Below are 54,916 nucleotides of genomic sequence, written 5' to 3'. Positions count from 1 at the left end.
GGCAGCACCGGTCTTGTGAGCCATGGAGTGAACGATGCCGAGCAGGCCCGAGGAGAAGGCGATACCGGCGATGCACTGAGCCTCGTGCATGTGCTGACGGGCCTCATGGTCGCCAGCATAGGACTTGGGCAGCCACTCGACGATCTCGCGGATGCCGTGCAGGGCGTTGGCGTCGGTGAACATAGAGGCGCAGGTGGAAACGTAGGCCTCCATGCAGTGGGTCAGAGCATCCATGCCGGTGTGGGCGCACAGCTTGGCGGGCATGGTGTAGGTGAGCTCGGGGTCGACGATGGCGACATCAGGGGTGATGTTGAAGTCGGCCAGCGGGTACTTGATGCCCTTGGCGTAGTCGGTAATGACGGAGAAGGCAGTGACCTCGGTAGCGGTGCCGGAGGTAGAGGAGATGGCGCAGAAATGAGCCTTCTGACGCAGCTCGGGGAAGCTGAACGGCTGGATGATGTTATCGAAGGACTCCTCGGGATACTCGTAGAAGACCCACATGGCCTTAGCGGCATCGATGGGCGAGCCGCCGCCGATGGCGATAATCCAGTCGGGCTCGAACTCGCGCATGGCCTCGGCGCCCTTCATGACCGTCTCGATGGACGGGTCGGACTCGACGCCCTCGAACAGCTTGACCTCGAAACCGCCTTCCTTAAGGTCGTTCTCGACGTCCTGCAGGAACCCGCCGCGGCGCATAGAGCTGCCGCCAGAAACGATGATGGCCTTCTTGCCCTTAAGGTTCTTCACCTCGTGGCGAGCGCCCTCACCAAAGTACAGATCGCGAGGATTGGTAAAACGTCCCATACTGTGCCTCCTAAACAAGCCCCTCTTAGACTTGCGTATATAACGGAGCACCCGATTGGCTCCGTTAGGACCGTTTTGCGCGTTGCCGGCGATGACAATGCGCGATGTCTAAACGTCTCAACGCTCAGACAAACACTATTCTACCGTTCTGGTTGGTCAGTTATTCACCTAAAGCCGACAATGATGAAACGTTTTTTCTATCCCTGAAGACCCTTGTGGGGCATTCATACTCCCAAGCTGGGCAAACGTTTTATCAAGGTTGACCACATATCCCGGGCAGGACGGTGCTCCTCCAAAATGTGCCCCGTTCGCCGCCAAAAATCGACCGTTTGCGGCACCGTGATACCACTCGGTCGTCCAAGGTGCCGACATTTGTGCGACATCCGTCTTCGTGGTGCAAAGGTGCAAGTCCAAGTGCGGCACCCCCGGTGTGCCACATGCGGGTAAACTAGAACCTTATATAGAGACATTTGAACCCTAACCGCAGCAAAGGAGGCCCCATGGCATTCGATCCCATTCAAGAGGATTGCCATCGCCTCGTTCTTGAGGCCTTGCGCCGCGACAATATCCCGCTCACCGACGGTGCCGCCGTAGAGCGTCTGATGGAACAATTCACCCGCAACCCTGCACCGCTCATCGTGCACGACCGCGACCGCGCCGGGCACCTCATTGCCAAGGTGGTCGAGGCTGTCGACTACCGCATCCCCTTTATCCCCGACGACGCCCAGGCAGAGCAAGAAGAAGCCGCAGCCGAGAACATGCTCCGCGAGGCAGCCGCGCTCGATCCGACCAACTGGGATGCCCAGCGCATGCTGACGGCGCTCACCGCCGACTCCAACGAGGAATACGTACAGTACCTGGTATCCAAGCGCGATGAAGTCGAGCATGACCTGGCGTTCAAGATCGCCTCGGCGCAGGACCCCTATGAGCGCGAGGCCGCGGGCGACCTTATGCGCCGCCCCTACCTGCGCTGGCTTGCCGCCCTTGCATCGCGCGCCCTCATTAGCGGACGCTATCGCATGTCGCTCGAAGCTGCAAACCGCAGCCTCGACTTTGCCCCCAACGATCCGGCCGGCGTCCGCCACACCGCGATGCTCGCCATGGCGAAGCTCGAATACCCTGCCGAGGAGCTCAAGCGCTTTCGCTCTGCCCACTCCGTCCCCTATCTCGCCAACACGCCGCTGCGTCGTCGTCCCAAGGACGCGGAGCGCGACTTGGACCCGTGGACGCTCATCGCACTGATGAGCGCAGCCTGGCGCGAGCTGGACTACGAGGGTGCCGAGCACTACTTGCGCATCCTTGCACGCTCGTGCCCGCACGCGGCCGAGGCACTCTACTTCCAAACCGAGTTTCCCGATGGCGTCTATGCCCGCGTCAACGTGGGTGTGGGCTCTACCGACGAGCTTGTCCTTGCGCTGTCCGAGGCGACGCCGGTACTGCAGGAGGGCTTGGGCGCCCCCGACAACGCCAGCTTCGCCGCCTGGGTCGCCACCAACGATATCGTGCGTTCCCAGATCGACGAGCGCATCCTGCGGGCGGCCGAGCAGGGCCTGCCGTTTAAGGGAGGAGACCTCTAATGGATCCGAGCGTCTACATCCCCGCCTACCTGGAGCGCGCCTACGTTGCGTCGCACCCCGAACTCACCGATGCAGCACGCGAACTTGTCCATAACGACGTGAGCGTTAACCCTCAAAAGTACGCGCAGACCGAGCATGCGCAGGCGCTGCTTTCCTATGCCGGCGTGCATCGTCATTTGCTCGACGAGCTCCATCGCATCGAGGACATGGGCAGCGACGAGGAGTTTGAGCAGACGCGCAACCGCCTGTTCGACGATATGCGCGATGAGCTGCTCAAGATCGTTCGCGTCGATGCGCTGGCGGTCGATGCCCAGCTGCTCGCCATCATTTTGGCGGACACACCCGTCGACGCCTGCCTGGGCGACCTGATGAAGCTCGAAGCGACCACGACCGATTACCTGCGGCAAAGCGTGCCCGGGTTCGACATGGAGGCCCCACACTACTGGGCCAATAATGTTTTGGCCGACGGTGTCACCGCAGCGGACCTTACCGTGAGCGAGCCGGCCCTTATCGGGTGGCTCCACACACTCGAGGCCATCTCGCAGCTGTGCATGGCAAGCGCCCGCTACCGCGCTGCTGCCAACTACGCCCGCCGCGTCCTTAAGGCAGAAGGCTATCCCACCCGAGCTGCCGGCACCGTGTTGCTCGCTCTCGCTCGCCTGGAAAACCAGGACGGCTTTTTTGCCCTAGCCCACCAGCTCGAGGAACAGATGGGGGCCGACGCACTCGAAAACTCTCCTTGGTACCTGCTCGCCCGCACGATTCTGCTGTTCAAAACAAACAAGATGCGCCCGGCGACGCGCGCGCTGCGTGAGTTCGCTAACCGTTGCGAGGGCGGCGCGTTCTTTTTGCTGAACCCCATGTATCAGACACCGTACCTTCCCTGCCGGCCCGAACCGCACGACCCCTGGGACCTTTCGCATCAGGCAGTTTGGGAAGCCGACGGCATCATCTCGGACACCCCCGACTTTGCCCCCTGGGCCAACGCCTGCGAAGATGTATCGCAGCTTGCCCAGGAATTTGCGCGCCGTTACGGCTTTTAACGGCGCAAACGCCACGACCATGTCATTCACGTTAGGAACGGCTTCATGAACTTCCGCTCATCTCTCGCCTGTGCCTCGAGCGATATCGCCCGCTGGGGGCTGCGCTCCGTCCTTAAGCGCCAGGGCGGCGTACTCCCCGGCCGCATCGCCATGAAGATCGACCCCGAGCTGCTAAGCGACCTCGCGAGCCTGGTCGACCGCAGCGTGGTGATCACCGGCACCAACGGCAAGACCACCACCTCCAACCTCATCGCCGACGCCGTTGCTGCCAGCGGTGCTACCGTGGTGTGCAACCGTGCCGGCAACAATATGGAGCCTGGTGTGGTGGGCGCTCTGCTCGAGGCCCGCGGCAACCTTAAGCGAACCGCCAGCAGCAAGCGCGTAGGCGTTTTTGAATGCGATGAGCTCTACACGGTGCGCGTCCTGCCCAAGCTCAAGCCGACGTACTTCGTGCTGCTCAACCTGTTCCGTGACCAGCTAGATCGCTATGGCGAGATCGATCACACCCAGGAGGTCATCGCCCACGCGTTGGAGCTTTCGCCGGCAACGACGCTCATCTACAACGCCGACGACCCGCTGTGCGCCTCGATTGCCGCGCGCGTTCCCAACGCGAGTATTGCCTTTGGCATCGATGGCGCCACGGGCACCGAGTCCGACCGCATTAGCGACTCGCGCTTTTGCTCGCAGTGCAACGCCCCGTTGGAGTACGACTACGTACAGTATGGTCAACTCGGCGCCTACCATTGCCCCTCGTGCGGCTGGGCCCGCCCTGCGCTTGTCCGTCGCGTGACGGGCGTGGAACTCGGCTGCGACGGCTACGGCTTTGACCTTGTCTTTGGACCCGATACCGACGCACCCGCAACGCACATCGCCACGCGCTACAACGGTCTGTACATGGTCTATAACGTTGCCGCCGCCTTCTTTGCCACACACGAGTTGGGCGTGAACACGGCGCTTCTACAGCCTACGCTCGATGCCTATGTGCCTGCCGGCGGTCGTATGGGGCGCTGGGATATCGCCGGCCGCACCGTCGAGGCCAACCTGGCCAAGAATCCCGTAGGCTTCGATCGACAAATCCAGTCCATCAAGACGGCAGGCGGCAGACTCTGCGCTTTCTTCCTCAATGACAACGACGCCGACGGCCACGATGTCTCGTGGATCTACGACGTCGACTTCGAGCGCATCGCCGATACCCCGGGGCTTGTCGCCTTTGCCGGCGGCACGCGTGCACACGATATGCAGGTGCGCCTCAAGTACGCCGGCATCGACGCCGCCATTATCTCGGACGTCGCGCAGGCAATTGGCGCCATGGCAGACGAGGCCGCCGATGACACCTTCTACGCCGTCGCCAACTACACGGCCTTCCCGCCGCTGGTCAAAGAACTCGACGGGCTGAAGGGTGCCGATGCAGCCACGGTTGCCGCCCGCGCCGCAGTCCGCGCCGACGGCAGCGCTCTTCCTGTCGGTATCGCGCCAGTCGAGCTCTCGCGCCCGCTGCGCATCGTCTACCTGTATCCCGATGCCCTCAACCTCTATGGCGACGGCGGCAACGTCATCGCCCTCGAGCGCCGCTGCGCCTGGCGCGGCATCCCCGTTCGCGTGGATGAGGTCCGCATGGGCGAGGTGCTCGACCTGACCGACGCCGATATCGTCATGATGGGCGGCGGCTCCGATCGCGACCAGTTGGCTGTGGCACACGAGCTGCTCGCTCAAAAAGACAAAGTCGCGGCCTATGTTGAGGACAGCGGTTCGCTGCTCGCCATCTGCGGCAGCTATCAGCTGCTCGGTCGTTCGTACTACATGGGTGAGGATCGCATCGAAGGCATGGGCATCATTGCCGCCGAGACCGTGCGCGGCTCCGACCGCCTGATCGGCAACGTCGCCGTCAAGACCGACCTGGCACCCGAGCCCTTTGTGGGATTCGAGAACCACGGCGGCCGCACGCTTTTGGACGCCGATGCCACGCCGCTCGGAATGTCCGTTGTCACGGGCACCGGAAACAACGGCGACGATGGCTTTGAGGGCCTCATCTACAAGGGCGTCATCGGCACGTATCTGCATGGCCCGGCGCTGCCCAAGAACCCCGAGCTCGCCGACTGGCTGATCGCCCACGCTCTCGAGCGCCGCGGCGACGCACAGGCCATGGCGCTGCTGCCACTCAAGCCCCTCGACGACACCTACGAGCACGCCGCCCACGACGCCGCCATGAAGCTCCTCCCCTAGCACCCCACCACCACAAAGGGGACAGGTACCTTTGTGGTGGTTTTCCAGTTTGCCAACGATATACGCGCCGGCAAAAAAGTCTGCTATACTCTTTCCCGCTGTCCCCATCGTCTAGCGGCCAAGGACGCCACCCTTTCAAGGTGGATATCGCGGGTTCGAATCCCGCTGGGGGCACCAACCCGAAAATGTGCGAACCCGTGCGATGCTAAGTCGTGCGGGTTCGTTTCGTTCGTCGTCGCAGTAGAGCGTGGCCACGCACTCCTCCGGCGTCACCATCACCTGATACACAAAGGAATCGAGCACGGCGGCGTCGTCCATCCCGCCCCCGCACTGGAGGAAGTCCGCGAACTCCTCGGGGTCGATGCGTGCCTCGTCGTAGGAGGCCAGATCGCGCTCGGCTCGGGCCTTCTGGGCCTGAAGCTGGGCGATGCGGTCGGTGAACTCGGGCATCACGATACCCTGCTCGATAGCGGCCATGATGTTCTGGAGGCCGTTCTCGGCCTTGCGCTTCGAGGCCATGGCCCGCCTGCGCGCGTCGGCTATCTCCGGCTCCGGCTCGTCCCAGAGCATGTGGGATATGCGGAGGGCCGTCTCGCGGTCGCGCAGCATCCCCCTGATGGCCTCGGCCAGCTCGTGCTCGAGCCAGTCGCGCCGGACGGGCTTGGCCCCGCAGCGGCAGCCGTAATACTCGTACTTGACGTTCTTCTTGCCACGGCCCGACGTCCCGGCCATGTTGTGGCCGCACTCCGAGCAGATCGCCCTGCCGGACAGCGCGAACGCTCCCCAGTCCTCCGAGGCCCGGCGCTTCTTCGGCTTCACCTCCTGGGCCATCGCAAAGGTCGCCTTGTCGATAATCTGGGGCATGCCGCCGTCCACCTCAATGCCTCCCCACGAGTAGAAGCCCGTGTACTTCCTGTTGTGCAGCATCTGGTACACCATCGAGTACCCGCACGGCCTGCCCGTCCTAGTGGTCACGCCGCGCCGCGCGAAGTCGCTGGCGATGGAGTCGACCGGCTCGTGGTCGCAGGAGCGCCGGAACGCCTCGCGCACTATCGCGGCCTCGTCCTCGTTCACCACGTACTCGTCGTCGTCATTCCGGCCGTAACCGTAGACGCGCACGCCGTTGGTCTTGCACTTGAGGGCGTTGCCCTCCATCCCGCGCCGCGTCCTCATGGAGGTCTTGACCGACTCCACGGCCGCAAGGCCCTCGTAAATCTTCTCGATCAGGATGCGCTCGGGGCCGTCCGGCATGGCCTCCATGGCCGATACGACCTCGACGCCCTTCCTGCGCAGATCGTGCTTGTACGCGGGCGCGTCGTACTCGTCGCGCGAGAAGCGGTCCATCATATAGACCAGGACGATGTCCGATTCCCCTGCGTTCGCAATCATCTTCTGGAACTGGGGGCGGTCGTCGCTGCGGCCGCTCATGGCGTAGTCGGAGTACTCCCCTACGATGGCGTATCCCTCGCGCGCGCACCAGTCGCGGCAGACGCGCAGCTGGTCGTCAATCGAGGCCTCGCGCTGCTTCGAGCACGAGAAGCGGGCGTATATGACGGCGGTCTTTATATCTTCTGGCATAATCTAGGATGCCCTCCAAACGGGCGGCTATCTGGTAAACCCCGCAGCAGCGTTGGCGCGCTTCGACCTGCGGGGTTTCACTTTGCCGCTACCAGACCTGGGCGTATACCTCGAACGAGGAGTGCTCGGGCATGTTGAAGCAGGAAATCTCGAACGGCTCGGACTCGCCCTTGGACGGGGTATCGACGAACGTCGTGTTTCCGTAGTTGATGGCCCCGGAGGCGTCGCGAGCGATCACGGAGACGGCGACCTGGCTGTACTGCTTCTTGTCCAGATCGTAGTTGGCGGTCAACTCGCCTGTGTACGAGACGCCGCCGTACGAGTCAGGCACCTCTGCCGTGTTCGATACGGTAAAGACGTCTTCGTCCAGCGTCTGGCTGTCTACCCAGCTCGGCTCATTCGCCTTAAACTCGACCGTTGCGGGGGCGGTGCCGTTTCCCGCCTGGAAACCGTAGTGTACGGTCTCACCGGGGAGGACGACGAACAGGGTCTGCTTGTCGGAGAAGACGATGGAGCCGTCCTCGGCCTTGCCCGTTATCGTCACCGTAGGCATCTGGGCCTCGACGTCCTTGTTGGTGTTCTTCAGCGCGAAGCCGTAGTAGACCCATCCGTCGCCGACCACCGACCAGCCGGACTCGGTAATCTCCAATGGTTTCGGTTCGCTCCGATTCTCGACCTCCTTGGACTCGCCAGACGATTGCTGACCGGAACCGGCTTGTTGCCCGCCGGAGCATCCGACAAGCGGCGCTAGCGAAGCCGTGGCCATAGCGGCCAGGAACGTTCTGCGGGTAATCATGGGTTACTCCTTCCCCTGCGCCGCCCGCAGCTCGCGGGCGACAGCCAATAAGACATGCTTGTGCGGCGACGTAAGGTCGCGGTACGTGTCGACGAGATCGCGCTCATCGTTTGAGATTGGTGCCAAATCACCGCTCTCGCCGTAGAAGTCAGCTATGTCGACATATAGTGACGCCACGACATCAACTCGAACGATTCGTTGAGCATCGTTACTCCCTTCCGGGGAATCGCTCGGCAAGCCCCGACGCGACAATCATGAGGGCGTCTCGGCCATCGTCGCTCATCGAGACGTACAGCGATTCGAGCTGTTTTATATTCGCCGCCAGATCGGAGCCGCCGCCATCCCTGCCAACGAGCTGGTCGAGCGTGATTCCGTAGCAGTCGGCCAGCGCGCACAGCACGTCGGAATCGGCGTCGCGCACCTCGCGCTCGTAATTCTGATAGGTCTTTTTGGGGATGCCGAGATAATCGGCTACCTGTTCCTGCGTAAGGCCGTTCTTGAGCCTGTACTCCTTGAGCATCATGGCCTCGCTCCTTTCCTCGGTAAGAAGAAGATACCCAAAATGGGGACTTTTATCAATATATCTTCTTGCGGCATCCCCAATTTGGGGGTATAGTTCCCTTTCGAGGTACCCAAAACGGGGACCTACGGAAGAAAGGAGATAGAGATGAAGAACAACATCGCGTCGGAGCGCGTGCGCCTCGGAATGTCGCAGCAGGACCTCGCCGACGAACTCGAGGTTTCGCGCGATTCGGTCAAGGACTGGGAGGCGGGCCGCACGCCCATCAAGAGCACCCTCCTGATCTCGATGGCCGACATCTTCGACTGCAGCCTCGACTACCTCATGGCCCGCTCGAACGAGCGCCTCATCAAGAAGGCGGTGGCGTAATGCCACGCAACCAAAGGCTCGACATCATGCGCCGGAAGTTGCAGCGCCGCTTCAAGTCCTGGAAGGGACGTCGGGCGTAATGACGTGGACGAGCAGCGAAGTCCGCTACCTCGAGGAGCACGCCGGGGACGGGGCCGTGGCCATAGCCGAGGCGCTCGGTAAATCGGTAACGGCCATTGAGGTGCAGGCGCACCGCTACGGACTCTCACTCCGCAAGCGCTGGCTCTGCCCCAAGTGCGGCAGGGAGACCTTCAAGCCGCTGTCGAACCGGACCGGATGGTGCGTCTCCTGCACAAGGGAACAGCGCGCCTCCGAGATCGCCGAGCAGGTGCGGGCGATGGAGGAGGAGGTGAAGAGGGAGGACAAGGCAAACAAAGAGCGCCAGCGGCTCTACAGCCGCAAATATCGCGCGAAAAAGCAAATCGACGAAAACTTTTTGAAAGTCGATAACCAAGAAACGGAGGAAGAATGACCCCTCAAAACAGATACGCGGGCACCCCCAGCAACCACACCAAGAGCGCCCGCACGTCCAACAGGACTCCCCGCATCGTAGCACGCGAGGGCTACCGCCTGCCAGCGCAGGAGCAGGCCGACAGGCAGAAGGACGCCTTCAGGGCCGGGCTTCTGGTCGGCATCGCCGTGACGGCGCTCGCCATGTGCGCTCTGCTGTGGCTCTGGATTATCCCGACCATGGACGGCGCGGTGCACAGCGCGCAGGCCGCATACGAGGCGGTGGGCGTGCATGCGTAACGACGAGCGCTACAGGCCGAAGCCCCAGAGCGGCCAGCTCGAGATATTCGGCCTCGGGGCCAAGGGCGAGGCCGACGCGGAGGACGCGCGCCGCTGGATTGACGAGAACCCCGGCGCATGGAACTACATGGTCGAGAACGCCGTGAGGCTCTCCAAGAAGGGCTACGTGAGCGCCAACTACCTCGTCAACATGGTCCGCAACGAGCTGCACGTGGGCGTGCGCAACGGCCTCGCGCCGTCATTCGCCCGAATCATGGAGTCGCGCTACCCCAGCCTCAAGGACGCCTTCAACAAGCACCGCAGCCAGTCCGACGGGTTCACGGCATGAGCTGGGTCAGGCACAGGGAGCGCTCCATGACCTTCAAGCTCGAGCTGGAGAAGATCGTGGGCAAGGAGCGCCACCGGACCGACCCGCGAACCGGACGCAACTACACCCCGAAGCAGACGAGGCTCGCCGAGGAGGCCGTACGCAAGGCCTACAGGGCCGAGCACGAGGACCACGGGGACTTCGACGGAATCGTGACCGTCGCCATCGAGACCTTCAGGCCCCTGGCCAAGAGCAACCCGAAGTACTGGGTGGGCCGCGCCGACCTCGGCAAGCCCGACTGGGACAACATCGGGAAGCTCGTATGCGACGCGCTCAACGGCGTCGCGTACACGGACGACGCCCACGTGGTGATGGGTGGCGTCAAGAAGGGATGCCGCACGCCATACGGCACGCCGCCGCTGGCAAAGGTGCACATCACACACTTCACCGAGGAATACGTAAAGGAGAAAAAGAAATGAACGACAAGTACTTCGACGGCAACCTCTTCGAGGAACTCCCGGCGGACCACTTCCACAAGAAGGTGCTCGATCACGCCGCCTGCATCGCGGCCAACCTCATGTTTGATGCGGCCCACCCCGACCACGCCGGCGGCGTGAAGAGCGCCAACGCCTACCACATGATGATCGCGCTGTGCGAGGCCGGGCTCGCGAAGCTCGACGAGAAGGACGTGGCCGAGAGCCGCGAGTTCGTCGCCAAGGTGCTCACGCCCATCACCAAGGAGAACGAGCGCGAGATGTGCCGCGAGTTCATGGCCGCCATCTTCGGCATCAAATAGGAGGCATCTATGGAACCCATGGAGATCAGGGCCAACTTCAAGCAGGCGACGGTCAAGGGCGGCACGGCCGTACTGCAGCTCGAGATTCTGACGAGCGACGCCAACGCCTTCCCCATCCTCAAGCTCTCCGGCAAGCCCGGCGTCCTGACGGTGGCCGACATCCAGGACGAGCTGCCGCTCGACTACGACGAGGAGGACGAGGGCGAGCCGCTCCCGTTCGACAAGCCTGCGAACGTGGACGCGGAGACGGGCGAGGTCTACGAGGTCATCACGGACGAGGCACGAATGATTGGAGACGGTGAGTAATGGAGTACACGCAGGACGAGAGGCTGGCCGTGCTCACGGCCATGCAGAAGCAAATCAAGCCCGCGCTCGACGAGGCCAAGGCCATCGCGCGGCAGGAGATCATGGAGGGATTCGCCGAGACCCACACCGACCGCCGCGCCATCATCGTCGGCGACGAGAAGGTCGGCGAGATCGGCATCAGCTACAGCAAGGCGGCCCCGGTAATCCTCAAGGAGCGCATGGACGAGGCCGTGGCCTTCCTCGACTCCATCGGCATGGTGGACATCGTGCCCAAGAAGGGCTGGGAGGCGCACTTCGCCAAGGCCGGGGACAAGGTCGTGTGCACCGACACGGGCGAGACGGTCGACTGGGCCATGTGGTGCCCCAAGTCGCCCAAGACCGCAGCGGTGCGCGGCTGCGACCCCGAGGACGTCATGCAGGCGCTCGGCCCGCGCGTCGAGGGAATGAGCGCGGCCGCCCTGCTCGGGGACGGTGAGCTGTAATGGCCGAGGATGTGCCCATGGTCCAGGCGGTGAAGCCGGATACGTTCGATCCGTCCGCGATGTTCACCCAGCTGCTCGCGGAGGCGCAGGCCGAGATGGTCAACCCGACCAAGAGCAAGACGGGCCAGAAGGGATACCAGACCTACTCGTACTCCCCGCTTGACTTGGTCCTGAACATCATCAGGCCGCCGCTGAACAGGCGCGGAATCTTCTTCTACCAGCGCTCCGAGGTCGCCGCCAACGGCGCGGGCATGCTCCTGAACACCATCGTGGCCTACGGGGACGAGGAGCGCGTGCTCGACGTGAAGCCGTACGAGTACGCCAGCGACCCGCAGGAGTTCGGCAAGCGCGAGACCTACGCCCGCCGATACTCCGCGCTCATGGCCTTCGGCCTCGTGGGCGAGGAGGACACCGACGGCGACACAGGCCCCAAGGAGACGAAGGAGAAGGCCCCGACGAAGCCGCGCCCGAGCAAGCGCAAGGTGATGCTCGCCAAGATAGCGAAGCTCAAGGCCGAGTGCATGCAGAACGGCGTCAAGGAGGAGGGCCTCCGCGCGTACGAGGAGGCCAACTTCGGCACCGACGACACGACCAAGCTCACCGACAGGCAGCTCGAGGAGCTCGGCAAGCATCTGGCCCAGATGGCCAGGGACAGTAAGGAGATTGACTAGTGAGCAGCGGAATCAACACGGTCGCCATCAGCGGCAACCTCGGGCGCGACCCCGAGCTGCGGGCCACGCAGACGGGCACGCAGGTGCTCCGGTTCTCGGTGTGCGTCAACGAGCGCCGCAAGGTCGGCGACGAGTGGCAGGGCGTGCCCAACTGGGTCGACGTGACCGTTTTCGGCAAGCGCGCCGAGGCGCTCAACCGCTACCTGTCCAAGGGCACGCACGTGTGCGTCCAGGGCAGGCTGCGCCAGAGCAAGTGGGAGAAGGACGGCCAGAAGCACAGCCGCCTCGAGGTGATCGCGGACAACGTCACGTTCTCCGGCGGTGCCAAGCGCGACGACGTGCCCGACGAGGTATACGACGACGATTGCCCGTTCTAAGGAGTGAAGATGGAGCAGTATTCGATTCTCGACCTCGCACTCGAGGTCTACATCCCGGGTGCCCACGGCTACGGTTGCACCGAGGGCCAGTGCGTCTACACGGTCACCAACGGCCAGGCGCTCCTGGTCGAGGCGAAGGTGAAGCGCTCGCGCGGCAACGACGCCGCGCCGAAGGTCAACAAGAAGCGCCTGCAGCGCGTGTCCATGTGCTTCGCCGCCGACCATCCCGAGGTCGAGGCCATCAGCTTCGACGTGCTCGAGGTGATCGTGGGCAGCGAGGCCACCCTGACCTTCAGCGCGGCCAAGGCCGCTTATTCCTGGGAGCGCTGACATGGAGGAGGCCCAATTCAAGTGGCTTCCCAAGTTCACCGCAGCCTGTGCCAAGGCACCGGAGGAGCAGCGCGGAAAGCTCCTCTGGGCCTTGGCCCAGTACGGCACCTACGGCATCGAGCCTGATCTGGAGTGGCCGCTCGATGCCATCTTCGCCAGCGTCCGCGAGGACATCGACTACTCGAAACGGTGCATCGCGGCAGGCAAAACGGGTGGACGAGGCAACAGAAAGCCCCCTTTAGACAGTCCGAAACCCCCCTTTAGCGAAAGCGAAACCAAAAACGACGAGCCGGAAGGAAACGACGAACCCCTTTCGGCAGAGCAAAAGGGGGATGGAGACAACGCCGAAGCCAAAGCAAGGCAAGGCAAAGCAAAGCAAGGCAAGGCAGTTAGTAAGAGATTCGTAAAACCCGCGCTCGCGGAAGTCGAGGAGTACGTCTCGGCCAAGGGCTACACGTTCAACCCCGAGGCGTTCTGGAGCTACTACGAGGCCGTCGGGTGGAAGGTCGGCAGCAAGCCGATGAAGAACTGGAAGGCCGCGTGCTCCACGTGGCAGCAGCGCGAGGCGAAGAAAGAGACCAGCCATGATGCGTACTCAAATCTCTGACGTGCTCATGCCCGACGGGGCGCGCGAGCAGATCGCCGCAATCATGCGCTCCCGCCTCCGCAAGGCCGGTCTGCGCGGCCCCTACGCCGAGGCCGACTGCGACCTCGGCAAGCGCATGGCCAAGCTCGCCGGGAAGGGCGAGGGCGCATACCTCTGGGGCGAGCCGGGCACGGGCAAGACCTACGCCGCCGCCTGCGCCGTGCGCCTGGCCGTGCTTGACGGGACGAGCGCCAAGCTGGTCACCACGAGCCGCCTGCTCGACGACATCCGCGCCGAGTACGACGGCGGCGAGCGCGGGGCGCTCCGCAGGGCCGAGCGGTACAGGCTCCTCGCACTGGACGACCTCGGGGCCGAGCGCCCGACCGAGTGGGCCATCGAGACGCTGACGCGCCTCATCGACACCCGCGTGGCCGAGGGCCTGCCCACAATCGTCACGAGCAACTACCGCATCGGCCAGATCAGGGACCTCTGGGGAGGCATGGCGGGCAAGCGCGTCGCATCGCGCCTCGCCGGTGCGTGCAGGCCCATCGAGGTCAAGGGACAGGACAGGAGGCTCGGATGATAGTGAGCGCATCGCAGCTCCGTGGAGTCCCGAAGGACCGCGCGGAGCTCTACGGCAAGCCCCACGTCGGCGCGCGCTACGTCGGAAACCGCTACGAGCTGACCGCCGAGCGCTGCGGAATCTGCGGGCGGCAGGCCACGAACTGCCACCACCTCGTGCCGAGGCGCTGCGGCGACTTCGCCCTCGTCACTCCCAGGGGCACGTGGCGGCTCCGCTCGCCGCTGATCGCCCTATGCGGGAGCGGCACCACGGGATGCCACGACGGGTTCCACGGCGGGGCGAGGTACAGGCCCGAGTGGGTGTGGGACGAGCCGGAGTTCGAGGAGGCGTGGTGGGACGGCACGCTGCTGTGCGAGCACGAGCCGCACGACCCCGCGCTCTACGGCTACGGCCACTGGGCGATAACGGACACCAAGACGGGACGAACCATCGAGATAACGGAGGGTTAGACATGGAAATCACCAACTGCGAGCAGTACGTGCTCGCCGAGCTGGACTACGAGCAGCGCCGCAACGAGCGCCTCGAAGCCGAGAACAACAAGCTGGCCAAGCAGCTCAAATCTATGACCAAGAGGGCCGCGAGCTACTACGAGACGATCACCCGCCCGAAGACGCCCATCGAGGCGCTCGCGGACAGGGTCATGCGCGAGGAGATGCTGACCCGCTTCTCCTATGCCGAGGTGACGGGCGTGGAGGACCTGTATACCGGAAAGACGCTCGACTTCGACGAATGGTGCCACCAAGCGGTGCGCCTGAAGCAGCTGCCGGACGGCATCAGCGAGGAGACGCTCATCCAATTCATGCGCGACGACCTCAAGGCCATCTACGACGCGGAGGTGGCCAAGTGTACCGAGTAGAGGCGGTCGTGTTCGACAAGAGCGACGGCGGCAGGCCGAGGCCGTCGAGTGGTGCCTTCTACGACGTCTGCGCCGGGAGCTTCGAGAAGTGCATGGAGTTCATCCGCGCCAACGCCGTGACCCCGCCGGACTGCCTGCCGACCTTCTACCGCATCGCCCGCGATGAATAGGGCGTGCGCGGGGCAGACGGTCCTCGACCTCTTCCCCACGCCTCCGCGCGACCACGTCGAGGACACGCTCAAATGGATGTGCGACGTGCACGGGTGCGTCAGAGACGAGATAGAGGGCGAGGTCCGCGAGCTGTACCGCGACTTCGGCACCGTCGAGGCGTTCGACCGCTGCAAGGCGCTGGTCGACTTCCATGACGGGAAGATGTGCCACGAGCCGCTCTTATGCACCAGCCCACGGCAGATAGGCGTGTTCGATCCGGATATGAAGGTCCACACGGTGTGGGACCGCTGCTGGGCGGCGACCCACGGCCTGCCGATGGGGCAGGTGTTCAGATTGAGAAGCTGGGACTACGGCCAGAAGAGACCAGGGAGCTGGATGGAATGAGGAGACCGACCGGGGAGGACGCCATAAGGGCCGCAGCGCTGCTGTTGAGCATCCCGCTGCTTTTGGCGTGCCTCCCGCTCATCGCATACGACTGGATTAAGGAGAGGAAGAAATGAACGAGATCACCACGGAGGAGCGCCTCCGCATCGTCGAGGAGCTGAACCGCACGGCCAACGACAGCCTGGGCGGCGATAGCCTCCAGCGCGCGCTGGCCAGAATCACCGGTGCGGAGGACACGAGCTGGCGCGGGGTCATGCGCCGCGTGGCCGAGCTGGCGTACCGCCCGACGACGCAGGTGCAGGTGGCTCCTGACGGCAAGTACCACTGCTTCGCCTGCGGCCACGACGGCAAGACCGACCCGACGTGCGGCCTGAACTACTGCGAGCAGTGCGGGGCGGAGGTGACCAACTGATGGATAGGCCGGACATCTACAGCGACGGGGAGAGGCCGGAGCGCTGCGCGAACTGCCTCCATGTCAGGACGACTGTGTTCCGCAGCGTCTACGGGACCGAGCGCGTCGAGTACGAGTGCATGCGCAGGCACGAGTTCATCCACCGCACCCAGGGCGAGGCGCGCTGCAACTACTGGACCGACGGCGGATACCGTTACGAGGTGAAGCGATGAGGCATTACGAGTTGAGCATCAGGCCGTTCAGGCAGGTGGCGTGCGACAAGGAGCAGGCACTCAAGCCGCTCGAGGAGGCCGCCGAGATTTACGGCGCGTGGCAGGAGCTGATCATCCACGACGGGATGACGCCTGATGCCGACGCGCGTAGGGCGATGCTGCGCGACTACGTCATCGACGAGTGCGTGGAAACCATCCAGGCGGCCGTCAACATGCTCGCGGCGCTCACCATCGAGCAGGGGGAAATCGACATGGCCATCGACCGGATGGACGCCCGCAACGACATGCGCGGCAGGTTCTAGAAAGGAGGAGCAATGGCGAATATAGAGCTACCGAAAGACGCCTACGGGCGCGTCATTCCGCTGGACACCGGGACGCTCTACGGAAAGAACGGCATGGCGAAGTTCATCTACCACTACGACTACGACCCGCGCGGCAAGGTTTGGTACGTCGAGACGGACGAGGGGTCGCGCCGCGTCTCCGAACTCCTACTCGACCGGGACGACAGCTGGGAGAAGTTGCTGGCCGACCTCAAAAGGGGCGCGAGCAGAGTCCATCACCCGGAGTGCGCCTACTTCGGGAGGGACGAGAACGACTGCGATCAATGCGAGGCCGTCTGCTCCTTCGCCTGCAAGAAGATCGCGTTCGGGGACATCGAATCGCGCATCCATAAGTTAATGGGAGAGGACCAATGAGCTATACGAAGATAAGCAACAACGACCGACGCAAGACCGCGCGGCGACTGCGCGACGCGGCCAACTGCCGCAACGTGCAAATATCCCCGAGCGCGCTGGGGAGGCTGATTAAGGCCGAGGACAGGAGCTACCGGGGGATTCTGCGCACTCTCGCCGACCTCATCGAGCCAGCCAAGATTGACTCCGGCACGTCCGACGGGTGCCATTCGTTCGGTGAGCTGTACCACCACAGGGCCGTCCTGTTCTCGGTGATCGTGGCCATGTTCCCGGAGCTCGCGTGGAAGTCGAGGCTCCACGCCGACGGGACGATGCTCGAGGGCATGTTCATCGTCGGTATCGAGACGCCGGAGGGGCAGGCGACGTACCACTTCCGCGAGGGCAAGCACTGGGACCTGTTCCAATGCAGGGTGCTCGACCACGCGCCCGAATGGGACGGTCACACCCCGGCGCAGGCAATCGAGCGCATCAACGGCCTGAAGCGCGTGCTGGTGACAGAGAGGTTCGGCGACGGTTTCGGGGTGGGCGAATGATTGACCGAGACCCGTTCAAATGCTGCCCGTGCTGCGGCACAACCGAGCATCTGGCGCATTCCGCGTACCGTGCCCAGATTGGCGGCATATGGCAGTTCGTTTACTGCGCCTCGTGCGGGGCGCGCGGAGGCGGCGACCCGATGGATGCCAGCGGCGCGCGCGACCAGTGGAACCGTGGGCCTATCCAGATACGGGCGGAGGTGGCCTGATGGACACGATTGAGGACATCCTCGCGGACTGCAACGAGGTGTTCCGCTACGACGAGACGAGGCCGCAGGACCGCGCCCACGCGTACCTCAAGGAGCACAGGGTCTGCCGGGGTTACGACGACACGGCCATGGAGCGCGCCGCCCAGGACATGATCGAGCGCGCCTACACGGTCGGGCGGATGGAGAGCAGCGAGGCGGTGGCGAGGGAGACCGCGCGCATCATCGCCGGGGGAATAGCGAAGGAGCTGGAGACTGATGTGCGATAACGAACCTGGCAGCGGCTACAACCTCCCCGCCGGGTGCACCGATGCGGCAATCGACAGGCACTTCGGCGAGGGCAAGCCCACGTGCGCCGAGTGCAAGCGCATGGTCGAGTGCTGCTGCGACTACGGCATCTGCGAGGTCGAGTTCGACCGGGCGTACGCCGAGGAGTTCGGCACCGGCGACGCCGAGAACTCTAGCTTCGGGGCGATGTGGGCGCTCGAGTGGATACCGAACCACATGAGGGACATGCAGGAGGCGGCGTGCGAAACCTTCGAGAGCTACTAGCGCTGGCCCTTTTGGCGGCGGCCCTGCTGGCGGCATGGGCGTGGACGGTCCGCGCCCTCGCCGCAGGGCTCCTCCTGCTCGCATTCATGGCACTATAGGAGGGACACATGATCGACTGGAAGAGGGCGGGCGGATGCCTGCTCATCATCGCGGCCTGCCTCGCCATAGACGCGGCGGCGGTGGCCGTGATGTTCAAGATGCTGCTGGCGCTGTCGGCGGCGATTGGAGTGGGATAGATGGACAACGGTAAACAGTACGACCAGCACAGGGTTGAGCAGGGAATCACGGCGGCGCTCAAGGCCTTCGAGCTGCTGGGCCTCACGCCGCTGGAGATATTCCAGGCGGCCCGCAGCATCAGCCTGGGCGTGGCCGCCAAGGCCAAGGCCGAGAGCGGGAGGCGCGAGCTGTGAGCGTGTACTGCCCGCACTGCGGCCGCACGCATCCCGAGGGCCAGCGCTGCCCGTGCAGGCCGAGGCCAAAGCGCAGGCCTACGGAGGGCGACGCCACGAGGGCCGAGCGCGAGCCATGGCGCACCGAGTACTCGTCGAGCGCGTACCGCAAGGCGAGGCAGAGGGCCATCGGCAGGCAGCTCGGAAGGTGCGCCGACTGCGGCAGGGTGTGCGCGGAGTATCGCGACGGCCGCTGGTACACGGCGGGCATGGGCGGCGAGGTGGACCACGGCCGCGCGCTGTGCGAGGGCGGCGGCAGCGAGGTGGAGAACCTCACGCTAAGGTGCAAGAGCTGCCACAAGAAGCGCGATGATGCACGCAGGGCGGCGAACAGATAGCTTTTATGCATAAGGGTGTGGCCTCGGACGGGGCTGCACCCCTTTTTATGCACGGCCCCCTACCCCCTCGGAAAATCGGGTTTCTTTCCCCCTACCCCGCGCGCCCCTACCCCGCGCGTTTCGCCACGAAATTGGAGGCCGGTGGGGTTCAGTGCAACGCCAAGGCGAGGTGAAATCGCAACGCTAAATCTCACGGCACGCCTATGCTCCCCATCACGACACGCCGGAAGGGGACGCGACAATGCGCGAAAACGAACTGAAAATCGAGGAAATCGAGATTGACTCGCTCGTTCCGTACGAGAACAACGCGAAGAAGCACACGAGGGAGCAGATAGACGCCGTCGAGGCCTCAATCAAGGAATTCGGCTTCAGAAACCCCGTTATCGTCTGGCGAAACGCGGACGGCCTGCCGGAGGTCGTGGCCGGGCACGCGCGAATTACCGCAGCGAAGAACCTCGGGATGAAGAAGGTCCCGTGCGTCGCGTGCGACGACCTAAGCGATGCCCAGAGGCGCGCGCTCACGCTCGTCGACAACCAGACGACCATGATGACCGGGTGGGACGAGGACCTCCTCGCCTACGAGCTGGACGTCCTCGCGGACGAATTTGACATGGGCGACTTCGGCTTCTCCGAGGAACTCGAGCCGGACGGCCTAAGCGCCGTAGAGGAGGACGACCCCGAGCCGGAGGTCACTATCTGCAGGGCAAAGCGCGGCGACGTCTTCGTTTTGGGAAACCACCGCGTGATGTGCGGAGACTCGACATGCCCTGAAGACGTCGAGAAGCTATGCGGGGGGGTCTCGCGGACATGATCTTGACCGACCCGCCCTATAACGTCGCGCTCGGCCAGCACATGAGGCCATCGGAGAAAAAACAGCTCCAGCGCAGAACGGACGGCCTCGTAATCGACAACGACGAGTTCGAAGACGAGAAGCAATTCGAGGAGTTCCTGCACACAGCGCTGAACGCGGTCGTGCCCCATCTGAAGGAAGGCGGCGCGGTCTACACGTGGCTCGCGGTGATGCACATGCCAGCGTTCGCCTCGGCCCTCGCGCGCGCCGGAATCATGTGCAAGCAGATGCTTATATGGGTCAAGAACACATTCGTGCTCGGCCATCAGGACTACCAGTGGCGTCACGAGGGATGCCTCTATGGATGGAAACCCGGAGCCGCGCACTACTTCACGGACAGCCGCTCCGAGTCGACGGTCTACGAGGACCTCGGCAAAGACCCGCACAAGATGAGCAAGGCAGAGCTCATCGAGATGGTCGAGGCGATGTCAGGCGACAGCGTGGCGACGGACGTGCTCCGCTACGACAAGCCGTCGCGCAACGAGGACCACCCGACCATGAAGCCGGTAAAGCTGTTCGCATACCAGATGCGCAACTCGAGCCGCAAGGGCGAGACGGTGCTCGACCCGTTCGGCGGCAGCGGCACCTCCGTGATAGCGGCCGAGCAGATGGGTCGCAGGTGCCTGTGCATGGAGCTAGACCCGCACTACTGCGACGTGATCATAACGAGATGGGAGAACATGACGGGCCGCGAGGCGGTCCTCGAGACGGGGGAAGTTTGATAAAGAGATGCGAGTCATGCGGGCGCGAGTTCCAGGCGAAGAGGAGCACCGCCCGATTCTGCTGCTCGACGTGCCGCAGCCACGCATACAGGGGCTACGCCTACGTGGGCGAGCTTCAGCCTCCTGCACCAAACGCCGCCATGAGCGACGACGAGGTGCTCGAGGTCATCCAGCGAGCGCACGTCGCCGCCTCGGACATGTCCCGCGCATCCCTCATGACCGCCGCGCCGCTGTGCCTGTCCCTGAAAAAGGCAGCCAAGAAGATGGAGGACGCGCTGCGGGGTGAGGGCCTGTGAAGGGTGCCAAGCCGAAGCACGACGCCATCCGGCGCGGGATAACCGACGCATACGGGCTCGCGGCGAAGACCGACGCCGCCGGAGTCCTCATGCCCGAGGACATCGCCCTCGACCCCGTCCAGAGCGAGATATGGGCGTGGCTGTGCCCGCCGGTGAACAGCTTCTCCGAGCAGGACATACCGACCCTGCGCCTCCTCACCTACTGGCACGCCGTGGCCGAGCAGGCGCAGCAGGCCATCCACAGCGAGGACGGCCGCATAAACATCTTCGACAAGATCGGCGTGAAGCCCTATAAGACACCGGATGGGAGGGAGGTCCCGCTCGTGCGCAAGAACCCGGCACTGACAATCCTCAAGGAGGCATCGAGCGAGATTCGCGCCCTGTCCGACATGCTCGGCCTGTCGCCGCTCGCGCGCTCGCGCATCGGCCTCATGGACGCAACGACGGTCAAGACCGCAGCGGACACGGCGTCGATGTTCCGCTCAATCGACGCGGCCTACGAGCTGCCAGCGGAGGTAGTCGATGTATCGGACGCCGACTAGCTACACGCGCGAGGGCCTCGTCATGGCGCGCGACTATGAGCGCTGCTTCACCTCGATGTGCCGCCACGTCGCCAACGACTCCTACTACGCGCAGCCCTTCTATCTGGAGGAGTTCCAGCGCGAGAATATCTGGAAACCGCTCTTCGCCTCGGGCAAGATGACCGCCAGGGGCTTCAAGCGCAAGTACCGCCGCGCCATCATCGGCCTGCCCTCTGGCTACGGCAAGTCCGAGACGTGCGCCGGAATCCTCCTCACCGTGGCCACCATGGAGCCGGTACACAACGGCCAGTACGGAATGGTGGCGTCGTCGAAGGACCAGATCCGCAACGTCTACGAGAAGATCTGCACGATGATCAAGCTCAACTCGACGTGGCGCGAGCAGTGGGACATCGGGAAGAACATCATCACGCACAAGGAGACCAACGCGAAAATCATGATTCTGCCGAACACGGCGGACGCGCTGGAGTCGTGGCACTTCAACTTCCTGATATTCGACGAGCTGCACACCTACCCGGACTCGAAGGTATGGGACGCCGGGGTCAAGGGACAGAAGGTCCTGTGGAACCCGCTTACCGTGGGAATCACCACGGCCGGGGACAAGCGCGAGGGTTTCCTCTGGGAGATGTACAGCGACAAGGCGCGCCGAGACCCCGGCATGTACCTGTACTGGCTGGGCCTCGACGACAGCGACGACATCGAGAAGCGCGCCGACTGGGAGAAGATCATGGTGGCCTCGTGGGTCAACTGGGAGAGCATCGAGGACCAGAGGGGCATGGCCGCATCCGCCCGCCAGTTCGAGCGCTACACGGCCAACCGATTCCCCAAGGACAACGACGCCTACTCGGTCTTCAAGGCCCCGCAGCTCGACCGCTGCGAGCGCGGCACCAACAGGTTCGACTTCAACAAGCCGTGGACGCTCGGAATCGACGGCGCAACGGCGGGCGACAGTTTCGCGATAGTCGCGTACCAGAAGCGCAAGACCAAGAAGGGGAAGACCGTCTGCCTCACCAAGGAGTGGGTGTTCGACACCCCCGACGAGGAGACGGGCCACTACGACTTCGAGCAGATAACCCAGCTCATCGCCGGGCTGTGCTCGGAGCACTGGCCGCAGGTCGTCGGAATCGACCCCAACCGCCTTATCGTCATGAACTCGCGCCTGCGCGACGTGTACGGAATCGAGACGGTCTCGTTCCCCCAGGACAACGCGACGATGTGCCAGGCCACGTCAATCGTCGTGAACGAGGTCAAGGCCGGGGAGCTGCGCCTGCGCGGCTGCCCAAAGCTCCGCTCGCATCTGGCCAACACCGTCGAGATGGAGCGCGAGCCGTACGGCATGCGCTTCGGCAAGGACTCCAAGAAGTCCAAAATCGACGCGGCCATCGCGCTGGCCATCGCGGCCCTCGCATACGACAAGCTGGTGAGCGGCACGGAGTCCTACGTGCCCGTCAGCTAATCTCACGCGGCCCATACGATGCCCCCGACAGAAAGGGGACGTATGGGACGTTTCTACGACATGTTCTACAAGAGGGAGCCGGTGCAGGACGTCGTGCACGTCACGCTGCCGCCCGGCTTCGCCACGCCGCACGGATACGGCGCGCTCATGTCCATCGACTTCGCCGCCTGCGAGCAGACCAAGGCGCGCAGCATGGCCAGCCTCCCGTTCTCGGTGATGCAGGCCGGGCGCGACGGCCACAAGCGGCTCGACAACCACCCGCTGGCCAAGATTCTAAACGGCATGGCCAACGAGGAAATGACCGCAGCGAAGCTCATGGACTGGACCGTGCTGCGCCGCGACACCTTCGGCAACGCCTACTGGTACGTCGAGTGGTTCAAGGGAAAGCCGGTGGCGATCTGGCCCATCACGGCCAGCGTGATGCACGACTACGACAAGCACGCGCCCAGGGGAAGGCGCACGCGCTACTACGTCTCGCCGGGTGACGACCACGTGCCCGCCGGGTGGTACTTCCCAGACGAGGTCGTGAACATCTCCACGCACATGACCAAGGACGGCGTGAAGGGCATCTCCCTCGCGCGCCTCGCGGCCGAGGAGATCGGCCTGTCCATCGACCTCGAGCGCTTCTACCGCTCCATGCTCCACAACGGAAACCACCAGCTCGGCCACGTCGAGGTGCCCGAGGGCCGCATGGACGAGAAGGACCTGAAGGCACTCCGCGCCGCCGTGGACGCCAAGAGCGGCGTTGCCGAGGCGGGCCGCGCGCCCATCTTCGGCTACGGGGCCAAGTGGGTGACGGACCAGCAGACGATGAAGGACGCATCCGTTATCGAGCAGCAGAAATGGGTGCTCCATCAGGTCTGCCGCGCCTGCAACGTGCCCCCGTGGAAGGTCTACGACAGCGAGGGGGCCACGTACAACGGCGGCCAGCAGATGCGAATCGACTACGTGACCGACACCATCACGCCGGACGTGCGCGACCTCGAGATGGCGCTGCAGCCGGTCCTCGACGCCTGCTACCAGCGCAACGCCAAGGCCAAGTTCAAGCTGAACGGCCTGATGCGCGGAGACGACGCCGCCCGCACGCAGTACTACCGCGAGCTCGGCTACTTCGGCGCGATCACCCGCGCGGACGTGCGCGACCTCGAGGACATGGAACCCGTCGAGGGCATCTACCAGCCGCTGTTCCCGCTCAACTACGGCACCGTCAACGGTGACGGCACCGTGAACGTATTCAACGCAGACAAGCCGAACGGCACAGCCGACGGCACGCAGGAAGGGGCAACGAATGTTCCGAATCAAGAATGAGGCCGAGAAGGCCACCGTGTACCTCTACGGCACCATCGGCAGCGACTTCTGGTCCTCCGAGGAGTCAAACACGGCCAAGAACTTCGCCAGGGAGCTTGACGGCCTGAAGGGCAAGCCCGTCGACATCCGCATCGACTCCCTGGGCGGCGACGTCTACGAGGGCTTCGCCATCGCCTCGGCCATCCAGCGCTACAAGGGCGAGACCACGGCGCACATCGACGGCATCGCCGCATCGGCGGCCTCCTATATCGCAATGATGGCCGACAAGGTCGTCATGAGCAGCTTCGCCCAGCTGATGATCCACGACGCATGGACCTATGCGCAGGGCAACGCGCAGGAGCTGGCCGACGTCGTCGCGCAGCTCGCCGCGCTCGACTCCACCATCGCCGGAATCATCTCCGCGCGCTCCGGCATGGAGCTGGCCGACGTCAAGAAGGCCATGGACGAGGAGACGTGGTACACGGCCGACGAGGCGCTCGAACTCGGCCTCGTCGACGAGAAGGTGGCCACCGAGAAGCGCGTGGCCGACGCGCTCGACCGCACGCTCATGGGCCGCTTCAAGCACGTGCCCGACGACGCAATCGAAAAATCTCACGCCGTGGATACAGTCGCCCGGAGCGAGGAGGGCTTCGTCCTCCTCGGCAACCACGTCTACCGTAAGGAGTAAGCATGCCGCTCAATTCCAAGCAGCTCTGGCAGGAGCGCAGCCGCCTCGCCGAGGAGCAGCACAAGGCCGCCGATTCCGGCGACCAGAACAAGGCCCTCATCATCGAGGGCCAGATTCAGCAGCTCGACCTGACCCTCGAGCACGTCATCGAGGAGGAGGACGCCGCCCGCAACGCGCCCGCCCCCAAGGTCCCCACGCCCAAGGCGTCCTTCGCCGAGCGCATCCTCGGCCCGCGCGACAAGTTCCGAGGCCTCTACCGTGGCTTCAAGAACGAGGCCACCGTCGTCACCGTCGGCGCGCCCACCGAGATCGAGCTGACCCTCGACCCGAAGCCCGACAGCCTGTTCGGCAGCTTCGCCGACACGCTGCGCGAGACCCCCGCCACCGGCTCCGTCACCTACAAGCAGCGCTCCACACAGACGGGCATGCCCGCCACATGGGGCGGCGTGGTCGACGGCACATCCGCAGCCAAGGCCAAGGTCCTGTACTCCTACAAGGACGCCGTGGCCAACAAGGAGACCCTCGCCGGATACGTCCCCGTCTCGGAGGACACGCTCAAGGACTACGACGAGCTTTTGAGCATCATCCAGCACGACCTCCTGCTCGACCTGAACAGCGTCACCGACGACCACATGTTCAGCGGCAACAACTCCACCGGCATCGTCGGCATCAAGAACACCACCGGCATCCTCGAGTTCGAGGAGCACGTCGGCGGCCTGTACTACGAGGCCATCCGCAAGATGCGCACCAAGGTCATGCTGACCGCCAAGCGCGTCCCGACCCACGTGCTCGTCTCCCCGATCATCAAGCAGGAAATCGACCTGTACAAGACCGAGACCGGCCTGTACCAGTCCATCACCGGCGACGTGCTCTGGGGCATGAAGGTCGTCGAAGACCCGAACTGCGACGGCCTGCTCGTGTACGACTCCTACGCAGCCGAGCGCCGCTCCATCCACGGCACTACGGTCGACGTCGATCGCGTCAACGACCAGTTCATCCACAACGAGCTGTGCATCCGCGCCGAGCACACCAAGGCGCTGCAGGTCCGCTACCCCGACGCCTTCTGCTACGCCTCCAAGACGAACCTCGACACCGCAGTGGCGTAAGGAGGAGCCATGGAAACCTACACCTCACCAAAGCGCGTCGTGCGAGACGGCCACCTGGTCGCCTTCGAGGGCGAAGTCATGTCCGCCGACGAGGCCGTGCGACGCGGCCTCGCCATCGAGGCCGTCAAGGCCCCAGAGCCGCAGGCCGAGGACCTGACCGTCAAAGAGATCAAGGCCAAGCTCGACGCCGAGGGCATCGAGTACCCCAAGGCGGCCAAGAAGGAAGAGCTTCTGGCGCTCCTCGAGGCCGACCTCTACGACGACGAGGAGGAGTAGCGGTGCTCGTCCAGCCCTACAGCACGCTGCGCGTCGCCTACACGGACGAGCTGGCACTTGAGACGGAGGCCGCGCCCGACCGCGCGGCCCTCCTTTTGGGCAGCGGAACGTCCCACGAGTACAGGCTCGAGGACGGAAAGCTGAGGCTCCCGCGCATCGCGGCCCCAGATTCCGTGCGAATCAACTGGTATCGCGGTGACGACCTGCTGTTCACCACGTTCCTCGCGGTGGTCACGCGCCACTACTTCAGGCTCGAGCAGCTAAAGGGCATGGACGACACCGACGACTTCTCCGACGTGACCGAGGAGGAGTTCTGGGCCGCGCGGCAGGCGGCCACCGAGACGTTCGAGCGAAACGCGAGGCGCAGCTTCGTGCAGCAGATGGGCGTCACGGAGACCTTCGGCGGCGGCTTCGTCTGGCTCGACCACAACGACGTGGCCGAGGTCCTCACCCCCGGCTGGTCGCTCGTGAGCGACTGCCAGGCGGTCGGCCCCGAGGGGCGCGCGACCATCCGCTACCGCTACGGCCTCACCGAGGTGCCGGAGCGCGTGAGCGAGGCCGTCCTGCGGCTCGCGGCCTACTACCTGCGGCCGTCGGCCACGCCCGAGAGGGCCACGGGCGAGGCCACCGACGCGGGCTTCATCCGCTACACGCTCGCCGGGCGCGACGGCGCGACGGGCCTGCCGGAGGTCGACGCGGCCATAGAGCAGTTCGGCCGGTGCAGGGCGGTGGTCATGTGATCGCCATGCCCTACGCCGAGGCCGCAGCGGCCCTGTTCGAGCGCGCGTCGCTCGTGCTGTCCGAGAGCGCGCTGGCCATGTACGGCGACGGCGGCAAGGTGCCCGAGGTCCACGACCACATCCCGCCGAAGCGCCCGCCGTTCCTCGCGTGGTGCGACCCGCTGGCCGATATGGACAGCACGACGGGCGGGGCCACGAGCGCCGAGTACGCCAAGCAGTTCACGCTGCACGTCTACCTGTTCGCCACGCACGCCAAGTTCGACGTGGCGCGCGAGAGCGTGCAGCGCTGGGTCAACTCGCTTTGCTACGGCATCGCCGCCGACGCGACTCTCGGCGGCGCGGTCGACTGCGCGATTCCGCGCATGAGCGACGCGGGCTACGACTCGACCCCCGACAAGAAGTACGTGGTGGCGGCCCAGGTCGATGTGACCTGCAAGGTCTTCTCGGCCTGCCCAAGAGAGTTCAAGGAGCTGGTGCGCAATGCTTCGCGCGGCTAAGGGTTTCGAGGCCACCTACAACGGCCTCACGTATCGAGCGAAGAAGGGCGAGCAGGTCGAGGGCCTGCCAACGTCCCTCCTGACCATCCTGAAGCGGGACGGAATCGTGAAGGAGTCCCGCACGTCCAAGAAGGAGACGGCAGATGATTAACACATCCATCGGCCTCCTCGGCGTCGCCCGCCAGGAGTCCAAGACCAAGGCCGCGCCGACGCCGACGTTCCGACACGGCCTCACGGGCGGCGGCCTCATCAAGCCCGAGCGCACCGTCGAGCAGAAGAACGTGGCCTGCGGCCTGCGAGCCAACACCACCAACGGGGCCTACGTCTCCGAGGTCAACATGGCCGTCGACTTCGAGACGCTGGCCTACGCCGACTCTCTGGTGCTCTACATCCTCGCTGCCATGGGCAACATCGTCACCACCTCGGCCGAGAAGCCCGGCTACTACAAGCACGTGATCACCCTCGGCTCCGAGATTCCCTTCCTGACCTTCTGGGGCCAGGTGGGCAACACGTCGGCCGCCACGGTGCACAAGGCCACCGGCTGCAAGATCGACACGCTGTCGCTCTCCTTCGAGGGCAACGCGCCGCTCGACATCGGCATCACGGCCGCCGGTATCGACGCCGCCCTGTTCGGCGGCTGGTCCGGCGAGACGGAGCCCTCGTGCTTCGACGGCTACTTCATCCCGACCAACGGCGTGTTCAAGTTCTCCCCCAACGACCAGACCCCCATCGAGGTGCTGGTGACCAAGGGCGAGTTCGAGCTGTCCAACAGCCTCACCTCCTACCGAGGCGCGGGGCGCGTCATCGCATCCGAGGTCGCCGAGTCCAAGCTCAAGACCACGGTGAAGCAGACCATCATCCCCGAGGACTACACCGAGATTCGCAAGGTCCTCACTGGCAGCGAGAACGGCACGACCGTGACCAACAAGGTCGTCTACGGCTCCGCCGCGTGGGACTTCACCCACTCGCAAGACCCCAACTGCACCATGAGCGTCGTCTTCTCCAACGTCCCGTGGAACTGCGAGACGCCCGAGATCGACCCCGAGGGCAGCGCCGCCGAGGTCGAGTTCAGCGCCGACGACATCGGCGTGGCGGCCAAGGACGGCTCCCCCGTGACCATCACCATCGTCAACAAGGTTCAGACCTACGCAGCAGCCTAGGAGGCACTAAATGCTCAAGTTCCACTTCACCCTCACCGACGGCGACAACGACCCCATCGAGTTCGACGCGGGCCGCACATCCAACTGGAAGTCCATCGACGCCATGGCATCCATCCCCGACTCCCCGCACAAGGCGGCCTACAACGACTTCGTCTGGTGCGTGATCGCCGCCGAGCAGGCGGGCAAGGCCAAGGAGGTCGGCATCGAGGGCATGGAGCTGGCCGAGGCCGCCGAGTACATCGCCGACACCTACGACGCCGTCGTAATCGACGACAACACCAAGCTCCTCGCCAAGGAGAAGGACGCCCCTTTAGCATCTGCGCCCGCCAAGTAGCAAGCGCCGCGAGAATCACCGGGGCCTCCCCATACGACATGGCGCGCCTCCTGGACGAGTACCCGTTCGTCTTCGAGGAGTGGCTGGCCCTGTTCGACCGACGCGGCGAGGGCTTCGCGGCCAAGCGCGAGAGGACGAGGGGCGAGCGCGTGCAGCGCCTGTTCGACCGCATGGGGAGGAAGAGATGAGCAGCCTGAGCATCAGGGTCGAGGGCCTCGCGGAGACGCTGAAGGGCCTCCGCGAAATCGACCGCGAGCTGCCGAAGGAAGTAAAGAGGGGGCTGCGCGAGGACGTGCGGCCCCTTTTTGCCGCCTATCAATCCTACGCGCGCGGGCTCGGCGGCTCCGGGCAGTACGCCGCCAACGCATCGATGCGGACCATATCGGCGGGCGTGAAGATCGCCAACAGCGACCCCGGAGCAGGCCCCATCGAGTTCGCAAACCCCGGCGCGTTCTACCTGAACGGCCCCAGGGCGGGCAGGCGCATGGGCGTGCCCCATGCCGGTAAACCGCGTGCGCTCATGCGCGCCGTCGACGAATACGAGGACGAGGTGCGCGACCGCGTGGAGTCGCGCATCGAGAAAGTAATCCAGAGGTACCTAAATGGGTAAGGCATCAATCTCCATCGCCGTCACAGGCTCATACAACGGCTCCGCGCTGGAGAAGGCCGAGCGCCGCCTCGACAGCCTCTCCAAGAAGGCCGTGGCCGCCGGGGGCAACCTAGAGACTGTCGGCGGCAAGCTCGTGAGCAGCGGCTCCAAGCTGGCCAAGGCCGGAGGCGAGATATACAACTACGGCGAACGCGTGGAGCAGGCCGGGCAGAAGCTGATGCCCATCTCGGCCGCCATCGCCGCCGTCGGCGTGGCCACCGGTGCCGCAGCCGTCAAGATCGACACGTCCCTCACGGGAGTGCGCAAGACCGTGGACGGCACCGAGGAGCAGTACCGCCAGCTCAAGGAATCGGCCATCGAGTTCTCCAAGACCAACGCGGTGAGCGCCGACCAGATTCTCGACATCCAGGCGCTTGGCGCGCAGCTCGGCTTCTCAATCGACGAGCTGGACGAGTTCTCGCGCGTGGTATCCGGTCTGGACATCGCCACCGACATGAACGCCGAGCAGGCGGCCACCGAGCTGGCGCAGTTCGCCAACATCGTGAAGATGTCGCACAGCGACGTGAGCCGCTACGGCTCGGCCATCGTCAACCTCGGCAACAACCTCGCCACAACCGAATCAAGCGTCTCGTCCATGGGGCAGCGCATCGCGGCCGCATCCAACCAAGTCGGCATGAGCACGCCGGACATCCTCGGATGGTCCGGTGCCATGTCCTCCCTCGGCATCGAGGCCGAGGCCGGTGGCACGGCGTTCTCCAACACCGTCGCATCCATCGACAAGGCCGTGGCCACGGGCGGCGACGCGCTCGACTCGTTCGCGTCCATCGCCGGTATGAGCGCCGACCAGTTCGCGCAGAGCTGGAAGGCAAGCGCCACCGACACCATGCTGGCCCTCCTCGAGGGCACCAACAGCGCCGAGAACATGACCGTGGCCCTTGAGTCCATGGGCGTGACCGGCATCCGCCAGACCGACGTGCTCAAGCGCCTCGCGGGCAACACGGACCTCGTGAGCCAGGCGCTTCAGGTATCCAACGACGGCTGGCGCGAGAACACCGCGCTGCAGGCCGAGGTCAACAACCGCAACGACTCCATGGCCGCGAAACTGGAGATCCTGCAGAACAAGATCACGGCGGTGGCCGAGGACATCGGCACGCCGCTGGTGAACGCGGCAACCGACGCGGTCGACGCCGCCGAGCCGCTGTTCGAGGCCGTCGAGAACGTCACTCAGGGCTTCGCCGACATGGACGATGGCGCGCAGCGCAACGTCATAGCGCTCGCCGCCGTGGCCGCGGCAGCCTCGCCCGTCCTCACGACGAGCGGGCGAATCGTCAAGACCGTCGGCAACGCCGTCACGGCCGTGGGCAAGGCCAAGCAGGAGTGGGGCGTCTACGCCGACGCGCTGACCACCACGAACTCCTCGGCGCTGAAGACCTACAGCAGCAACGAGAAGCTGAACAAGGCTCTCGAGAAGAACCCGGCGGCCAAGGCGGCCGGAGGCGTCGAGAAGTACGTCGAGGCCGTGCGCGACGCCAACAACGACACGTCCAAATACAACGCGGCCGTCCGCAAGCTGTCCAACGAGCAGAAGAAGGGCAGCAAGGCCAACGCCGAACTCGTCGAGAGCCTCAAGAAGGAAGTCGTCGAGAAGCGCAACGCCATGAACCAGTCGAACGGGCTAGTGAACGGGTACAGGCAGGAGGCCGCAGCGGCCAAGACGACCGAGGCCGCCACCAAGGCGCAGGCCGCAGGCCTCATGACGCTATCGAAGGCGGCAGACGTGGCCAAGTTGGCACTCGCCGCCGTCGGCCCGGCGCTCGTTATCGCTGGCATCACGGCCTTCGTCCAGAGCATGGAGGACGCCAAGAAGCACGCCGACAACCTGAAGGCATCGACCACCGAGCTGGAGGCCGCCGCAGCGGGTGCCAAGAACGAGGTCAAGGAGGAGGCCGGGGCCTTCGACGTCCTCACGGGCTCCACGGGCAGCGCCAAGGCCGACATCGACAAGATGCTCGAGAGCCAGGCGCAGCTGGCCACCACGCTCAAGGACACGAACACCTCGGCCGCCGCGCAATCGGCACAGCTCACGGCCGCGTACGACACCATCAGGGAGTACGCGAACAAGAGCGACCTGAGCACCGAGGCGCAGGGCCGCCTGCGCGCTGCGGTCGATACGGTCAACTCGATGTGCGGCACGCAGATAAGCGTCGTCGACCAGGCGAACGGCAAGCTCGCCGACGAGCACGGTGCCATCAGCGACGTCACGGGTGCGCTCGGCGAGTATGTCGAGAAGAAGCTCGAGCAGATCAGGGTGGACGCGCAGCAGTCGAACCTCACGGCCCTATACGAGCAGCAGGCGCAGGACATCCAGACCCTCGCCGTGGCCCAGAAGGACTACAACGACGAACTCAACCGCTGCATGAAGAACAACCCGCAGATGACGCGCGAGCAGGCCGAGCTGACCGTCAGCTACACGAAGCAGGGCAAGGCACTCGACGAGGCCAAGGCCGCGCTCGGCGCGGTGAACAACTCCATCGACACCGTCACGGAGAGCCTCGGCGCATCCGTGGCCGTGGCAGACGGGGCCACGGCGAGCGTGAAGGACCTCGCGGCGGCGTCCCCGGCCGTCTCCTCCGCGTTCGTCGGCCTCGGGAAGGACCTCGGCCAGTTCTGCGACGACCTCCAGAGCGCCGGAATCAGCGTCGAGGACTTCCAGAGCCTAAGCGACGAGCAGCTGATCAAGCTGGCCGCTTCGTGGGACGGCACCACCGGGAGCATCATCAAGGCCCTCGGCGACATGGGAGTGAAGTGCAAGACCGAGGGGCAGGCGGCGGCCGACAACTGGGCCAGCGGCCTAAGCGCGGGCGCGCAGGGAGCCATCGGCGCGGCCCAGCAGGTCACCGGCTCCACGCTCGAGGAGTTCAAGCGCAACTGCGACGACTACGGCATCGCCGGAGACGCCGCCGTGACGGCCTTCGCCAACGCGCTCGCCCAGGGCGACACCTACGACGTGGCGGCGGCAAAGGCCAGGGAGGCCGTGGGCGGCCTCGACGAGGCCAAGCAGGGCGGCTCCGACGCGGGAACCCTCGCCGGAGCACTGTTCGCCAGCGGCATCACCACCGGAGGCGCACCGACCGAGGGCAACGCGGCGGCGCTGGCCGCAGCGCTGGCGAGCGGCATCTCCACCGCAACCGCCGACGCATCCGCGACGGGCAACTCCGCCGGAGCGGGCTTCGCGCAGGGCATCGCCGACAACACGCCGCAGACATCCAGCAACGCCGCAGGACTGCGCGCGGCCCTGTCCGGCGGCATCGCCCCGGCCCCCGGCGACGCATCCAGCACGGGCAAGTCGGCCGGTACGCTGTTCGCCAGCGGAATCGGCTCCGCGTCCGGCAGCGCGAACGCCAACGCGCGCTCGCTGGCCAGCAACGCCAAGTCCGGCGTCTCCTCCTCCCCCGGTGCCCTCGGCGGCACGGGCAGCTCCGCCGGTTCGAACTACGCGCGGGGCGTCGGCGCGGCGGCTGGGGCATCGAGGGCTAGCGGCTCGTCGCTCGCCAGCAGCGCCTCGTCCGGCGCGAGCGGGTGGAGCGCGTACACGAGCGGCTCGCACCTCGGCCAGCAGTTCGCCAGCGGAATCGGCTCGGCGTGGAACTCCGTCCGCAGCTTCGCCACGTCGCTGGTCAACGCGGCCAAGAGCGTCATGGGCTTCTCCGTGCCGGAGGACGGCCCCTGGTCCGGTGCCGAGAAGGGCGGCGAGACCTCGGGACGCCACCTCGGCGAGAACTTCGCCCACGGCATGCTCGAGGCCCGCGCCGACGTGAGGGACAGCGCCAAGCGCCTCATGGCCACGGCGCAGCTCGACGGCAACGTGGCCTACACGGGCAACGGTGGCACCAAGACCACCGTGGTCAACAACTACTACTCGCTGGGCGACGTCAAGATCGACGCCTCCTCGATAAGCGAGTTCATGACACTCAACGACTTCTTCCAGACCGTCCGCAAGGCGAAGGCAGGGATGTAAATGGCATGGGGCAACGAGGTCTGGCCTACGGGCCAGACCGCCTGGAACACATATATCGAGTGGAAGATCAAGGAGTACGGCGAGAACTCCTGCTATGTGCAGGTCAAGTACAGCTCCTACGTCAAGTGCGGCGACATGCGCGGCACCATCGTCAACCGCTCGTGGGGCGGCCAGTACCGCATGTACGGCCCCGGCTGGTATGGCGATTCCGGCTGGCTCGACGTCGGCTGGGTCAACTACGGAGACCCCGTCACGCGCGAGTGCTCGGCGTGGTACACGGGCTATTCAGGAACCTTCCGCAAGTCGACGTGCAGGGACACCTTCAAGCCCTCGGCCCCGGTCTGGACTCCCCAGACGCCGAGCAACGCCAAGGCCGTGCGCAAGTCCCAGACCCTGAACGTAGTCACGTGGACGCGCAACACCACGGCCGCCCGACCGTACGACGGCATCTACGTCGACCGCCAGACCGACGGCGGCGAGTGGGTGAACATCGCCAAGCCCGGCGGCGACAAGACCGAGTACAGCGACGACACGGTGCGCCCGAACCACACGTACCGCTACCGAATCGGCGCATATAACACGGCCGGAAACGCCGGTGGCCACTCCTACACCGAGACGCTGCGCAACCCGCCGGAGAAGCCCGCAGCGCCGAGCGGTGCCAAGGTCGAGCGCCTGAACGACGAGAAGAACCTCATAACGTGGGCCAACCACGCCATGGACGAGGCCCCCTACTCCGAGGTGCGCATCGAGCGCAGCACGGACGGGGGCGGCTCCGTCCAGATCGCCCACGTGAGCGGCTCGGCATCCTCCTACACAGACCCGACGTGCTCGGCCGACCACTACTACCGCTATCTGGTCCGCGCGTACAACGAGAGCGGCTACTCCGAGCGCGTCATGACCGACCGCACGTTCAACACGCCGTCCGCGCCGTTCAAGCCGAGCGGCCAGCGCACGGGAGACACCTCCGTCGAGCTGACCATCCCGAACCTGTCGCGCACCGCGAGCGCCACCGAGATTCAGCGCTCGCGCGACCGCAAGGACTGGACCACCATCGCCACGGTGACCGGCAAGGCCCTGTCGTTCGGCGACAACCCCGGCGGCGGCACGTTCTACTACCGCGCGCGCAACTTGCGAGGCAGCCTCGTCTCCGCGTGGTCCGAGCCATCCGAGGCCATCGTCACGATCTGCGCCCCGGCGGCACCGACGCTCCTCACGCCGACGAGCGGCGAGGTGCTGCTCGTATCGCAGGGCAGGGTCACGTTCACGTGGCACCACAACCCCATCGACGGCTCCGCGCAGAGCGCCGCCGAGGTCCAGTACTCCACGGACGGCACCGCATGGAAGACGGTGACGGCCGCGACCGCCCAGAGCGCGAGCGTGCCGAACTTCCCCCTCAACTCCACCGTCTACTGGCGCGTGCGCACCAAGGGCGTGCACGCGGACTTCGGCCCATGGTCCGGCAACAGCTCGTTCCATGTCCGGCAGCCCCCGCAGCTCGCCTTCGACGCGCCCGGCCAAACCGTGCGCAACGTGCCGGTCGGCGTGAGCGTGCAGTACGTCGACGCATCCGGCGCGCTCGCCGCCATGGCCGTGGCCATAACCGATATGGGCGGCAACGTGCTCTACGAGGAGGCGCTCGGCACATCCACGGCCACGAGCGTCACCAAGGACGAGTGGATGCCGGAGGACGGCGGCGAGTACCGAATCGTGGCCACGGCCCGAAGCACGAGCGGCCTGCAGTCGACGGCCTCCATGCCCTTCCGCGTGGAGTTCGAGCTGCCGCGCCGCGCCTCCCTCCGCATCGAGGCCGACATCGAGCGCGGCTACGCCGAGCTGCAGTGCATCGTCGACAACAACGACGAGGGGCAGGACGTCGAGAGCCTTAGCATCTGGCGCGTCACGCGCGACGGTGAGAGGCTGATCGCCTCCGACCTGTCCGACGGCTCGTCGGTGGTCGACCGCTACGCGCCGCTGAACACCGAGTACAGCTACCGCGTGGCGGCGTATGCGGCCTCGGGCGCATCGAGGGCGACGGAGCACCCGGGCAGCATCAAGACGCCCTACTGCTTCGTCTACTACGGCGACGGCCTCATGGCCCGCGCGCAGTTCGACCCCACCGAGCAGCGCAGCCTCGAGCGCGCCAACCGCACGCTCGTGCGCTACGCAGGCAGGGCCTATCCCGTCCTATACGACGCCGGTGGCATCAGCGACACCCGCCCCCTGACCGCGCACGTCATAGGCGAGGAGGAGGTGCGCGCCTTCGAGGACCTCATCCTCTACCCGCGCGCCATCTTCAAGAGCGTGGCCGGTGACGTGTTCCACGTCGCCGCCGACGTGAGCGTGAACCGCGACCTGTGCATGCCCACGACGCACGCCGACATCAGCCTCTCGCTGACGAGGGTGGACGGTGAGGCCCTGTGATCTGGACAGGTTTCCGGCGAGAGTCTTATATCTACCGCCGCGTCACGTGGCCCGGCCTCGTCGAGGCCGAGGACTACGGCATGTTCACGGGCGGGCGGCTCACGCACTCCGCGCTATCGCAGCTCCGCTCCCAGGGCACGCTCGACTTCTCCGGCAGCGCCATGCCCGACGAGCACGACCTCGTGCGCGTGTACTACCAGATGGAGGACGAGCGCGGCGAGGCCGGGACGTTCGCCCTCGGTACGTACTTCTGCAGCATCGGCACGCCGAAATATAACGGGCCGCTGGTATCCGGCAGCGTCGACCTCGAATCGACGCTGCGCCTCGCGGTCAAGGGGAAGTACGGCCGCTACTACACGGTCAAGGCGGGCACCAACGCGGTCGCGCACGCCGACGGCATCTTCAAGCGCCTCGGCCTCCGGACGAACGAGCCGCGCTGCGACTACGTCCTACCGAGGGACGTGGTGTACGAGCCGGACGACAGCTGGCTGACCATAGCCAACGACCTCCTCGCCATGGCCGGGTTCGCATCGGCATACCCCGACGCCTACGGAGTCATCCAGATGGTTCCGTACGTCGAGCCGCAGGCGCGCAAGCCGGTGCGCACGTTCAACGACGGCGTCGACTCCATCATGCTCCCCGAGGTATCCAGATCGGACAACGCGGACGACATACCGAACGCCGTGTACCTGACCTACGAGACGGAGGAGGAGAGCCTCTGGGCCGTGTGCCGGAACACCGACCCCAACTCCCGCGCGTCCATCCCGTACAGGGGCTACGAGGTCCCGCTCGTCGACCAGGTGACGGAGCTCACGGGCGCGACCAAGGAGGAGCGCCTAGAGGCCCTCAAGGCCAAGGCCAAGGCGAAGCTCGTGGACAACTCCTCGTCCATCGAGTACGTCGAGTGGGGCCACCCGTGGGTGCCGCTGCTGCCCAACGACGCGGTCGGCATCGACTATCTCACCGCCGGGCTAAATTGGCGCGGTGCGATAACGGAGCAGGAGATAGAGGTCGGAGGCCACTGCGCGGTGACGGGCAAGGCCCGCCGCTTCATCCGCTCCGGCTTCGTCACCGAGACGGAGGGAGGGTCATGGTAAGCGGCCACGAACTGTACGAGCTGCTGTTCGGCGGGACTGGCGCAAAGGAGTCCCACACGTGGGGCACCGTCGCCGCAGTCAACCAAGACGGGACCGCCGACGTGCGGCTCAACCCATCCATATCGACCACCTGTACGTGCCTGGCCGAGGTGAAGGCCGGGGACCGCGTGCTGGTGCTCGTGTTCAAGCAAGGAGCAGTAGTGCTCGGGAAGGCGGTCTAGATGCTCATAGACCTCACGCTCGACATCGAGAAGGGCGCCAACCGCTTCTCGACGCTCGACAACCCCATCACGCTTAGGCAGCAGGATGCCGAGGCGTACGTGTTCAACGTCAACCTGCGGCAGGGAGGCGCGGTGCTCGACCTCACGGGCATGACCGTGCGCTTCTACGCGCTGCGCCCGGACGGCGGTAAGGTCATCGACGGCGAGAACGTCGCAGTGCTCTCCGCGCCCGACGGAATCGTGCAGTACACCGTCCCCGCCAAGCTCACGCAGGCGGCAGGCGACATCCCGACCTCGTACATCCGCATCAGCTCGGGCGACTGGTCGGCATCAACGGGCAACATCGCCATCAGGGTCGTCCCCTCGGTGGCCATCGAGGCCACGGGCGGCGACTACATCCCCGAGATCGACCACCTCATCAACGCGCTCGAGGCGCAGCGCGTCACCTACGGCAACGCCGAGGATATGCGCGCGTCCGAGTGGCAGGCAATCATGGACGAGGTTATCAACGCGCGCGGACGGGCTGACGCCGCGGCAGACCGCTGCGTGGCCGCGCTCGCGTCGCTCAAGGTCGGCTACGACGACCTGACGGACGACGCGAAGGAGAAGATCGCCGCGATGGCGAGCGCCGGAGTGGTATTCGCCACGCACGCGGAAATCGACGAGGCGTACGAGTCCATCATCGCCCCGGCAATCGGCACCGACACGGTCCTCGACGGCCTCACCCAGGAGGACTACGACTACGCCTTCGGTAAGGTTTTCGGCCAGTAAAGGAGAAATAATGGCAGTACAGGTAAACAAGGTCATGACGTTCGGCGACACCGTCGACCTCATCACCAAGGTGCACAAGGCCTCGGCGAACCCCGTGGCCGTCGCGCCGCACTACGACGGAACCAAGGGCGAGTACGACAACCTCGGCGAGTGGTTCAGCCTGCGCCGTGACGGCAAGGTGTACGGCGTCGACATCCCCGAGTACACCTACTCGAACGACCCCAAGGGCATCAAGACGCGCGACAACGTCGGCCTCGTGTGCCAGCCCGCCACCAACACCACGGCGGGCCGCGACGACTACTCCAAGCTCAACGCCTTCGAGTACTTCACCGTCAACGGCACGGTCGACGACAGCGGCAAGTTCCACTGCACGGCCATGAAGGGCGACGGCCGCTTCAGGGCCGACGGTTCCAACGGCGACGTCTGGGTCATGGCCTGCCCCGGCTACTACAGCATCACGCGCAGCAACGGATACAAGCGCCTGCTCTACTCCGACACCAAGTACGAGGGCATGAGGCCGCTGCCGGGCCAGAAGTACGCCGACGGCACCGAGCGACCGCTCCTCGTGTTCTCGCCGTACCTCGCGTGGTGCGATTCCAACAACGTGCCCCACAGCTACTCCGGCAAGGTCCACACGTTCCAGTTCGGCTCGCATGACACCGGAATCAGCTACAGCAAGAAGAAGGGCGCGGGTTACACGGGCCGCACCGTCGCCGACAACTTCTATCTCCAGCTCATGCTTATGATCAAGTACGCCACGCAGGACCTGCAGAGCCTCGGCGGCTGCACCGACTACGCGAACCAGTACAAGGTCCTCGAGGCCGAGACCGGCGTGAACCGCGTGCTGCTGCCGAAGGCGGCGGCCGACTACTTCCTCGTCGGCTCCACGCTGAACTGCGGACCGAACAGCGACCGAGGAGCGACCGCAGGCCAGTCCACGTTCGCCTACCGCACCGTCACCAAGATCGAGACGATGAGCGACCGCTGCGCGGTCTACGTCGACGGCGCACCGTTCACCACGGCCGTCGACGATTACGTGAGCGCCATGCCCTGGAAGACCGGAACGTGCGACAACCTGCTCGGCACGGACGGCTACCCCATCGCGGGCAAGCCAAAGCAGCGCCAGCCGTACCGCATCCAGGGCATCGAGGTGCTCTGCGGAGCGTACGAGCCGCTGTGCGACGTGATCGTGAATCAGGTCAAGACGTCGGCCGACGAGGGCCATTGCGAGCTGTACAAGTGCTTCGATTCGCGCAAGTACTCCTCGGCGCTCGACGCCAACCACGTCAAGCTCGACCTCGAGCTGCCCGCGCGCGACAGCAAGACCAACGGCCAGTGGATGTACAACGAGGACTGGCAGGAGTCAGCGAAGTGCCCCGGCCTCCTCGTGCCCACCGGCTCCAAGGGAACCTCCACGACGGGCACCTGCGACGCGATTTATTCCAACCCGATCTCATCTCCCGGCCTGCGAGAGCTGCAGTGCTTCGGCGGTCTCGGGAATGGGTCTATGTACGGTGCCTTCTGCGGCCTTTCGAGCGCCGGGCTCGGCGGCTACGGGTGGAACTATGGCGGTCGGCTATCTGGCCTGGGGGTCACCATGGCCTAGCCATGGTGCGGGGGTGAAGCGCAAGCGAGGGGGCAGCGCCCCCTCCTCACCCCTCCCAGGCCCCTTGGGGGTTCTCGGCGGTAGCCGCTTGGTTCTCGGCCTTCTGCAGTGCTTCGGCAATCTCAGGAATGGGTCTATGTACGGTGCCTTCTACGGCAATTCGAACAACAGGCTCGGCAACTACAGGTGGAACTATGGCGGTCGGAAATCTGGTCAAACGCGGAACACGCTCGTCGAGTCCACCCGCTTCGAGCGGGCTTGCCCCGTCAACTGACGAAAATATCAACCCCACGGCGTTTGGTAGCCCAGCGGCGAAGAACGCCAAAACCAGATAGGAAACAATGAGGCGTTACTGCAAGCGCGTGGACATCGAGGACGAGGGCTTCTGCCTCGTCGCGGTCCGCGACTTCCTGCGAGGCAAGAGCGGGCGCAGGGAGGTGCAGGCGCTTCTGGACGAATACGGAGGCGAGGAGGAGCTGGCGCGCTCCCTCGCCGCCGAGATACGCGAACGGCGCGTCACGGTCGCACCCATCCAGTACTTCAACAGAATCGAGCCGATCAACGGCAAGCACCGCATCATCGGGCGCGAGACGCCGAAGCACCAGTGCTTCGACTACATCGCGGTGAACGGTCTGGCCGAGATGCTCATGGCCAAGATAGGCGGCTACCAGACGGCCTCCATTCCTGGGCGCGGCCAGATATTCGCCAAGCGCGCCATCGAGAAGTGGATACGCGAACCGAGGGCCAAATACTTCATAAAGCTGGACATCCGCAAGTTCTACCCGAGCATCGACCAAGACGTGCTCCGCGCCATGCTCGCACGCGACGTGAAGAACGAGGCCCTGCTCTACCTCGTCGGCGTCCTCCTCGACCAGTTCCCGCACGGCCTGAACATCGGCTCGTTCCTAAGCCAATACCTGGCCAACTACTACGCCTCGCGCGCATACCACTACGCGCAGGAGCGCCTGCGCAAGACGCGCGTGAACAGGCGCACGGGCGTGGTGACGGACAAGCGCCTCGTGGACCACGTGCTGTTCTACATGGACGACATCCTTCTCATGGGCCACGACAAGCGCGACCTGAAGATGGCCGCGCGCCGCCTGTCCAAGTTCGTGAGGGACGAGCTGCACGTCGAGCTGAAGCCGTGGAAGGTGTGCGCCGTCGACAAGGAGCCGCTGGATATGGTCGGCTTCGTCTTCTACACGTACAAGACCACCATCCGGCCGGGCATCTTCCTGCGCGCCAGACGGGCCTTCATGCTCGCCGGGCGGTCGGAGGTCATACCGCTGCCGCTGGCCCGGCGCTGCATCAGCTACTACGGCTACCTGAAACACAGCTGCAGCAAGGGAGTCATCGAGAAATATCACGCGGAGGATACATTCGCACGGTGCAAGGACGTCGTGAGCCTTGCCGAGACCGAGAGGAGACTCGATGAGAGTTTATTCGACGGCGGAGCTTCAGGCCGTGGACTACCACGAGCGCCCGGACGGCTTCGCGGACATCAGGCTGCGCCGCAACATCCAGAAGGTGACGCGCGAGCAGATCGACCCTGCCGGAGAAGCCACCGTGGAGTGGCAGGCTGACGAGCAGTACGTCCTCGCAGCCATCTCGAAGGACGAGGCCACCGAGGCGTTCGACCAGCTCTGGGAGCAGGCCGTGCGCGACGGCATGACGCTCGACGAGCGAGTCGACGAGACCGAGCAGAGCGCCAGCGACAGCGGCGACGCCATCGCGGAGCTCGGCGACCTGGTCGCAGAGCAGCAGTCGGCAATCGAGGACCAAGAGGCCGCACTGGCCGAACTCGGCGACCTCGTGGCAACCATCAAGGGAGGTGAGTAACAATGGCGAAGATCTACTACCGCCAAGTCAAGGCCGGAAAGCGCACCATCGAAGAGGTGCCCGAGCTTTGGCGCGAGAAGGTGCAGAAGATGCTGGACGAGGAGGCCTGATGCTCTCCACCGTTATCAGCGGACTGACGCTCGCGGTGGTGACGGGCCTCGCCGGGTATCTCGGCAGGCAGCTGCATGACATCCGCAAGGAGTACTCGGCCGTCATATCCGCGCAGCGCTCGCAACTAAAGGCCTCCATCGTGCGCAGCTACGAGGAGGCGGTGGCCCGGGGCTACATCACGGCCATGGAGCTGGACACGCTCAACAAGCGCGCCGACAACTACGCCCTCCTCCACGGAGACACGTACATCGAGACGATCAGGGCGCACGCCAACACCTTGGACATACACGGCAGCATCCCCGAGTACACGCACCCAGAGAACCACAATGGTTAGGAGCAACTATGAACAAGGACGCGCTCAAGCGCTGGCTCATCGCCGCAGGAGTCCGCGCCGTGAAGACGGCGGCCCAGACGGCCGTGACGCTCATCGGCTCGACCGCCGTGGCCATCACGTCGCTCGACTGGGGCCAGATCGCGGCCGTGGCCGCATGCACCGCAGTGGTATCGGTACTCACCTCAATCGCCGGAGTCCCGGAGGTCGAGGAGGGTACCTCGCCGTTTGCGATGCGGCACTAGCGCTACTCGCGGCATCCGTGCTCGTCTTCCTCTCTCTCGAGCTGGGGATGCCGCAGGTGCGGACGGCCGGAAAGGCGATACCGACCGTCTACGACAAGGACGCCCCAGCGCAGGTCCCGACCTACCTCCAGACGGACGGGCGCTGGGGCGCTCTCCCCTATGCCGGGGACGACATCGCCACGAGCGGCTGCGGCCTCACCAGCGCGGCCATGGCGTACACCCGCCTCACCGGCGAGGAGTGGACGCCGCTGCGGCTCGCGCTGACCGTCGGCGACACGTGCACCACGGACGGCCTGAACGACATGCAGAAGTTCTGCGCGTGGATGCGCGCGAACGACGGGGACCTGTCGAGCACGGGCCTGGTCTACGACCAGCAGGAGGCGCTCGGGTATGCCTGGCGCGGCTGGATGGTGTTCGGCTCCATGACCGGCCAGCTCCACGAGGGCGGGAGGGCCTACGGCGGCCACATCGTGCTCATATGCGGGTGGGACGGCAGCACGGCCGACATCCGCGACCCAGACGAGGGACAAGTGAATCTGAACACAGACGAGTTCGCCAGCGTATCGTGGGCGTACTTCATCGCTATAGGGAGTGATTGACGGTGCAGGGCATCGACATCAGCAACTACCAGAGGGGCATCGACCTCGACAAGGTCCCGTTCGACTTCATGATCTGCAAGGCGACCGAGGGCACCGGGATCGTCCACGACACCTGCGACGGCTTCGTCCAGAAGGCCAAGGCGCTCGGGAAGAAGTGGGGCTTCTACCACTTCCTGAACGGCGAAGACCCGGTGAAGCAGGCCGAGTTCTTCGTATCGCAGACCAAGAACTACTTCGGCAACGGCGTGCCCGCGCTCGATTACGAGATGTACGGCATGGTCCACGGGTCAGCAGGAGCCAAGAAGTTCCTCGACCGCGTCCACGAGCTGACGGGCATCCGCTGCGCGGTCTACATGAGCCGCAGCGTATGCACCGAGGACGACTGGAGCGCCGTGGCCAAGGACCATCCGCTGTGGGTCGCCCAGTACGCCAATACGGAGCGCACGGCATACCAGGCGACCCCGTGGCTGCCCTCCGGCGGCTTCGGCGCGTGGGACGAGTGCGCGCTCCACCAGTACAGCTCCAACGGCCGCCTCGACGGATACGCCGGGCCGCTCGACCTCGACATCGCGCACCTCGATGCGGACGGCTGGGACAGGGTGGCGAACCCCAAGGGCCTGCCCGTGCCCGATGCCAAGCCGAGCGGGACGGTCCCGCAGCCGCAGGAGACGGCGCTCGAGCTGGCCGCCCGCGTCATGGACGGCACCTACGGCAACGGAGACGCGCGCAAGGAGGCGCTCGGCGGCCGCTACGACGAGGTGCAGGAGTTGGTGAACTACGTCCTGAATACGAGCGCCACGGAGCTGGCCGACGCGGTAATCCGTGGGCAGCTCGGCAGCGGCGAGCTTCGCAAGCGCGTGCTCGGCGGGCGCTACGCGGAGGTGCAGGGCGTGGTCAACGACCGCCTCGGGGCGTCGGCCAAGAAGACCTACACGGTCAAGAGCGGCGACACTCTCTCGGGCATCGCTGCCAAGTACGGCACGGACTACAGGACGCTGGCCAAGGCGAACGGGCTGGCGAACCCGAACGTGATCTACCCCGGCCAAGTGCTGGTGGTGGGATAGCCAAAACAAAAAGGGGAGGCTCCTCGCAGGGCCTCCCCTTCTTCAGTAGTCGCTTTTTTAGGCGGCCCGAGAGAACCTGATGAACACGGAGCGCCCGAGCGCCAGTACCTGGGTTCGACTATCTTTGCAAATGGGGCACCACAGAATCTGTGAAGCCCGTTACCAATTCGGTAGCGGGCTTTTTGCTACCCATACGCCGGGATTCGAACCCCGAAGGCATAAAATCACACTGTCATCCAAGGGCCCGTGGACAAAAAATAGCAAATATGAGTACTGTTACCAATTTAGTAACAGCGATTTCATGCCATCAGAAGGCGATTTGGACACAAGGCGTCCTACGGCGGAGGAATTGCAGGCATTTATCAGCTAAGTACTTGGACATATGTTGCGTAACACTGCATATTTTGCAAAAAGATAATGCTACAGGGCTTGTGACAGTACTCATATTTGACGTTTTTTGCCCACGACCCCTTATTGTGTGGGCGAATCAGTTGCAAAGCGGGATCCAAAGCGTCCTTCGCAAACAAATAGCCGGGGCCCGCGCGATGCGGACCCCGGCTCAATACCGTGACGATATGTCAGTTACGCTCTACACGTAGAACAGGATGTCGTCGTAGGTCGGAACCGGCCAGTAGTCGGCGGCCACGATCTCCTCCATGGCGTCCACGGCAGCACGCAGCGTATCCATAGCGGGAACGACCTCGTGCGCGTACACGTTGGCCTGCTCCTGGCCATCGAGAGCCTCGGCCTTCTGATGCACGGCGTCGAGCGCCTTGATGGAGTCGTTGATGGCGGTGATACCGTTGCAGAGCTTGTTGAGCGTGTTCTGCTCGCACTGCATGGCAGCCTCAGCACCGGCGGCACGAATAGTCTCAAGGCCCTTAGCGACCTTGGTGGCATAGGCGGTAATGACCGGGCGATAGGTACGACGCGCCTCGCGAACCATCGTGGTGGCCTCGATGTTCATGAGCTTGTTGTACTTCTCGAGCTTGCAGTCATAGCGGCACTGGGCCTCGGCCTTGGTCAGGACGCCCGTCTCCTCAAAGAGCGCAATGGCCTTATCGGAAACAAAGGCGGGAAGAGCGTCGGCCGTGGTCTTGTTGTTGGCAAGGCCGCGCTTCTCGGCCTCGATGGGCCACTCGTCGGAGTAACCGTCGCCGGAGAACAGGATGCGCTGGTGATCGGTCAGCACCTTCTTGCAGTACTCGAGCGCGGCGTCCTGGAACTTATCCTCGGGCGTACCCTCGAGCGCATCGGCGAAGGACTTGAGCGACTTGGCAACGGCGGCATCGAGCACCAGGTTGGAGTCGGAAACGTTTTGCTCGGAGCCGCAGGCACGGAACTCGAACTTGTTGCCGGTGAAGGCGAACGGGGAGGTGCGGTTGCGGTCGGTGTTGTCCTGCATCAGTTTGGGCAGGGTATCGGCGCCCAAGTCAAGCACGCCGCGCGTGGCATGGACGGAAGCCTTGCCATCGATGATCTTCTCGACAACCTCGGTAAGCTGGTCGCCCAGGAAGATGGACATAATCGCCGGAGGAGCCTCGTTGGCGCCCAGACGATGATCGTTGCCGGCCGAGGCAACGGAGGCACGCAGGAGCTCCTGATAGTTATCGACGGCCTCGATCACCGCGGTGAGGAAGACGATGAACTGCAGGTTGTCGAGCGGGGTGTCGCCCGGGTCGAGCAGGTTCTCGGACTCGGTGCCAAGCGACCAGTTGTTGTGCTTGCCCGAACCGTTGATGCCCTCAAAGGGCTTCTCGTGCAGCAGGCAGACCAAGTCGTGACGGGAGGCGATGAGCTTCATCTTCTCCATCATGACCAGATTCTGGTCGATGGCCTCGTTGACCTCGCCGTAGACAGGGGCGAGCTCATGCTGGCAGGGAGCGACCTCGTTGTGCTTGGTCTTGGCAGGAATGCCAAGCGCCCACAGCTCATCGTCCAGGTCCTTCATATAGGACGAGACGGTGGGGCGGATAGCGCCAAAGTAGTGTTCCTCGAGCTCCTGGCCCTTGCAGGGAGCAGCACCAAAGAGGGTGCGCCCGGTGATGACCAGGTCCCTGCGCTTGCGGTAAGCGTCCTTCTTGATCAGGAAGTACTCCTGCTCATCGCCCACGGAAGGAACGACCTTCTTGGGGGTCTTACCAAACAGCGCCAAAACGCGCTTGGACTCACGCGAGAGTGCGGTCATGGAGCGCAGCAGCGGGGTCTTCTTGTCCAGGGCCTCGCCCGTGTAGGAGCAAAAAGCCGTGGGGATGCACAGGACATCGTCCTTAATGAATGCGGGGCTGGTGGGATCCCAAGCGGTGTAGCCACGGGCCTCGAAGGTGGCACGCAGGCCGCCGTTGGGGAAGCTGGAGGCGTCCGGCTCGCCCTGGATGAGGTTCTTGCCCGTAAACTTGGTAATGGCGGTGCCGTCGTGGTTGGGCTCGAGGAAGCTGTCGTGCTTCTCGGAAGTAATGCCCGAAAGCGGCTGGAACCAGTGCGCGTAGTGCGTCGCGCCCTTGGAGATGGCCCAGACCTTCATGGCGTGGGCAACGGCGTTGGCCACATCCAGGTCAAGCGGCTCACCGTCCTCGAGGGTTGCAGCAAGGCGCTTCCAAATGTCCTTGGGGAGGTAGTCCTTCATGACTTCCTCAGAGAACACCATGGTCCCGAAGCGGTCAGTAAGTTCGGCCATACGGAACTCCCTTCGTATCGGCACCGCGTGAGAAGCGGTGTTGATTACTAACGAACGAGTCATAGATTAGGCTCGTCGTGTTTCCGCAACATTACCGTTATGTTGCTGTCACGAAACCAATCAATGAGGTTACCGCATCGCGGCGGCGTTGCCGCCCTCAACAGCCAATCAACTGTATAAATTGCAGACCTCTCCCCATGGTTTAAGGGTAGTCAATTTGGGATGGGGCTCTATTAACTGGTATTTCGCATCAGATACCAGTCTTTATAGCCCCATCCTAGATTGACCGCTCTGCTATAGGGAATGTCGATAGCAAGGCATCTTTGATTGGTATCCCCGAATAGCGAGTGAAACTCCACCGTGACACAGTGGTGCTGTAGAATCCTTACAACACATCACACTATTACGTATCTAAAGGAGCACGATATGCGCGTCGACGAGGTTTTTAAGCAGGCGGCATCCCGGGGCACCGCGCCCGTTTCGTTTGAGATGTTCCCGCCTAAGGGCGAGCTTTCCCTCGACACGGCTCGCGAGGTGGCGGGCAATCTGTGCAAGCTTTCGCCGAGCTTTGTCTCGGTCACCTGCTCGGCCGGCGGCTCTGGCAACGGCGCCACCACCGCCCCCATCGCGCATATGATTTCGAGCGAATTCGATACGCCCTCGGTGGCACACCTTACCTGCGTGGGCCGCTCGCACGCCGATATCGCCGCCAAGATCGGCGAGTATCGCACAGCCGGCGTTGAAAACATCCTGGCCCTGCGCGGCGACCTGCCCGCTGGCGCGACTGAGGACGACAAGCCCGCCTCGGACTACGCCTACGCCCGCGACCTCATCCCCGAGCTCGTCGACGCCGGCTTTTGTGTGGGCGCCGCAGCCTACCCCGAGGGCCACATTGCCTGTGAGGACCTCAACGCTTCGGTCGAATACCTCAAGCAAAAACAGGACGCCGGCGCGAGCTTCTTTGTGACGCAGCTCTTCTTTGACAACGAGTGCTTCTACCGCTTCCGCGAGCTTGCCGACAAGGCCGGTATCACCGTGCCCATTACCGCGGGCATCATGCCGTTTATGGGCAAGTCGCAGATCAGCCGCATGGTCTTTATGTGCGGCGCATCGCTGCCCTCCCCCGTCATCAAGATTCTCGCCAAGTACGAGAACGATCCCGAGAGCCTGCAGGCAGCCGGTGTAGATTATGCCGCCCGTCAGCTTTGCGACCTCAAGGAGCACGGCGCCGCCGGTCTGCACCTGTACACTATGAATCGTCCTGCGATCGCCGCAACCATTATGGAGCGCTTGGGGTAATGGAAAAACCGCGCATCGATACAACCGCTGTCGAAGTGCCGGCCGACCTTGCGTCGCCGGCGCTTTATCGTATCGATGCTGCCCACCATCCCCGCGTCGACCGTGCCGAGATGTTGCGCTATCTGGGCTACGGCGGTCAGCAGATTGAGCCCGAGTTGTCGCAGCGTATTGAGCTTGTCGTTGAGCGTCTGGAGCTGGACATTGAACCCCGTGGCGTGCGCCGCGTGTTTGCCGTCGATGCCACGGACGTGGACGAGCAGGGCGAGCCCTGCATCCGCTTGGTCGGCACCAACGTTGATCTGCGGGGTCACGATATCTATCGACATCTCAAAGACGCCCGATTTGCCGCGCTCATGGCATGCACTCTCGGCATGGACGCCGAGCGTCGCCTGCGTACCACGGGAGCCCAGCAGCCCCTGGAGGGAGCCGTGCTCGACGCCGCATGCTCTGCCTATGTAGAAGCCGCCGTCGAGCAGATGGACCAGCGGGTTAAGGCTGCGGCCGCCGCACACGGACTCGCCGGTAACTGGCGCTTCAGTCCCGGCTACGGCGACTGCCCGCTTACGGCACAGCGCTCAATCGTGGACGCGCTCAACGCCACGCGGCTCATCGGGCTTACCGTCACGCCCACCAGCCTGCTCATGCCCACCAAGAGCGTGACCGCGGTGATCGGTCTGTTCGACGGCGAGGTCCACGACGCCCAGAGCCGCCCCACCTGCAATATCTGCCGCATGCGCGAGCACTGTCGCTTCCGCGCCGCCCACACCACCTGCTATTCGCATTCTGAATAAAATGTCAATTGATGGCACGGTATCGAGGGAATCTCGTCCGTAAGTAAGCGAATGTCCTCACAAACAAGTACCATAAGATGCCAAATAACAACTATCTGAAAGCCAGTACATGCACAACATTCTGCAGTTCTCGCCACAACTAACCGCACTTGAGTTTTTTTCAGGCATTGGCTTGGCTCGTGCCGGCATGGCAAAAGCCGGAATCAAAACAATCTGGGCAAATGACATAGACCATACTAAATGCGCCATGTACAGCCAGTGTTGGGGCGATGAGCATCTAGTCGAGCAGGATGTCCACACGCTCGACCCCGACCTAATACCCCAAGCCGACATCGCATGGGCGTCAAGCCCTTGCACAAACTTATCTCTCGCGGGAAACAGGGAGGGACTTATCTCTGGTAAAGAGTCCAGTGCGTTCTTTGGCTTTATTAAGGCCATCGAAGGAATGAGCGATCGTGCCCCGCGGGCACTTGTTCTCGAAAACGTCATCGGCCTTGCCACGTCTAATAACAGTGATGACTTTAGACTCGTTTGCCAGGAATTTAATCGTTTAGGCTATTCATGCGACGCTTATTTTATCGATGCACGGCACTGGCTTCCCCAGTCACGCCCACGCATGTTTGTCGTCGGATTAAAAAACCCTCTTCCCAACAGCCGACTCGATTCCTCGCTTCGACCTGAAAAGGTCTCCTGGATTCACTCCGACCCTTCACTCATTACGCACATCTCTCACCTAAACGAGCCGAGCCCACTTCGCATGACGGGCCTTGCAACGGTTGTTGAAGATATTCCCGAGGGCGACAAGCGTTGGTGGAACAAAAACCAAGTACAAGCATTTATCGACTCGCTTGCACCGCATCAAGCAGAGCGCCTTCAGCGCTTCTTAAATGCCAAAGAAAAAACTGTTCGCACTGCTTACCGTCGCACGCGATCAGGCGTTGTGCGCTGGGAAATCCGTGAAGAAGAAATTGCCGGATGTCTAAGAACGGCTCGCGGCGGCTCATCAAGACAGGCAGTCGTGATATGCGAAAACGGAAAGATAGAAGTTCGCTGGATGACTGGAACTGAATATGCCCGTCTCCAAGGTGCTGACTCATGTCAGTTTAGCGGCTTCTCGGATGCTCAGATTCGCTACGCATTCGGCGATGCAGTTGCCGTGCCAGTTGTCACTTGGCTTATAAAAAATGCAGTCAAACCCGCGCTTATGTCTTCAAGGAACGGAGTGAACAATAATGGAAATGACCAATTGCTCCTTGAACGAGCCCGATAAAGATATCTTGGATGCCATTGAACTCTGGTACGAATCCAAGCGCAGCAAGCGAGGCAATGTCAACCGTAACGTCATGGCGGTTGGTATAGGCATAAGCGAGCTGTTGCAAAACCGTTTTCCGCTCACCGACGATTATGTGCAATCGGACAAGGGGAGCCAAGTACGAGGCCTAAGTGGAGCATGCATCAAAACAGTTTTAGCCAGGCATGGGGAAACGCGTGCCTTCGCATCAGAGGGCGGCAGGACCTCACGCGGCACACTCCCGATGGCGCTTGAGCTTGCCACAATTATCAACTCTGCCCTACCCAGTGACACTTGCGAAGACGCTCGTCTTGAAGCTGCGAATGCAATCGCCAATTTCTTCGTCGAGCGAATCCAGGTCGATTTCTTTAACCGGCAGAGAATCAAAGTCGAAATTGATCTTCAAAAACCAATTTCTGTCATTGTCGATGATATCCTAGCCGAAGCAAGCCTACGGTCCGATAAGCCAACGGGTACCGTCGCACAGCACCTGGTAGGTGCAAAACTAGAGATGTTATTTCCAACCATAGAAATCGGAAAGGACAACTCAAACGCTGCCGACCAGCAAACAGACCGTTCTGGCGATTTCCAAATCAATGATGCTGCATTTCATGTGACTGTATCGCCAATGGCCAAATTGACCGATCGATGCCGAGATAACATTCGAAATGGCATTCGTCCCATCGTCGTTGTCCCCCACGATAAAGTTTCCTTCGCTTACGGACTGTTCGAAAGTGAGGGACTCGGCAATCGCGTACAGGTTATCGCGCTCGAATCGTTTATCGGCATCAATATTGAAGAATTATCGTTCTACAAGCGAGACCTAATTCGATTAAATGTCGCACGGCTTCTTGCCCACTACAACAAGCGAATCGAAGATATCGAGCCCGACAAATCTCTTCAAATAGAAATTCCTCAGTGGGCTCTAGACGAAATGGATGCACATGGCGAATAGCTCAAACATACTTATCACTCATGATCTGGACGGTACCGCGCTGGCGGCGCCTGTTGATGCCGCACGCCGCAAAGGCGCTGCATACAAGACGCGCACAATCGACGACCTTCGCATTAAGAACGATCGTCTGCGCGCCGCCATCGAGGGCACGGGACACCTGCTGTTCGACGGCGGCATGGGCACCATGCTGCAGGCGGCCGGCATGAAAGCCGGAGCCCTGCCCGAGCTGCTCAACTTTGAGGAGCCCCAGGTCATCACCGATATCCAGCGTCAGTACGTCGAGGCCGGCTGCGACGTGATCACCGCCAACACCTTTGGCGCCAACGCTCACAAGCTCGACGGCGCTGCCACCGTGGCAGACGTCTTTGCCGCGGCAGTCACCTGCGCCCGCGAGGCCGGCGCCCGCTACGTCGCCGGCGACATCGGCCCCATCGGCGCCCTGCTGCGTCCCCTGGGCACCCTCAGCTTTGACGAGGCCTACGACCTCTTTGCCGAGGAGGTGCGCGCCGGCGTCGCTGCGGGCGTCGACCTCTTTATTATCGAGACCATGACCGATCTTGCCGAGATCAAGGCGGCAGTCCTCGCCTGCCGCGAGAACTCCGACCTGCCCGTCTTTGCCACCATGACCTTTGAGGAAGACGGCCGCACCTTCTTGGGCACGAGCCCCGAGGTCGCCGCCATCACCCTCGACGCCATCGGCGCCGACGTCCTTGGCATCAACTGCAGCCAGGGCCCGGCCGAGCTCCGAGGACTCGCCGCGCGCATGCTCACCGTCACCGACAAGCCCGTTATGGTGCAGGCCAATGCGGGACTGCCCCGCGTGGACGACGACGGCAACACCGTCTTTGATATCCAGGCGCCCGAGTACGCCGCGGCCGTCGCCGGCATGATCAAGGATGGCGTGAGCGTCGTGGGCGGTTGCTGCGGCACCACGCCCGCGCACATGGCGGCCTTGCGCACGCTTATCGACAACCACACGCCCAGTCCGCGTCACCGCAAGCCCAGCATGTCGGTCACGAGCGCCCAGACGGTCGTGGACCTTCCCTGCGATGGCCACAAGATTGCCGTCATCGGTGAGCGCATCAATCCCACCGGCAAAAAGCGCCTGCAGCAGGCCCTGCGCGACGGCGATCTGGACTACGTCGTAAGTCAGGGCATCAGCCAGCAAGAACAGGGCGCCGATATCCTGGACGTTAACGTGGGCCTGCCCGAGATCGACGAGGTCAAGATTATCCAGCAGGCCACCGAGCAGCTCCAGGGCTCCACGCTCCTGCCGCTGCAGATCGACTCCACCGATCCCGCCGCTGTCGAGGCCGCCGTACGCCGCTATGCCGGCAAGCCCATCATCAACTCGGTCAACGGCAAGCAGCAGATCATGGATGAGATCTTTCCGCTGGTCGCCCACTATGGAACCAACGTCGTCGGCCTCACGCTCGACGAAGGCGGCATCCCCGATACCGCCGAGGCTCGCTTCGCCATCGCCGAGCGCATCGTGGCCGAGGCCGCCCGCTACGGCATCGGCCCGGACCGCATCCTCATCGACTGCCTGGTCATGACCGCCTCGACCAATCAACGCCAAGCCGAACAGATCCTGCGCGCCATGTCCCTGTGCAAGAAGCGTCTGGGCGTCAAATGCGCGCTTGGCGTGTCGAATATCAGCTTTGGCCTGCCCGCGCGCCCGCTGCTGGGCTCGGTCTTTTTGGCCGCCGCCTTTGGCGCGGGCCTGGACGCCCCCATCATGAACCCGGGCTCCAAGCGCTTTATGGACACCGTCTACAGCTATCGCGTCCTGAGCGTTGAGGACGAGGGCTCGACCGGATACATCGAGCGCTATGCCGGCTGGACCGATCCGTACAAGATCGCCGCCAACCCGGCAGCGGCTCAGGCCACATCGACCGACACCGTGCCCGCTGCTGGCACCGCTGGCACCGACGGCAACGACGACCCCATCCGCCACATGGTCGTCTCGGGCCGCAAAGGCGAGATCGCGGCCGAGACCGAGCGCCTGCTGGCCGACCACGACGCTATGGACCTCATCAACAACCACTTTATCCCCGCCCTCGATGAGGTCGGAGTCCTCTTTGACCAGGGAAAGTTCTTCTTGCCGCAGCTCATGGCCTCGGCCGAGGCCGCGCGCGTGGGCTTCGACACCATCAAGCGCCTGATGCCCGCCGGCGAGATTGCCGACAAGGGCAAGATCTGCGTGGCCACCGTTAAGGGCGATATCCACGACATCGGTAAGAACATCGTCAAGATGCTGCTCGACAACTACGGCTACACCGTCTTTGATCTGGGTCGCGACGTCGATCCGCAGGAGGTGCTCAAGACCGTCAAGGAGCGTGACATTAAGCTCGTCGGCCTCTCGGCGCTTATGACTACCACCGTCGTGGCCATGGAGGAGACCATCAAGCTGCTTCATGCCGAGGTGCCGGGCGTCAAGATCATCGTGGGCGGCGCCGTGCTCACCCCCGAATACGCCAAGCAGATTGGCGCGGACTACTACGCCAAGGACGCCGCCGAGAGCGCGCGTATCGCCGAAGAGGTCTTTGGGCAGTAACACAACGGAAACAACCGAGCACTAAAACGTGCCGCCCGCGCCCCCGGGCACGGGCGGCACGTTAAAATAGATAAGACTATGCTCGTTTTGGCAGATAGGAGCGCAAGGATGGCGATCACGCCCGCAGAAATCGCGGAAACCCGCGGCATGGTTGAGGAACAGAACCTCGACATCAGGACCATCACCATGGGTGTTTCGCTCATGGGTTGCGGTGACGAGAACCTCGACCGCATGTGCACGAAGATCTACGACCACGTGACGCACACGGCTGAGCATCTGGTCGAGACCGCCGAGAACCTCGAGCGCGAGTACGGTATCCCCATCGTCAACAAGCGCGTCTCCGTTACCCCGGTGGCGCAGATCGCCGCTTGCTGCAAGGATGAGGACCTCACCCCTATCGCGCACGCCCTCGACCGCGCGGCCGAGACGCTCGGCATCGACTACCTGGGCGGCTTCTCCGCACTCGTCCAGAAGGGCATCGGCGACGCCGATCGCCGCGTTATCCAGTCCATCCCCCAGGCGCTCGCTACCACCAGCCGCGTCTGCTCCAGCGTCAATGTTGCTAGCCTGCGCGCTGGCATCAACATGGACGCCGTGCTTATGGCGGCCCAGACCATCATCGATGCCGCTAGACTCACGGCCGACCAGGATTCCGTCGGCGCTTCCAAGTTTGTCTGCTTTGCCAACATGGTCGAGGACTCCCCGTTTATGGCGGGCGCCGTCCACGGCGGTGGCGAGGCCGACGCCGTCATCAACGTAGGCGTCTCGGGCCCCGGTGTTATGGCCGCAGCCCTGGAGACGCTGCCCGATTCCGCCTCGATGATGGAAGTCGCCGAAAAGATTAAGCAGACCGCCTTTAAGATCACCCGCGCCGGCGAGCTCATGAGCCGCGAGGCCGCCCATCGCCTGGGGGTCGAGAAGGGCATTGTCGACCTGTCGCTGGCCCCCACGCCTGCCATCGGTGACTCCGTTGCCCGCATCCTCGAGATCATCGGCGTGGGCACCTGCGGCGGCCCGGGCACGACCTGCGCGCTCGCCATGCTCAACGATGCCGTCAAGAAGGGCGGCGTCATGGCCAGCTCCAGCGTGGGCGGCCTCTCGGGCGCCTTTATCCCCGTGTCCGAGGACGCCGGCATGATCGCCGCCGTCGAGGCCGGTGCGCTTTCGCTCGAGAAGCTCGAGGCCATGACCTGTGTGTGCTCCGTCGGCCTGGACATGATCGCCATCCCCGGCGACACCCCAGTCGAGACCATCGCCGGCATCATCGCCGACGAGATGGCCATCGGCGTCATCAACAACAAGACCACGGCCGTCCGCGTGATTCCCGCCATCGGCAAGGGCGTGGGTGACTGCGTCGAGTACGGCGGCCTGTTCGGCCGTGCGCCCATCATGCCGGTGAACCCCAACGCCGGCACCGTGCTTGCCCACCGCGGTGGTCGATTCCCGGCGCCGCTGAACTCGCTGAAGAACTAGCCTAGGGATACGAGGCGAGGAGCCCCGCCGCCGGGCGGCAGACATATAAGGTCGCCTGCTCGGACAGTCCTGACTCGCACGGAGAG

The 54,916-nt window shown here is 64.0% G+C and carries 71 protein-coding genes and 1 tRNA gene (1 of these 72 cut by a window edge); 66 read left to right on the top strand and 6 right to left on the bottom strand.

The window, feature by feature from the left end; translation table 11 throughout:
- Window positions 1-804, bottom strand: partial view of an iron-containing alcohol dehydrogenase gene (locus DW899_RS07605; RefSeq protein ID WP_089572776.1) — the 5' portion only. 420 nt of this gene lie to the left of the window's left edge; the window shows 804 of its 1,224 coding nt (coding positions 1-804); the start codon lies at window positions 802-804; its stop codon lies off the left edge, out of view.
- A 500-nt stretch (window positions 805-1,304) separates the two neighbouring features.
- On the opposite strand from DW899_RS07605, the gene DW899_RS07600 reads away from it, so the two are divergent.
- The 4 genes from DW899_RS07600 to DW899_RS07585 all read left to right on the top strand — a co-directional run bounded on the left by DW899_RS07600 (window position 1,305) and on the right by DW899_RS07585 (window position 5,824).
- Window positions 1,305-2,381, top strand: a complete 1,077-nt coding sequence (locus DW899_RS07600) for a hypothetical protein (RefSeq protein WP_117800537.1) — start codon at window positions 1,305-1,307, stop codon at window positions 2,379-2,381.
- A complete protein-coding gene (locus tag DW899_RS07595; protein WP_117800536.1) occupies window positions 2,381-3,424 on the top strand; it encodes a hypothetical protein in 1,044 nt (347 codons plus the stop codon). The genes DW899_RS07600 and DW899_RS07595 overlap by 1 nt, the downstream gene beginning before the upstream one ends.
- Window positions 3,425-3,469: 45 nt before the next feature.
- Complete coding sequence (locus tag DW899_RS10785; RefSeq protein ID WP_233539940.1) at window positions 3,470-5,647, top strand: MurT ligase domain-containing protein; 2,178 nt, start codon at window positions 3,470-3,472, stop codon at window positions 5,645-5,647.
- Window positions 5,648-5,747: 100 nt separating this feature from the next.
- Window positions 5,748-5,824, top strand: a tRNA-Glu gene (locus tag DW899_RS07585).
- On the opposite strand, the gene DW899_RS10905 is transcribed toward DW899_RS07585, so the two are convergent.
- The 4 genes from DW899_RS10905 to DW899_RS07565 all read right to left on the bottom strand — a co-directional run bounded on the left by DW899_RS10905 (window position 5,783) and on the right by DW899_RS07565 (window position 8,544).
- Window positions 5,783-7,225, bottom strand: a complete 1,443-nt coding sequence (locus tag DW899_RS10905; RefSeq protein ID WP_369832252.1) for a recombinase family protein — start codon at window positions 7,223-7,225, stop codon at window positions 5,783-5,785. The genes DW899_RS07585 and DW899_RS10905 overlap by 42 nt on opposite strands.
- A gap of 88 nt (window positions 7,226-7,313) precedes the next feature.
- Window positions 7,314-8,021: a hypothetical protein gene (locus tag DW899_RS07570; protein WP_117800534.1), complete on the bottom strand. Its 708-nt coding sequence runs from the start codon at window positions 8,019-8,021 to the stop codon at window positions 7,314-7,316.
- 3 nt (window positions 8,022-8,024) lie between these two features.
- Window positions 8,025-8,198, bottom strand: a complete 174-nt coding sequence (locus DW899_RS10605) for a hypothetical protein (protein WP_158566599.1) — start codon at window positions 8,196-8,198, stop codon at window positions 8,025-8,027.
- Between the two features lie 31 nt (window positions 8,199-8,229).
- A complete protein-coding gene (locus DW899_RS07565) occupies window positions 8,230-8,544 on the bottom strand; it encodes a helix-turn-helix domain-containing protein (RefSeq protein WP_117800533.1) in 315 nt (104 codons plus the stop codon).
- 144 nt (window positions 8,545-8,688) lie between these two features.
- Here DW899_RS07565 and DW899_RS07560 point away from each other — a divergent pair, with 144 nt between their 5' ends.
- From DW899_RS07560 to DW899_RS07315, 56 genes are all read left to right on the top strand, one after another.
- Complete coding sequence (locus tag DW899_RS07560; protein ID WP_117800532.1) at window positions 8,689-8,910, top strand: helix-turn-helix domain-containing protein; 222 nt, start codon at window positions 8,689-8,691, stop codon at window positions 8,908-8,910.
- A 79-nt stretch (window positions 8,911-8,989) separates the two neighbouring features.
- Window positions 8,990-9,382: a hypothetical protein gene (locus DW899_RS07555; protein ID WP_117800531.1), complete on the top strand. Its 393-nt coding sequence runs from the start codon at window positions 8,990-8,992 to the stop codon at window positions 9,380-9,382.
- A complete protein-coding gene (locus tag DW899_RS07550; RefSeq protein WP_117800530.1) occupies window positions 9,379-9,660 on the top strand; it encodes a hypothetical protein in 282 nt (93 codons plus the stop codon). Before DW899_RS07555 ends, DW899_RS07550 begins: the two co-directional genes overlap by 4 nt.
- The gene (locus tag DW899_RS10600) at window positions 9,653-9,988 is read left to right on the top strand and encodes a hypothetical protein (protein ID WP_158566598.1); all 336 of its coding nucleotides are present in this window, start codon (window positions 9,653-9,655) and stop codon (window positions 9,986-9,988) included. The genes DW899_RS07550 and DW899_RS10600 overlap by 8 nt, the downstream gene beginning before the upstream one ends.
- A 26-nt stretch (window positions 9,989-10,014) precedes the next feature.
- Window positions 10,015-10,446, top strand: coding sequence for a RusA family crossover junction endodeoxyribonuclease (locus DW899_RS10595; RefSeq protein ID WP_158566597.1), 432 nt, complete (start codon window positions 10,015-10,017; stop codon window positions 10,444-10,446).
- Window positions 10,443-10,763 (top strand): hypothetical protein, encoded by a 321-nt coding sequence (locus DW899_RS07540; protein WP_117800528.1) that lies wholly within the window; start codon window positions 10,443-10,445, stop codon window positions 10,761-10,763. Before DW899_RS10595 ends, DW899_RS07540 begins: the two co-directional genes overlap by 4 nt.
- A gap of 9 nt (window positions 10,764-10,772) precedes the next feature.
- Complete coding sequence (locus DW899_RS07535) at window positions 10,773-11,069, top strand: hypothetical protein (protein ID WP_117800527.1); 297 nt, start codon at window positions 10,773-10,775, stop codon at window positions 11,067-11,069.
- Entirely contained in the window at window positions 11,069-11,551 is a 483-nt protein-coding gene (locus DW899_RS07530; protein ID WP_117800526.1) for a hypothetical protein, read from the top strand. Before DW899_RS07535 ends, DW899_RS07530 begins: the two co-directional genes overlap by 1 nt.
- A complete protein-coding gene (locus DW899_RS07525; protein ID WP_117800525.1) occupies window positions 11,551-12,222 on the top strand; it encodes an ERF family protein in 672 nt (223 codons plus the stop codon). Before DW899_RS07530 ends, DW899_RS07525 begins: the two co-directional genes overlap by 1 nt.
- The gene (locus tag DW899_RS07520) at window positions 12,222-12,599 is read left to right on the top strand and encodes a single-stranded DNA-binding protein (RefSeq protein ID WP_199570298.1); all 378 of its coding nucleotides are present in this window, start codon (window positions 12,222-12,224) and stop codon (window positions 12,597-12,599) included. The genes DW899_RS07525 and DW899_RS07520 overlap by 1 nt, the downstream gene beginning before the upstream one ends.
- A 9-nt stretch (window positions 12,600-12,608) precedes the next feature.
- Entirely contained in the window at window positions 12,609-12,929 is a 321-nt protein-coding gene (locus DW899_RS07515) for a hypothetical protein (protein WP_117800524.1), read from the top strand.
- A 1-nt stretch (window position 12,930) separates the two neighbouring features.
- A complete protein-coding gene (locus tag DW899_RS07510) occupies window positions 12,931-13,536 on the top strand; it encodes a DUF6291 domain-containing protein (protein WP_117800523.1) in 606 nt (201 codons plus the stop codon).
- The gene (locus tag DW899_RS07505) at window positions 13,514-14,098 is read left to right on the top strand and encodes an ATP-binding protein (protein ID WP_117800522.1); all 585 of its coding nucleotides are present in this window, start codon (window positions 13,514-13,516) and stop codon (window positions 14,096-14,098) included. The genes DW899_RS07510 and DW899_RS07505 overlap by 23 nt, the downstream gene beginning before the upstream one ends.
- On the top strand, window positions 14,095-14,547 hold the full coding sequence (locus tag DW899_RS07500) for a hypothetical protein (RefSeq protein WP_117800521.1): 453 nt from the start codon (window positions 14,095-14,097) through the stop codon (window positions 14,545-14,547). The genes DW899_RS07505 and DW899_RS07500 overlap by 4 nt, the downstream gene beginning before the upstream one ends.
- 2 nt (window positions 14,548-14,549) lie before the next feature.
- Window positions 14,550-14,954, top strand: coding sequence for a hypothetical protein (locus DW899_RS07495; protein ID WP_117800520.1), 405 nt, complete (start codon window positions 14,550-14,552; stop codon window positions 14,952-14,954).
- Window positions 14,942-15,124 (top strand): hypothetical protein, encoded by a 183-nt coding sequence (locus DW899_RS10485; protein WP_147349739.1) that lies wholly within the window; start codon window positions 14,942-14,944, stop codon window positions 15,122-15,124. The genes DW899_RS07495 and DW899_RS10485 overlap by 13 nt, the downstream gene beginning before the upstream one ends.
- Complete coding sequence (locus DW899_RS07490) at window positions 15,117-15,509, top strand: hypothetical protein (RefSeq protein WP_147349738.1); 393 nt, start codon at window positions 15,117-15,119, stop codon at window positions 15,507-15,509. The genes DW899_RS10485 and DW899_RS07490 overlap by 8 nt, the downstream gene beginning before the upstream one ends.
- Before the next feature lie 112 nt (window positions 15,510-15,621).
- Complete coding sequence (locus DW899_RS07485; RefSeq protein ID WP_117800518.1) at window positions 15,622-15,921, top strand: hypothetical protein; 300 nt, start codon at window positions 15,622-15,624, stop codon at window positions 15,919-15,921.
- Between the two features lie 74 nt (window positions 15,922-15,995).
- A complete protein-coding gene (locus DW899_RS10590) occupies window positions 15,996-16,133 on the top strand; it encodes a hypothetical protein (protein ID WP_158566596.1) in 138 nt (45 codons plus the stop codon).
- Window positions 16,130-16,435 carry a hypothetical protein gene (locus DW899_RS07475; protein WP_117800516.1) on the top strand — a complete coding sequence of 102 codons (306 nt, stop codon included), beginning with the start codon at window positions 16,130-16,132 and terminating at the stop codon, window positions 16,433-16,435. Before DW899_RS10590 ends, DW899_RS07475 begins: the two co-directional genes overlap by 4 nt.
- Before the next feature lie 12 nt (window positions 16,436-16,447).
- Window positions 16,448-16,828, top strand: coding sequence for a hypothetical protein (locus DW899_RS07470; RefSeq protein ID WP_117800515.1), 381 nt, complete (start codon window positions 16,448-16,450; stop codon window positions 16,826-16,828).
- Entirely contained in the window at window positions 16,825-17,358 is a 534-nt protein-coding gene (locus DW899_RS07465; RefSeq protein WP_117800514.1) for a hypothetical protein, read from the top strand. Before DW899_RS07470 ends, DW899_RS07465 begins: the two co-directional genes overlap by 4 nt.
- A gap of 208 nt (window positions 17,359-17,566) precedes the next feature.
- The gene (locus DW899_RS07455) at window positions 17,567-17,833 is read left to right on the top strand and encodes a hypothetical protein (protein ID WP_117800512.1); all 267 of its coding nucleotides are present in this window, start codon (window positions 17,567-17,569) and stop codon (window positions 17,831-17,833) included.
- Window positions 17,823-18,116 (top strand): hypothetical protein, encoded by a 294-nt coding sequence (locus DW899_RS07450; RefSeq protein WP_117800511.1) that lies wholly within the window; start codon window positions 17,823-17,825, stop codon window positions 18,114-18,116. The genes DW899_RS07455 and DW899_RS07450 overlap by 11 nt, the downstream gene beginning before the upstream one ends.
- A 107-nt stretch (window positions 18,117-18,223) precedes the next feature.
- Window positions 18,224-18,352: a hypothetical protein gene (locus DW899_RS10850; RefSeq protein ID WP_255415080.1), complete on the top strand. Its 129-nt coding sequence runs from the start codon at window positions 18,224-18,226 to the stop codon at window positions 18,350-18,352.
- On the top strand, window positions 18,353-18,526 hold the full coding sequence (locus DW899_RS10585; protein WP_158566595.1) for a hypothetical protein: 174 nt from the start codon (window positions 18,353-18,355) through the stop codon (window positions 18,524-18,526). It abuts the gene before it with no gap.
- Complete coding sequence (locus DW899_RS07445) at window positions 18,523-18,903, top strand: HNH endonuclease (RefSeq protein ID WP_158566594.1); 381 nt, start codon at window positions 18,523-18,525, stop codon at window positions 18,901-18,903. The genes DW899_RS10585 and DW899_RS07445 overlap by 4 nt, the downstream gene beginning before the upstream one ends.
- A 241-nt stretch (window positions 18,904-19,144) precedes the next feature.
- Window positions 19,145-19,714 (top strand): ParB/Srx family N-terminal domain-containing protein, encoded by a 570-nt coding sequence (locus tag DW899_RS07440; protein ID WP_117800509.1) that lies wholly within the window; start codon window positions 19,145-19,147, stop codon window positions 19,712-19,714.
- On the top strand, window positions 19,711-20,475 hold the full coding sequence (locus DW899_RS07435) for a site-specific DNA-methyltransferase (RefSeq protein ID WP_158566593.1): 765 nt from the start codon (window positions 19,711-19,713) through the stop codon (window positions 20,473-20,475). Before DW899_RS07440 ends, DW899_RS07435 begins: the two co-directional genes overlap by 4 nt.
- The gene (locus DW899_RS10480) at window positions 20,472-20,771 is read left to right on the top strand and encodes a hypothetical protein (RefSeq protein WP_147349737.1); all 300 of its coding nucleotides are present in this window, start codon (window positions 20,472-20,474) and stop codon (window positions 20,769-20,771) included. The genes DW899_RS07435 and DW899_RS10480 overlap by 4 nt, the downstream gene beginning before the upstream one ends.
- 89 nt (window positions 20,772-20,860) lie before the next feature.
- Window positions 20,861-21,313, top strand: a complete 453-nt coding sequence (locus DW899_RS07425) for a P27 family phage terminase small subunit (protein ID WP_147349736.1) — start codon at window positions 20,861-20,863, stop codon at window positions 21,311-21,313.
- The gene (locus DW899_RS07420; RefSeq protein WP_117800505.1) at window positions 21,294-22,766 is read left to right on the top strand and encodes a terminase large subunit domain-containing protein; all 1,473 of its coding nucleotides are present in this window, start codon (window positions 21,294-21,296) and stop codon (window positions 22,764-22,766) included. Before DW899_RS07425 ends, DW899_RS07420 begins: the two co-directional genes overlap by 20 nt.
- Before the next feature lie 18 nt (window positions 22,767-22,784).
- Window positions 22,785-24,074, top strand: a complete 1,290-nt coding sequence (locus DW899_RS07415) for a phage portal protein (protein WP_117800504.1) — start codon at window positions 22,785-22,787, stop codon at window positions 24,072-24,074.
- Complete coding sequence (locus DW899_RS07410) at window positions 24,055-24,741, top strand: head maturation protease, ClpP-related (protein ID WP_117800503.1); 687 nt, start codon at window positions 24,055-24,057, stop codon at window positions 24,739-24,741. Before DW899_RS07415 ends, DW899_RS07410 begins: the two co-directional genes overlap by 20 nt.
- A 2-nt stretch (window positions 24,742-24,743) precedes the next feature.
- Window positions 24,744-25,847: a phage major capsid protein gene (locus DW899_RS07405; protein ID WP_117800502.1), complete on the top strand. Its 1,104-nt coding sequence runs from the start codon at window positions 24,744-24,746 to the stop codon at window positions 25,845-25,847.
- Window positions 25,848-25,856: 9 nt separating this feature from the next.
- Window positions 25,857-26,123 (top strand): HeH/LEM domain-containing protein, encoded by a 267-nt coding sequence (locus DW899_RS07400; RefSeq protein WP_199570297.1) that lies wholly within the window; start codon window positions 25,857-25,859, stop codon window positions 26,121-26,123.
- Window positions 26,124-26,125: 2 nt separating this feature from the next.
- Window positions 26,126-26,863, top strand: a complete 738-nt coding sequence (locus DW899_RS07395; protein ID WP_117800501.1) for a hypothetical protein — start codon at window positions 26,126-26,128, stop codon at window positions 26,861-26,863.
- Complete coding sequence (locus DW899_RS07390) at window positions 26,860-27,360, top strand: hypothetical protein (protein WP_147349735.1); 501 nt, start codon at window positions 26,860-26,862, stop codon at window positions 27,358-27,360. The genes DW899_RS07395 and DW899_RS07390 overlap by 4 nt, the downstream gene beginning before the upstream one ends.
- Window positions 27,344-27,511 (top strand): hypothetical protein, encoded by a 168-nt coding sequence (locus DW899_RS10580; RefSeq protein WP_158566592.1) that lies wholly within the window; start codon window positions 27,344-27,346, stop codon window positions 27,509-27,511. Before DW899_RS07390 ends, DW899_RS10580 begins: the two co-directional genes overlap by 17 nt.
- Entirely contained in the window at window positions 27,504-28,520 is a 1,017-nt protein-coding gene (locus DW899_RS07385) for a hypothetical protein (RefSeq protein ID WP_117800499.1), read from the top strand. Before DW899_RS10580 ends, DW899_RS07385 begins: the two co-directional genes overlap by 8 nt.
- A 10-nt stretch (window positions 28,521-28,530) precedes the next feature.
- Window positions 28,531-28,854: a hypothetical protein gene (locus tag DW899_RS07380; RefSeq protein ID WP_117800498.1), complete on the top strand. Its 324-nt coding sequence runs from the start codon at window positions 28,531-28,533 to the stop codon at window positions 28,852-28,854.
- Between the two features lie 38 nt (window positions 28,855-28,892).
- Window positions 28,893-29,042 carry a hypothetical protein gene (locus DW899_RS10575; protein WP_158566591.1) on the top strand — a complete coding sequence of 50 codons (150 nt, stop codon included), beginning with the start codon at window positions 28,893-28,895 and terminating at the stop codon, window positions 29,040-29,042.
- Window positions 29,039-29,464, top strand: coding sequence for a hypothetical protein (locus DW899_RS07375; protein ID WP_117800497.1), 426 nt, complete (start codon window positions 29,039-29,041; stop codon window positions 29,462-29,464). The genes DW899_RS10575 and DW899_RS07375 overlap by 4 nt, the downstream gene beginning before the upstream one ends.
- Entirely contained in the window at window positions 29,457-33,482 is a 4,026-nt protein-coding gene (locus DW899_RS07370; protein WP_117800496.1) for a phage tail tape measure protein, read from the top strand. Before DW899_RS07375 ends, DW899_RS07370 begins: the two co-directional genes overlap by 8 nt.
- Entirely contained in the window at window positions 33,483-35,903 is a 2,421-nt protein-coding gene (locus tag DW899_RS07365; protein ID WP_117800495.1) for a fibronectin type III domain-containing protein, read from the top strand. It begins immediately after the preceding gene.
- The gene (locus tag DW899_RS07360; protein ID WP_117800494.1) at window positions 35,900-37,000 is read left to right on the top strand and encodes a hypothetical protein; all 1,101 of its coding nucleotides are present in this window, start codon (window positions 35,900-35,902) and stop codon (window positions 36,998-37,000) included. The genes DW899_RS07365 and DW899_RS07360 overlap by 4 nt, the downstream gene beginning before the upstream one ends.
- Window positions 36,994-37,221 (top strand): hypothetical protein, encoded by a 228-nt coding sequence (locus DW899_RS07355; RefSeq protein WP_117800493.1) that lies wholly within the window; start codon window positions 36,994-36,996, stop codon window positions 37,219-37,221. Before DW899_RS07360 ends, DW899_RS07355 begins: the two co-directional genes overlap by 7 nt.
- A complete protein-coding gene (locus tag DW899_RS07350) occupies window positions 37,222-37,992 on the top strand; it encodes a BppU family phage baseplate upper protein (RefSeq protein WP_117800492.1) in 771 nt (256 codons plus the stop codon).
- 10 nt (window positions 37,993-38,002) lie between these two features.
- Entirely contained in the window at window positions 38,003-39,598 is a 1,596-nt protein-coding gene (locus DW899_RS07345; protein WP_117800491.1) for a hypothetical protein, read from the top strand.
- Between the two features lie 341 nt (window positions 39,599-39,939).
- On the top strand, window positions 39,940-41,181 hold the full coding sequence (locus DW899_RS07340) for an RNA-directed DNA polymerase (RefSeq protein WP_117800490.1): 1,242 nt from the start codon (window positions 39,940-39,942) through the stop codon (window positions 41,179-41,181).
- Window positions 41,165-41,437: a hypothetical protein gene (locus DW899_RS10570; protein ID WP_117800489.1), complete on the top strand. Its 273-nt coding sequence runs from the start codon at window positions 41,165-41,167 to the stop codon at window positions 41,435-41,437. Before DW899_RS07340 ends, DW899_RS10570 begins: the two co-directional genes overlap by 17 nt.
- Before the next feature lie 2 nt (window positions 41,438-41,439).
- Complete coding sequence (locus DW899_RS10845; RefSeq protein ID WP_255415079.1) at window positions 41,440-41,547, top strand: CD1375 family protein; 108 nt, start codon at window positions 41,440-41,442, stop codon at window positions 41,545-41,547.
- A complete protein-coding gene (locus tag DW899_RS07330) occupies window positions 41,547-41,882 on the top strand; it encodes a hypothetical protein (protein WP_117800488.1) in 336 nt (111 codons plus the stop codon). Before DW899_RS10845 ends, DW899_RS07330 begins: the two co-directional genes overlap by 1 nt.
- An 8-nt stretch (window positions 41,883-41,890) precedes the next feature.
- Complete coding sequence (locus DW899_RS07325; RefSeq protein ID WP_117800487.1) at window positions 41,891-42,124, top strand: holin; 234 nt, start codon at window positions 41,891-41,893, stop codon at window positions 42,122-42,124.
- Between the two features lie 17 nt (window positions 42,125-42,141).
- The gene (locus tag DW899_RS07320) at window positions 42,142-42,723 is read left to right on the top strand and encodes a C39 family peptidase (protein ID WP_158566590.1); all 582 of its coding nucleotides are present in this window, start codon (window positions 42,142-42,144) and stop codon (window positions 42,721-42,723) included.
- Between the two features lie 2 nt (window positions 42,724-42,725).
- Complete coding sequence (locus DW899_RS07315; protein ID WP_158566589.1) at window positions 42,726-43,787, top strand: GH25 family lysozyme; 1,062 nt, start codon at window positions 42,726-42,728, stop codon at window positions 43,785-43,787.
- Between the two features lie 589 nt (window positions 43,788-44,376).
- Here the strand turns inward: DW899_RS07315 and DW899_RS07310 are convergent.
- A complete protein-coding gene (locus DW899_RS07310; RefSeq protein WP_117628890.1) occupies window positions 44,377-46,464 on the bottom strand; it encodes a glutamine synthetase III in 2,088 nt (695 codons plus the stop codon).
- Window positions 46,465-46,890: 426 nt separating this feature from the next.
- Between DW899_RS07310 and DW899_RS07305 the strand changes: the two genes are divergently transcribed.
- The 6 genes from DW899_RS07305 (at window position 46,891) to DW899_RS07280 (ending at window position 54,830) form a co-directional block, all read left to right on the top strand.
- On the top strand, window positions 46,891-47,763 hold the full coding sequence (locus tag DW899_RS07305; protein WP_117800484.1) for a methylenetetrahydrofolate reductase: 873 nt from the start codon (window positions 46,891-46,893) through the stop codon (window positions 47,761-47,763).
- Entirely contained in the window at window positions 47,763-48,554 is a 792-nt protein-coding gene (locus tag DW899_RS07300; RefSeq protein ID WP_117800483.1) for a hypothetical protein, read from the top strand. Before DW899_RS07305 ends, DW899_RS07300 begins: the two co-directional genes overlap by 1 nt.
- A gap of 109 nt (window positions 48,555-48,663) precedes the next feature.
- Window positions 48,664-49,824, top strand: a complete 1,161-nt coding sequence (locus tag DW899_RS07295) for a DNA cytosine methyltransferase (protein ID WP_117790239.1) — start codon at window positions 48,664-48,666, stop codon at window positions 49,822-49,824.
- Window positions 49,808-50,800: a DUF4928 family protein gene (locus DW899_RS07290; protein WP_158566588.1), complete on the top strand. Its 993-nt coding sequence runs from the start codon at window positions 49,808-49,810 to the stop codon at window positions 50,798-50,800. Before DW899_RS07295 ends, DW899_RS07290 begins: the two co-directional genes overlap by 17 nt.
- Window positions 50,790-53,357: a homocysteine S-methyltransferase family protein gene (locus DW899_RS07285; protein WP_233539939.1), complete on the top strand. Its 2,568-nt coding sequence runs from the start codon at window positions 50,790-50,792 to the stop codon at window positions 53,355-53,357. Before DW899_RS07290 ends, DW899_RS07285 begins: the two co-directional genes overlap by 11 nt.
- Window positions 53,358-53,465: 108 nt before the next feature.
- A complete protein-coding gene (locus DW899_RS07280) occupies window positions 53,466-54,830 on the top strand; it encodes a PFL family protein (RefSeq protein WP_117563617.1) in 1,365 nt (454 codons plus the stop codon).
- Window positions 54,831-54,916 lie beyond the last annotated feature (86 nt).

Source organism: Collinsella sp. AM41-2BH (assembly GCF_003468085.1).
GTDB lineage: Bacteria > Actinomycetota > Coriobacteriia > Coriobacteriales > Coriobacteriaceae > Collinsella.
Note: the sequence above shows the minus strand (reverse complement) of the source record. Positions and strands in the feature narration are given on the sequence as shown.

Coding starts and splice junctions, on each gene's coding strand:
- DW899_RS07440 (WP_117800509.1), top strand. CDS start 19,145: ATGCGCGAAAACGAACTGAAAATCGAGGAAATCGAGATTGACTCGCTC.
- DW899_RS07560 (WP_117800532.1), top strand. CDS start 8,689: ATGAAGAACAACATCGCGTCGGAGCGCGTGCGCCTCGGAATGTCGCAG.
- DW899_RS07420 (WP_117800505.1), top strand. CDS start 21,294: ATGTATCGGACGCCGACTAGCTACACGCGCGAGGGCCTCGTCATGGCG.
- DW899_RS10575 (WP_158566591.1), top strand. CDS start 28,893: ATGGCGCGCCTCCTGGACGAGTACCCGTTCGTCTTCGAGGAGTGGCTG.
- DW899_RS07535 (WP_117800527.1), top strand. CDS start 10,773: ATGGAACCCATGGAGATCAGGGCCAACTTCAAGCAGGCGACGGTCAAG.
- DW899_RS07530 (WP_117800526.1), top strand. CDS start 11,069: ATGGAGTACACGCAGGACGAGAGGCTGGCCGTGCTCACGGCCATGCAG.
- DW899_RS07330 (WP_117800488.1), top strand. CDS start 41,547: ATGCTCTCCACCGTTATCAGCGGACTGACGCTCGCGGTGGTGACGGGC.
- DW899_RS07375 (WP_117800497.1), top strand. CDS start 29,039: ATGAGCAGCCTGAGCATCAGGGTCGAGGGCCTCGCGGAGACGCTGAAG.
- DW899_RS07410 (WP_117800503.1), top strand. CDS start 24,055: ATGTTCCGAATCAAGAATGAGGCCGAGAAGGCCACCGTGTACCTCTAC.
- DW899_RS07365 (WP_117800495.1), top strand. CDS start 33,483: ATGGCATGGGGCAACGAGGTCTGGCCTACGGGCCAGACCGCCTGGAAC.
- DW899_RS07425 (WP_147349736.1), top strand. CDS start 20,861: ATGCCCGAGGACATCGCCCTCGACCCCGTCCAGAGCGAGATATGGGCG.
- DW899_RS10580 (WP_158566592.1), top strand. CDS start 27,344: ATGCTTCGCGCGGCTAAGGGTTTCGAGGCCACCTACAACGGCCTCACG.
- DW899_RS07595 (WP_117800536.1), top strand. CDS start 2,381: ATGGATCCGAGCGTCTACATCCCCGCCTACCTGGAGCGCGCCTACGTT.
- DW899_RS07370 (WP_117800496.1), top strand. CDS start 29,457: ATGGGTAAGGCATCAATCTCCATCGCCGTCACAGGCTCATACAACGGC.
- DW899_RS07295 (WP_117790239.1), top strand. CDS start 48,664: ATGCACAACATTCTGCAGTTCTCGCCACAACTAACCGCACTTGAGTTT.
- DW899_RS07310 (WP_117628890.1), bottom strand. CDS start 46,464: ATGGCCGAACTTACTGACCGCTTCGGGACCATGGTGTTCTCTGAGGAA.
- DW899_RS10600 (WP_158566598.1), top strand. CDS start 9,653: ATGCGTAACGACGAGCGCTACAGGCCGAAGCCCCAGAGCGGCCAGCTC.
- DW899_RS10595 (WP_158566597.1), top strand. CDS start 10,015: ATGACCTTCAAGCTCGAGCTGGAGAAGATCGTGGGCAAGGAGCGCCAC.
- DW899_RS07525 (WP_117800525.1), top strand. CDS start 11,551: ATGGCCGAGGATGTGCCCATGGTCCAGGCGGTGAAGCCGGATACGTTC.
- DW899_RS07305 (WP_117800484.1), top strand. CDS start 46,891: ATGCGCGTCGACGAGGTTTTTAAGCAGGCGGCATCCCGGGGCACCGCG.
- DW899_RS07350 (WP_117800492.1), top strand. CDS start 37,222: ATGCTCATAGACCTCACGCTCGACATCGAGAAGGGCGCCAACCGCTTC.
- DW899_RS07435 (WP_158566593.1), top strand. CDS start 19,711: ATGATCTTGACCGACCCGCCCTATAACGTCGCGCTCGGCCAGCACATG.
- DW899_RS07505 (WP_117800522.1), top strand. CDS start 13,514: ATGATGCGTACTCAAATCTCTGACGTGCTCATGCCCGACGGGGCGCGC.
- DW899_RS10585 (WP_158566595.1), top strand. CDS start 18,353: ATGGACAACGGTAAACAGTACGACCAGCACAGGGTTGAGCAGGGAATC.
- DW899_RS07285 (WP_233539939.1), top strand. CDS start 50,790: ATGGCGAATAGCTCAAACATACTTATCACTCATGATCTGGACGGTACC.
- DW899_RS07515 (WP_117800524.1), top strand. CDS start 12,609: ATGGAGCAGTATTCGATTCTCGACCTCGCACTCGAGGTCTACATCCCG.
- DW899_RS07325 (WP_117800487.1), top strand. CDS start 41,891: ATGAACAAGGACGCGCTCAAGCGCTGGCTCATCGCCGCAGGAGTCCGC.
- DW899_RS07555 (WP_117800531.1), top strand. CDS start 8,990: ATGACGTGGACGAGCAGCGAAGTCCGCTACCTCGAGGAGCACGCCGGG.
- DW899_RS07600 (WP_117800537.1), top strand. CDS start 1,305: ATGGCATTCGATCCCATTCAAGAGGATTGCCATCGCCTCGTTCTTGAG.
- DW899_RS07345 (WP_117800491.1), top strand. CDS start 38,003: ATGGCAGTACAGGTAAACAAGGTCATGACGTTCGGCGACACCGTCGAC.
- DW899_RS07455 (WP_117800512.1), top strand. CDS start 17,567: ATGGACACGATTGAGGACATCCTCGCGGACTGCAACGAGGTGTTCCGC.
- DW899_RS10785 (WP_233539940.1), top strand. CDS start 3,470: ATGAACTTCCGCTCATCTCTCGCCTGTGCCTCGAGCGATATCGCCCGC.
- DW899_RS10850 (WP_255415080.1), top strand. CDS start 18,224: ATGATCGACTGGAAGAGGGCGGGCGGATGCCTGCTCATCATCGCGGCC.
- DW899_RS07355 (WP_117800493.1), top strand. CDS start 36,994: ATGGTAAGCGGCCACGAACTGTACGAGCTGCTGTTCGGCGGGACTGGC.
- DW899_RS07490 (WP_147349738.1), top strand. CDS start 15,117: ATGAATAGGGCGTGCGCGGGGCAGACGGTCCTCGACCTCTTCCCCACG.
- DW899_RS07405 (WP_117800502.1), top strand. CDS start 24,744: ATGCCGCTCAATTCCAAGCAGCTCTGGCAGGAGCGCAGCCGCCTCGCC.
- DW899_RS07415 (WP_117800504.1), top strand. CDS start 22,785: ATGCCCCCGACAGAAAGGGGACGTATGGGACGTTTCTACGACATGTTC.
- DW899_RS07465 (WP_117800514.1), top strand. CDS start 16,825: ATGAGCTATACGAAGATAAGCAACAACGACCGACGCAAGACCGCGCGG.
- DW899_RS07400 (WP_199570297.1), top strand. CDS start 25,857: ATGGAAACCTACACCTCACCAAAGCGCGTCGTGCGAGACGGCCACCTG.
- DW899_RS07500 (WP_117800521.1), top strand. CDS start 14,095: ATGATAGTGAGCGCATCGCAGCTCCGTGGAGTCCCGAAGGACCGCGCG.
- DW899_RS07385 (WP_117800499.1), top strand. CDS start 27,504: ATGATTAACACATCCATCGGCCTCCTCGGCGTCGCCCGCCAGGAGTCC.
- DW899_RS07550 (WP_117800530.1), top strand. CDS start 9,379: ATGACCCCTCAAAACAGATACGCGGGCACCCCCAGCAACCACACCAAG.
- DW899_RS07565 (WP_117800533.1), bottom strand. CDS start 8,544: ATGATGCTCAAGGAGTACAGGCTCAAGAACGGCCTTACGCAGGAACAG.
- DW899_RS07540 (WP_117800528.1), top strand. CDS start 10,443: ATGAACGACAAGTACTTCGACGGCAACCTCTTCGAGGAACTCCCGGCG.
- DW899_RS07300 (WP_117800483.1), top strand. CDS start 47,763: ATGGAAAAACCGCGCATCGATACAACCGCTGTCGAAGTGCCGGCCGAC.
- DW899_RS10845 (WP_255415079.1), top strand. CDS start 41,440: ATGGCGAAGATCTACTACCGCCAAGTCAAGGCCGGAAAGCGCACCATC.
- DW899_RS07510 (WP_117800523.1), top strand. CDS start 12,931: ATGGAGGAGGCCCAATTCAAGTGGCTTCCCAAGTTCACCGCAGCCTGT.
- DW899_RS07280 (WP_117563617.1), top strand. CDS start 53,466: ATGGCGATCACGCCCGCAGAAATCGCGGAAACCCGCGGCATGGTTGAG.
- DW899_RS07485 (WP_117800518.1), top strand. CDS start 15,622: ATGAACGAGATCACCACGGAGGAGCGCCTCCGCATCGTCGAGGAGCTG.
- DW899_RS07450 (WP_117800511.1), top strand. CDS start 17,823: ATGTGCGATAACGAACCTGGCAGCGGCTACAACCTCCCCGCCGGGTGC.
- DW899_RS07475 (WP_117800516.1), top strand. CDS start 16,130: ATGAGGCATTACGAGTTGAGCATCAGGCCGTTCAGGCAGGTGGCGTGC.
- DW899_RS07470 (WP_117800515.1), top strand. CDS start 16,448: ATGGCGAATATAGAGCTACCGAAAGACGCCTACGGGCGCGTCATTCCG.
- DW899_RS10905 (WP_369832252.1), bottom strand. CDS start 7,225: ATGCCAGAAGATATAAAGACCGCCGTCATATACGCCCGCTTCTCGTGC.
- DW899_RS07380 (WP_117800498.1), top strand. CDS start 28,531: ATGCTCAAGTTCCACTTCACCCTCACCGACGGCGACAACGACCCCATC.
- DW899_RS07495 (WP_117800520.1), top strand. CDS start 14,550: ATGGAAATCACCAACTGCGAGCAGTACGTGCTCGCCGAGCTGGACTAC.
- DW899_RS07570 (WP_117800534.1), bottom strand. CDS start 8,021: ATGATTACCCGCAGAACGTTCCTGGCCGCTATGGCCACGGCTTCGCTA.
- DW899_RS07340 (WP_117800490.1), top strand. CDS start 39,940: ATGAGGCGTTACTGCAAGCGCGTGGACATCGAGGACGAGGGCTTCTGC.